General features: G+C 71.6%; 53 protein-coding genes (2 of these 53 only partly in view). 31 read left to right on the top strand and 22 right to left on the bottom strand.

The window, feature by feature from the left end:
• From ACBJ59_RS50865 to ACBJ59_RS50855, 3 genes are all read right to left on the bottom strand, one after another.
• Positions 1-122, bottom strand: the 5' portion of a protein-coding gene (locus ACBJ59_RS50865) for a DUF6225 family protein (RefSeq protein ID WP_375117205.1). Its footprint begins 58 nt before the window's first position; only the first 122 of its 180 coding nucleotides appear in the window; it begins with the start codon at positions 120-122; the stop codon falls past the left edge of the window.
• A gap of 92 nt (positions 123-214) precedes the next feature.
• Positions 215-799, bottom strand: coding sequence for a DinB family protein (locus ACBJ59_RS50860; protein ID WP_375117204.1), 585 nt, complete (start codon positions 797-799; stop codon positions 215-217).
• Between the two features lie 14 nt (positions 800-813).
• On the bottom strand, positions 814-1,458 hold the full coding sequence (locus ACBJ59_RS50855) for a hypothetical protein (RefSeq protein WP_375117227.1): 645 nt from the start codon (positions 1,456-1,458) through the stop codon (positions 814-816).
• Between ACBJ59_RS50855 and ACBJ59_RS50850 the strand changes: the two genes are divergently transcribed.
• The gene (locus tag ACBJ59_RS50850; protein ID WP_375117228.1) at positions 1,363-1,584 is read left to right on the top strand and encodes a hypothetical protein; all 222 of its coding nucleotides are present in this window, start codon (positions 1,363-1,365) and stop codon (positions 1,582-1,584) included. The two genes, ACBJ59_RS50855 and ACBJ59_RS50850, sit on opposite strands and share 96 nt — an antisense overlap.
• A gap of 39 nt (positions 1,585-1,623) precedes the next feature.
• On the opposite strand, the gene ACBJ59_RS50845 is transcribed toward ACBJ59_RS50850, so the two are convergent.
• Entirely contained in the window at positions 1,624-2,523 is a 900-nt protein-coding gene (locus tag ACBJ59_RS50845; protein WP_375117203.1) for a WD40 repeat domain-containing protein, read from the bottom strand.
• Between the two features lie 109 nt (positions 2,524-2,632).
• Between ACBJ59_RS50845 and ACBJ59_RS50840 the strand changes: the two genes are divergently transcribed.
• Positions 2,633-2,806, top strand: a complete 174-nt coding sequence (locus ACBJ59_RS50840) for a hypothetical protein (protein ID WP_375117202.1) — start codon at positions 2,633-2,635, stop codon at positions 2,804-2,806.
• 432 nt (positions 2,807-3,238) lie between these two features.
• On the opposite strand, the gene ACBJ59_RS50835 is transcribed toward ACBJ59_RS50840, so the two are convergent.
• On the bottom strand, positions 3,239-3,811 hold the full coding sequence (locus tag ACBJ59_RS50835) for a hypothetical protein (RefSeq protein ID WP_375117201.1): 573 nt from the start codon (positions 3,809-3,811) through the stop codon (positions 3,239-3,241).
• Positions 3,812-4,242: 431 nt separating this feature from the next.
• On the opposite strand from ACBJ59_RS50835, the gene ACBJ59_RS50830 reads away from it, so the two are divergent.
• Both ACBJ59_RS50830 and ACBJ59_RS50825 read left to right on the top strand, forming a co-directional pair.
• Positions 4,243-4,722 (top strand): DDE-type integrase/transposase/recombinase, encoded by a 480-nt coding sequence (locus ACBJ59_RS50830; RefSeq protein ID WP_375117200.1) that lies wholly within the window; start codon positions 4,243-4,245, stop codon positions 4,720-4,722.
• The gene (locus tag ACBJ59_RS50825; protein WP_375117199.1) at positions 4,709-6,781 is read left to right on the top strand and encodes a SpoIIE family protein phosphatase; all 2,073 of its coding nucleotides are present in this window, start codon (positions 4,709-4,711) and stop codon (positions 6,779-6,781) included. Before ACBJ59_RS50830 ends, ACBJ59_RS50825 begins: the two co-directional genes overlap by 14 nt.
• 720 nt (positions 6,782-7,501) lie before the next feature.
• On the opposite strand, the gene msrA is transcribed toward ACBJ59_RS50825, so the two are convergent.
• The 4 genes from msrA to ACBJ59_RS50805 form a co-directional block, all read right to left on the bottom strand.
• Entirely contained in the window at positions 7,502-8,008 is a 507-nt protein-coding gene (msrA, locus tag ACBJ59_RS50820; protein WP_375117198.1) for a peptide-methionine (S)-S-oxide reductase MsrA, read from the bottom strand.
• A 9-nt stretch (positions 8,009-8,017) separates the two neighbouring features.
• A complete protein-coding gene (msrB, locus tag ACBJ59_RS50815; RefSeq protein ID WP_375117197.1) occupies positions 8,018-8,485 on the bottom strand; it encodes a peptide-methionine (R)-S-oxide reductase MsrB in 468 nt (155 codons plus the stop codon).
• A gap of 542 nt (positions 8,486-9,027) precedes the next feature.
• Positions 9,028-10,221: a cation:proton antiporter gene (locus ACBJ59_RS50810; protein WP_375117196.1), complete on the bottom strand. Its 1,194-nt coding sequence runs from the start codon at positions 10,219-10,221 to the stop codon at positions 9,028-9,030.
• Between the two features lie 158 nt (positions 10,222-10,379).
• On the bottom strand, positions 10,380-10,847 hold the full coding sequence (locus tag ACBJ59_RS50805) for a YkgB family protein (protein WP_375117195.1): 468 nt from the start codon (positions 10,845-10,847) through the stop codon (positions 10,380-10,382).
• A gap of 1,067 nt (positions 10,848-11,914) precedes the next feature.
• Between ACBJ59_RS50805 and ACBJ59_RS50800 the strand changes: the two genes are divergently transcribed.
• On the top strand, positions 11,915-12,958 hold the full coding sequence (locus ACBJ59_RS50800; protein WP_375117194.1) for a transposase family protein: 1,044 nt from the start codon (positions 11,915-11,917) through the stop codon (positions 12,956-12,958).
• On the opposite strand, the gene ACBJ59_RS50795 is transcribed toward ACBJ59_RS50800, so the two are convergent.
• Positions 12,952-14,235: a serine hydrolase domain-containing protein gene (locus ACBJ59_RS50795; RefSeq protein ID WP_375117193.1), complete on the bottom strand. Its 1,284-nt coding sequence runs from the start codon at positions 14,233-14,235 to the stop codon at positions 12,952-12,954. The two genes, ACBJ59_RS50800 and ACBJ59_RS50795, sit on opposite strands and share 7 nt — an antisense overlap.
• A gap of 182 nt (positions 14,236-14,417) precedes the next feature.
• On the opposite strand from ACBJ59_RS50795, the gene ACBJ59_RS50790 reads away from it, so the two are divergent.
• The 3 genes from ACBJ59_RS50790 to ACBJ59_RS50780 all read left to right on the top strand — a co-directional run bounded on the left by ACBJ59_RS50790 (position 14,418) and on the right by ACBJ59_RS50780 (position 17,046).
• Complete coding sequence (locus tag ACBJ59_RS50790) at positions 14,418-15,092, top strand: helix-turn-helix domain-containing protein (RefSeq protein ID WP_375117192.1); 675 nt, start codon at positions 14,418-14,420, stop codon at positions 15,090-15,092.
• A 163-nt stretch (positions 15,093-15,255) separates the two neighbouring features.
• On the top strand, positions 15,256-15,942 hold the full coding sequence (locus tag ACBJ59_RS50785) for a Tn3 family transposase (RefSeq protein WP_375117191.1): 687 nt from the start codon (positions 15,256-15,258) through the stop codon (positions 15,940-15,942).
• Positions 15,943-16,038: 96 nt separating this feature from the next.
• Positions 16,039-17,046, top strand: coding sequence for an RNA polymerase subunit sigma-70 (locus ACBJ59_RS50780; RefSeq protein ID WP_375117190.1), 1,008 nt, complete (start codon positions 16,039-16,041; stop codon positions 17,044-17,046).
• Positions 17,047-17,262: 216 nt separating this feature from the next.
• Here ACBJ59_RS50780 and ACBJ59_RS50775 read toward each other — a convergent pair whose 3' ends face one another.
• Complete coding sequence (locus ACBJ59_RS50775; protein WP_375117189.1) at positions 17,263-19,065, bottom strand: hypothetical protein; 1,803 nt, start codon at positions 19,063-19,065, stop codon at positions 17,263-17,265.
• A gap of 97 nt (positions 19,066-19,162) precedes the next feature.
• Here ACBJ59_RS50775 and ACBJ59_RS50770 point away from each other — a divergent pair, with 97 nt between their 5' ends.
• The 7 genes from ACBJ59_RS50770 (at position 19,163) to ACBJ59_RS50740 (ending at position 29,163) form a co-directional block, all read left to right on the top strand.
• Entirely contained in the window at positions 19,163-22,462 is a 3,300-nt protein-coding gene (locus ACBJ59_RS50770) for a CHAT domain-containing protein (RefSeq protein WP_375117188.1), read from the top strand.
• An 81-nt stretch (positions 22,463-22,543) separates the two neighbouring features.
• Positions 22,544-23,059 carry a hypothetical protein gene (locus ACBJ59_RS50765; RefSeq protein ID WP_375117187.1) on the top strand — a complete coding sequence of 172 codons (516 nt, stop codon included), beginning with the start codon at positions 22,544-22,546 and terminating at the stop codon, positions 23,057-23,059.
• A gap of 4 nt (positions 23,060-23,063) precedes the next feature.
• A complete protein-coding gene (locus ACBJ59_RS50760) occupies positions 23,064-24,611 on the top strand; it encodes a hypothetical protein (protein WP_375117186.1) in 1,548 nt (515 codons plus the stop codon).
• 513 nt (positions 24,612-25,124) lie between these two features.
• Complete coding sequence (locus ACBJ59_RS50755) at positions 25,125-25,751, top strand: EF-hand domain-containing protein (protein ID WP_375117185.1); 627 nt, start codon at positions 25,125-25,127, stop codon at positions 25,749-25,751.
• A gap of 9 nt (positions 25,752-25,760) precedes the next feature.
• Positions 25,761-26,207 (top strand): cupin domain-containing protein, encoded by a 447-nt coding sequence (locus ACBJ59_RS50750; RefSeq protein WP_375117184.1) that lies wholly within the window; start codon positions 25,761-25,763, stop codon positions 26,205-26,207.
• A 264-nt stretch (positions 26,208-26,471) separates the two neighbouring features.
• A complete protein-coding gene (locus ACBJ59_RS50745) occupies positions 26,472-28,127 on the top strand; it encodes an acetolactate synthase large subunit (protein ID WP_375117183.1) in 1,656 nt (551 codons plus the stop codon).
• A 64-nt stretch (positions 28,128-28,191) separates the two neighbouring features.
• The gene (locus ACBJ59_RS50740) at positions 28,192-29,163 is read left to right on the top strand and encodes a tyrosine-type recombinase/integrase (protein WP_375117182.1); all 972 of its coding nucleotides are present in this window, start codon (positions 28,192-28,194) and stop codon (positions 29,161-29,163) included.
• Positions 29,164-29,601: 438 nt separating this feature from the next.
• Here ACBJ59_RS50740 and ACBJ59_RS50735 read toward each other — a convergent pair whose 3' ends face one another.
• Both ACBJ59_RS50735 and ACBJ59_RS50730 read right to left on the bottom strand, forming a co-directional pair.
• Positions 29,602-31,251 (bottom strand): SulP family inorganic anion transporter, encoded by a 1,650-nt coding sequence (locus ACBJ59_RS50735; protein ID WP_375117226.1) that lies wholly within the window; start codon positions 31,249-31,251, stop codon positions 29,602-29,604.
• Positions 31,252-31,486: 235 nt separating this feature from the next.
• Positions 31,487-32,458: an AraC family transcriptional regulator gene (locus ACBJ59_RS50730; protein ID WP_375117181.1), complete on the bottom strand. Its 972-nt coding sequence runs from the start codon at positions 32,456-32,458 to the stop codon at positions 31,487-31,489.
• A gap of 71 nt (positions 32,459-32,529) precedes the next feature.
• Between ACBJ59_RS50730 and ACBJ59_RS50725 the strand changes: the two genes are divergently transcribed.
• Both ACBJ59_RS50725 and ACBJ59_RS50720 read left to right on the top strand, forming a co-directional pair.
• A complete protein-coding gene (locus tag ACBJ59_RS50725; protein ID WP_375117180.1) occupies positions 32,530-33,369 on the top strand; it encodes an SDR family oxidoreductase in 840 nt (279 codons plus the stop codon).
• Complete coding sequence (locus ACBJ59_RS50720; protein WP_375117179.1) at positions 33,366-33,851, top strand: DUF4440 domain-containing protein; 486 nt, start codon at positions 33,366-33,368, stop codon at positions 33,849-33,851. The genes ACBJ59_RS50725 and ACBJ59_RS50720 overlap by 4 nt, the downstream gene beginning before the upstream one ends.
• 4 nt (positions 33,852-33,855) lie before the next feature.
• On the opposite strand, the gene ACBJ59_RS50715 is transcribed toward ACBJ59_RS50720, so the two are convergent.
• The gene (locus tag ACBJ59_RS50715) at positions 33,856-34,467 is read right to left on the bottom strand and encodes a TetR family transcriptional regulator (protein WP_375117178.1); all 612 of its coding nucleotides are present in this window, start codon (positions 34,465-34,467) and stop codon (positions 33,856-33,858) included.
• A gap of 66 nt (positions 34,468-34,533) precedes the next feature.
• On the opposite strand from ACBJ59_RS50715, the gene ACBJ59_RS50710 reads away from it, so the two are divergent.
• Together ACBJ59_RS50710 and ACBJ59_RS50705 are read left to right on the top strand one after the other, a co-directional pair.
• A complete protein-coding gene (locus ACBJ59_RS50710) occupies positions 34,534-36,531 on the top strand; it encodes a HelD family protein (RefSeq protein WP_375117177.1) in 1,998 nt (665 codons plus the stop codon).
• Positions 36,532-36,618: 87 nt separating this feature from the next.
• A complete protein-coding gene (locus tag ACBJ59_RS50705; RefSeq protein ID WP_375117176.1) occupies positions 36,619-36,930 on the top strand; it encodes a hypothetical protein in 312 nt (103 codons plus the stop codon).
• Positions 36,931-36,937: 7 nt separating this feature from the next.
• On the opposite strand, the gene ACBJ59_RS50700 is transcribed toward ACBJ59_RS50705, so the two are convergent.
• Genes ACBJ59_RS50700 through ACBJ59_RS50685 form a run of 4 tightly spaced genes read right to left on the bottom strand, consistent with a single transcriptional unit; the run spans position 36,938 to position 40,480 of the window.
• Positions 36,938-38,185, bottom strand: coding sequence for an ABC transporter permease (locus ACBJ59_RS50700; RefSeq protein WP_375117175.1), 1,248 nt, complete (start codon positions 38,183-38,185; stop codon positions 36,938-36,940).
• Positions 38,182-38,904: an ABC transporter ATP-binding protein gene (locus ACBJ59_RS50695; RefSeq protein WP_375117174.1), complete on the bottom strand. Its 723-nt coding sequence runs from the start codon at positions 38,902-38,904 to the stop codon at positions 38,182-38,184. Before ACBJ59_RS50695 ends, ACBJ59_RS50700 begins: the two co-directional genes overlap by 4 nt.
• Positions 38,901-39,959 (bottom strand): efflux RND transporter periplasmic adaptor subunit, encoded by a 1,059-nt coding sequence (locus tag ACBJ59_RS50690; RefSeq protein ID WP_375117173.1) that lies wholly within the window; start codon positions 39,957-39,959, stop codon positions 38,901-38,903. Before ACBJ59_RS50690 ends, ACBJ59_RS50695 begins: the two co-directional genes overlap by 4 nt.
• Entirely contained in the window at positions 39,956-40,480 is a 525-nt protein-coding gene (locus ACBJ59_RS50685; RefSeq protein WP_375117172.1) for a hypothetical protein, read from the bottom strand. Before ACBJ59_RS50685 ends, ACBJ59_RS50690 begins: the two co-directional genes overlap by 4 nt.
• 152 nt (positions 40,481-40,632) lie before the next feature.
• On the opposite strand from ACBJ59_RS50685, the gene ACBJ59_RS50680 reads away from it, so the two are divergent.
• The 5 genes from ACBJ59_RS50680 (at position 40,633) to ACBJ59_RS50660 (ending at position 45,692) form a co-directional block, all read left to right on the top strand.
• Positions 40,633-41,286 carry a response regulator transcription factor gene (locus ACBJ59_RS50680; RefSeq protein ID WP_375117171.1) on the top strand — a complete coding sequence of 218 codons (654 nt, stop codon included), beginning with the start codon at positions 40,633-40,635 and terminating at the stop codon, positions 41,284-41,286.
• Positions 41,283-42,470 (top strand): sensor histidine kinase, encoded by a 1,188-nt coding sequence (locus ACBJ59_RS50675; RefSeq protein ID WP_375117170.1) that lies wholly within the window; start codon positions 41,283-41,285, stop codon positions 42,468-42,470. Before ACBJ59_RS50680 ends, ACBJ59_RS50675 begins: the two co-directional genes overlap by 4 nt.
• A gap of 12 nt (positions 42,471-42,482) precedes the next feature.
• Positions 42,483-43,079, top strand: a complete 597-nt coding sequence (locus tag ACBJ59_RS50670) for an NUDIX hydrolase (RefSeq protein ID WP_375117169.1) — start codon at positions 42,483-42,485, stop codon at positions 43,077-43,079.
• Between the two features lie 299 nt (positions 43,080-43,378).
• A complete protein-coding gene (locus ACBJ59_RS50665; RefSeq protein ID WP_364128695.1) occupies positions 43,379-44,038 on the top strand; it encodes a lysophospholipid acyltransferase family protein in 660 nt (219 codons plus the stop codon).
• 79 nt (positions 44,039-44,117) lie between these two features.
• Complete coding sequence (locus tag ACBJ59_RS50660) at positions 44,118-45,692, top strand: penicillin-binding transpeptidase domain-containing protein (protein WP_375117168.1); 1,575 nt, start codon at positions 44,118-44,120, stop codon at positions 45,690-45,692.
• A 21-nt stretch (positions 45,693-45,713) separates the two neighbouring features.
• On the opposite strand, the gene ACBJ59_RS50655 is transcribed toward ACBJ59_RS50660, so the two are convergent.
• Positions 45,714-46,574: an alpha/beta fold hydrolase gene (locus ACBJ59_RS50655; protein ID WP_375117167.1), complete on the bottom strand. Its 861-nt coding sequence runs from the start codon at positions 46,572-46,574 to the stop codon at positions 45,714-45,716.
• A gap of 130 nt (positions 46,575-46,704) precedes the next feature.
• Complete coding sequence (locus ACBJ59_RS50650) at positions 46,705-47,352, bottom strand: PadR family transcriptional regulator (RefSeq protein WP_375117166.1); 648 nt, start codon at positions 47,350-47,352, stop codon at positions 46,705-46,707.
• A gap of 105 nt (positions 47,353-47,457) precedes the next feature.
• Between ACBJ59_RS50650 and ACBJ59_RS50645 the strand changes: the two genes are divergently transcribed.
• Positions 47,458-48,339: a MerR family transcriptional regulator gene (locus ACBJ59_RS50645; RefSeq protein ID WP_375117165.1), complete on the top strand. Its 882-nt coding sequence runs from the start codon at positions 47,458-47,460 to the stop codon at positions 48,337-48,339.
• Positions 48,340-48,378: 39 nt separating this feature from the next.
• On the opposite strand, the gene ACBJ59_RS50640 is transcribed toward ACBJ59_RS50645, so the two are convergent.
• Complete coding sequence (locus ACBJ59_RS50640) at positions 48,379-49,107, bottom strand: TetR/AcrR family transcriptional regulator (protein ID WP_375117164.1); 729 nt, start codon at positions 49,105-49,107, stop codon at positions 48,379-48,381.
• A gap of 94 nt (positions 49,108-49,201) precedes the next feature.
• Between ACBJ59_RS50640 and ACBJ59_RS50635 the strand changes: the two genes are divergently transcribed.
• Both ACBJ59_RS50635 and ACBJ59_RS50630 read left to right on the top strand, forming a co-directional pair.
• A complete protein-coding gene (locus ACBJ59_RS50635; RefSeq protein ID WP_375117163.1) occupies positions 49,202-49,948 on the top strand; it encodes a siderophore-interacting protein in 747 nt (248 codons plus the stop codon).
• A gap of 40 nt (positions 49,949-49,988) precedes the next feature.
• Complete coding sequence (locus ACBJ59_RS50630; protein WP_375117162.1) at positions 49,989-50,831, top strand: polysaccharide deacetylase family protein; 843 nt, start codon at positions 49,989-49,991, stop codon at positions 50,829-50,831.
• A gap of 50 nt (positions 50,832-50,881) precedes the next feature.
• Here the strand turns inward: ACBJ59_RS50630 and ACBJ59_RS50625 are convergent, their stop codons facing one another.
• Complete coding sequence (locus ACBJ59_RS50625; RefSeq protein WP_364128713.1) at positions 50,882-51,166, bottom strand: DUF3040 domain-containing protein; 285 nt, start codon at positions 51,164-51,166, stop codon at positions 50,882-50,884.
• 134 nt (positions 51,167-51,300) lie between these two features.
• Between ACBJ59_RS50625 and ACBJ59_RS50620 the strand changes: the two genes are divergently transcribed.
• The 4 genes from ACBJ59_RS50620 to ACBJ59_RS50605 form a co-directional block, all read left to right on the top strand.
• Positions 51,301-52,332, top strand: a complete 1,032-nt coding sequence (locus ACBJ59_RS50620; protein WP_375117161.1) for an Rv2578c family radical SAM protein — start codon at positions 51,301-51,303, stop codon at positions 52,330-52,332.
• Between the two features lie 284 nt (positions 52,333-52,616).
• On the top strand, positions 52,617-54,491 hold the full coding sequence (locus tag ACBJ59_RS50615; protein ID WP_375117160.1) for a GTP-binding protein: 1,875 nt from the start codon (positions 52,617-52,619) through the stop codon (positions 54,489-54,491).
• Positions 54,492-54,577: 86 nt separating this feature from the next.
• Complete coding sequence (locus ACBJ59_RS50610) at positions 54,578-54,700, top strand: hypothetical protein (protein WP_364128719.1); 123 nt, start codon at positions 54,578-54,580, stop codon at positions 54,698-54,700.
• Positions 54,701-54,799: 99 nt separating this feature from the next.
• On the top strand, positions 54,800-56,511 hold the 5' portion of the coding sequence (locus tag ACBJ59_RS50605; RefSeq protein WP_375117159.1) for a S41 family peptidase. It continues 1,399 nt past the right edge of the window; the window shows 1,712 of its 3,111 coding nt (coding positions 1-1,712); the start codon lies at positions 54,800-54,802; its stop codon lies beyond the right edge, outside the window.

The raw sequence follows: 56,511 nt of genomic DNA, 5'->3' as shown, positions 1-56,511 counted from the left end.
AGGTCGGCCAGGGCCGCCCGGAGCTGCCCGGCCGTAGGCCGAGTTGACGAACGCAGCCCGGACCCAAGAAGAACCGAGCGTGCGGAGGGCGCCTCGAGGTCGTTGAGGGCGCGTCGCAGCACTCCGACCTTTGGCGTTCAAGTGATCTTGCTGGTGGGGGGCGGAGGTGAATCGTGGCCCCGCCCTTGGCGGGGCCACAATGGCGCGATTGTGGTCAAGCCTTGATTGGTGTGGCCGCCCTGGCGGCCAGTTCGATCTTCGCGCAGTAGGCTGCGCGGGCTTCCTCGTCGATCGGCTTCTCGTGTTCGGCGCGCAACCCGGTCCGGCCGTCGAGGCCCTCGCGCAGGATATCGGCGTGCCCGGCATGCCGGATGGTCTCGCCGAGGACATGGACCATGATGGCGAACAGGTTCGTGTCGGCATAAGGCTCCGGCCACCACGGCACGTGGCCAGGGGCGTCGAGGGGAAGCTCGTTGATCGTCGCGTTCGAGTGTTCCCACGTGCGCCGGTAGAACCCGATGATCTGATCGCGGGTCTCGTCCGCGGTCGCCCACAGATCGCTGCCGTCGGAGTCCTGCCACCGGGGCAGCGGTTCCGGGGAAGGGCGGTCGAAGACCTCGCCGAAGTACCTGGCCTCGACGCTGGCCACGTGTTTGACCAGGCCGAGGAGGTTGGTCCCGGTCGCTGTCAAAGGTCGGCGGGCGTCGTATTCGGACAAGCCGTCGAGTTTCCAGAGCAGCGCCTTGCGGTCCCGCCGCAGTCTCCCGTGCAGGTTGTCTTTCGCGAAATCGTCGATCATGGGTCACGATTCTGTCAGGCTGCGCCGGCGGGCTCAGGTTGCGAGCCTGCTCCCCGACCGTCCCCATGATCGCGTTCGCGGTCCCCGCGCTGCGATACCGCACCGCGGCGCCCGGCTTGCGTGATCGCGGCGGCCTCGGCTCGTCGGCTGGAACCGTTCCAGGCGGTCGCCCCGGCTGGCCGCGATCGCCCGGACGACCCGGACAGCCCGCCGCAGCCGATGACCGTTCGGGAGCTTGACTCCGGCGGCGATGTCGGCGTACTTCCAGTACCGCGCTGCCGTGAGGGCGTTCGGGCGATGCGTCCCTTGTCCTGCGGATGGTGATGGTGATGGTGGTTTCGGCGTGCCGTTCGGCGTTGTCGAGGAGGTTGCCCACGAGCCTGGCCAGAAGTAGCCGGTCGCTCGTTACGATCACGCCGGGCTCGGTGTCGATGGTGATCTGCTTGCTGGAATGACGTCTGGCATGTTCGGCGGCGACCAGGCCGCCCAGATCGACTCGGTCCCGCTGTGCAGGGGATTTCGGTGTCCAGTCTGGCGATGGTCAGCAGATCGGCGCAGATCCCGTGCATCCGGTCCAGATGTGCCAGCAGGGTGTCGCCCAGGGCGGAGACGGCCGGCTGATCGGGGTCGAGCATGGCGTCCTCCACCTCGGCCCGCATGGCGGTGATCGGGTTGCGCAGGTCGTGGGAGGCGTCGGAGGCGAAGCGGCGCTGCTGCTCGGCCGCGTTCTCCAACCGGCCCGCGTGTGGTTGATGCTCTCGGCGACGTCGTGGATCTCGTCGTGAGGGGCGGGAACCGAGACCCTGCGGCTGAGGTTGGTGGCCTCAGGAGCACGCGCTGGAAGGCCCGTCGGGGGCGATGCGGCTCCACTGCTTCTGCCACACGGGTCCGGCCTGGGCGCAGAGCGCGCGAACCGGGTCGCTGTGCGCCCGGGGATCCCAGAATCGGATCGTGCCGTCGTCGGAGGAGGTGGCCAACCGGCCGTCCGGGCTGAACGCGACGGCGAGGACCTGATTGTCGTGGCCGATGATCGGCGCCCCCACCTGCGTCCCGGTCCGCGGGTCCCACAGGCGCACCGCGCCGTCGCGGTGCCCAGTCGCCAGCAGGCGGCCGTCCGGGCTGAACGCCGTTCCTGACGTCCCCGGCTGACCTTCACCGGCGTCCAGCCTGGCGACCTGGGCACGACTGCTCACATCCCATACATGGGTGCCGTCCGCCACCGCGGCCAGCAGTCGGCCGTCGCGGCTGAAGGCCAGCGAGCGCGCTCCGTAGTCTTCGTCGTCGTCGAGTGGCAGCTCCGCCACCTGGCGGCCGGTCGCGGGATCCCACAGTCTGATCTTGTTCTCCTTGCCCGCCGTGGCGAGTGTCCGCCCGTCGGGGCTGAAGTCGATCGCTTGCGCCACGAGGTGCATCGGGATACTGCGGACCGCGCGAAGGGTGCGCGTATCGACCAGCACCACCTGGTCTCCGTGGTAGGAGGCGGCGGCCAGCAGCGAGCTGTCGGGGCTGAAGGCCAGCACCTTCTCCCCCAGGAGCAGGTAACCGTCTGGAGACCCGACGACCGCGCCGGTTTGCGGGTTCCAGAGCCGGACGTTGCCGTTGTACTCGCCGGCGGCCAGCAGACGGCCGTCGGGGCTGAGAGCTGTCGCGCGAATCAGTTTGTCGGGGTTGACGGCCGGCCGCCGGTCGAGGATCCGGCTGGTTCGCGGGTCGATGAGGCGCACTCCCTCGGAGTCCGAGGTGGCGGCCAGCAGGCCGCCGTCGGAACTGAAGGCGAGCGTGAAACTCCGTCCGATCGGCCCTGGGCCTGCGCCCGCGGGACCGCCCGTCGCGGTGTCCCACAGCCGGAGACACCGTGGAGCGTCCTACACGCTGGCCGCGTTACGCGCCGTGCCCGTGCTGGCCGGCGCGGCGAGCAGCGGCAACGCCGCCGGAATCCCGGGCATCACCGAACGCCTGGTCAAGCTGCGGGAAGCGGCGGCAGACGTGCGACGCACGCACCGCTGAGCCGACCCAGCGAGCCCCCGCGCGGACTTCCCGCGCGGGGGCCTCCGCACGCCCCGGAAGATCACCCCGGGAGATCACCCCGGCCCCTGCCGGCGTCGCCGGCGGACGTACCTTGGTCGCGCATTGTCCGAGTGGTTCGGATCTTGTCTGGTGGCCGTAGGGTGTGCTGGTCTGCGCACGGGCGAAGGCTCGCCGGTGCAACGCGAAGCCTCTTTGTCGTACGAGCTGCGGCCAACGGCACGAACTGACCTGCGTAATCGAATGGGCCCCCGGCATCACGCCGGGGCCATTCCTGCATCTGTGGAAACCGTGTCGGATAAATTGACGTGGTTTCCATCCCTCCTACGTTGTCGCGTCCAGCGACAACGTTTCCGGGAGGGGTAACCGCGCACCGGGCCGACCATCGCCTCGGAGCTCGTCGTTACGCCCTTGCTATGGTGTAGCGTTGGCGCAGATGGCATGCGCCTGGACAAATACTAGTTGCCCCGGGACATCGGTGACTTCGACAAACCATCCGGATCCGGTGGCGTCGGAGAAGTCGTGGTTTGCAGTGGTGGTTGGTCCATCAGTTCCGCCCGGTATAAGGCGGAAACCTCCACCGGTCACGCTTTTCCCTTCTGGGCATCTTGCTGTAGCTTCACAGGTCCTGTCATTAGCTGCGCACTGTGTCATTCCCACTACGACCTCGTAGCCGGTAACGCCGTTCGTCGGCGGCGTGGTGGCCTGCTGCGCGCTCTGTGTGCAGTTGTTGGTTTGACTGGTGGTTACCTGGTTATGGTCGCCCTTGACGGAATTGTTGTTACGCGCCCCGGGAAGGCACAACACCGAAGGCGCTATGTTCGGGTTCGGGATGAGATTCGGGAGGACATTCGCGTTCGGGACGACGTCGTCGACGATATCGATGATCGGGTGAGGGTCTGCCAGTGCCGGCGATCCGCTGCTACCGATAATTGTGCTAACTGCTGAGAGAGCCAGAACTGCGGCGAATTTTCCCATCTTGTGCATGCAAATCTCCTGTTGCGCGCGTCCTCTTACCCGCGTGAAAAATAGCTCTTAGTGATTGCCGTTCTCTCGATTGACACGCCTCGCCAGGGCAATTGATGAACGTTTTGCGACTTGCCGTAGCGGAAGCTTCTTGCTCCGCGGTGCTGCTGTCGGTGGCAATAGAGTTGGCCAGTGCCAGTGGAAATGGCCCAGCGGTGGCCGGAATCCCCTGAAGTTCGGACACGTGTCCACGAAGCGCTCACCACCCAGGCCGTGGCGCCACCGAAGCGGGCGCCCAGCAATCGGCCACTGCGGCGGGTGGTGGACGAGGTCGCGCCGTTGATCGACGCCATGTTGCGGGCGGAGATCCTGCTCAAGGGAGCGGTAATCCACGAGCGCCTGGTGGCCGGCTACGCCTTCGAACCGGCAACTATCAGCGGGTCAAGATCTACTTGCAGGAGGCGCGCCCGAGGATCGCCGCCGAACTCGGGATCAGCCCGGGCGAACTGGCGGGGCTGCATCGCCGGTTCGAGGTGGTGCCGGGCGCTCAGGCGCAAGTGGGTTGGGGTGACGAGGGCAAGATCTTGGCCCATGTCGGGATACAGAAGGTCTACTCCTTCCACATGACCTTGTCCTACTCGCGGCACCCGTTCTGCTGCTTCACCACCAGCCAGGATCTGGCGACCTTCTTCGACTGCCACCGCCGGGCGTTCGAACACTTCGGCGAGGTGCCGATGTCGATCGTCTACGACCGCACCAAGACGGTGGTTCGCCGCCACGTCGCGCCAGGTGAGGCTGTTCCGTTGCATCCGAGGCGGCGTCCTTCGCCGGGCATCACGACTTCGCCCCCCGATGTGCCGGCCATCGTCGCAGGTCATTGGCGTCTATGGATGGCCCTGACACGGGAATGGTGTGGACATGTCCACACCTGAGGATGCATCCGACGGCGCGCTGGAAGAACGGCTCCCGGCGATCGTCGTGGCCGACGCCGAGGGCACGGTGACCGGCTGGACGCAGTCGGCCGAGGACCTTCTCGGCTACCGCGCGGCCGAGGTTCTCAACCGCAGCGGCTCCCGCCTGCTCATGCCGGAGGGCCTGGAGCCGCGGGCACCGGCCTGGAAGGACAGGTTCGCCGGCCAGGAGCGCTGGTCCGGGCTCTTCGAGGCCCGGCGGCGCGACCGCACCCGGATCCTCGTGCACGTCGAGGGCTCCCGGCTGCGCGCGCCGGAGGAGAAGGCCGCCTGGTTGCTGGCGATCACGCCGGTAGCCTCGGGCGCCCGGACCGGGGCCTGCACACTGCTGACGTCGCTCATGAGGCGCACCCCCGTCGCCATGGCCATCTGGGACCGCGACCTTCGCTGCGTCTGGCTGAACAACTCCGCGCGCAATCTCCAAGCGGTCTTTCCCCACTACGAGGTCGGCCGCGCCCTGACCGATCCCCTGCCCGGAGTCGACACCCGTGCCGCGCAGGACGCGATGCGCAAGGTGATCGCCGAGGGCGTTCCGCAACTCGACCGCGAAGCCCGCTGGACCTCTCCGGACGGCAGGGAGGAACGCACCCTGTCGACCTCCCTGTTCCCCCTGCAAGGCTTGGCGGGCCGGCCGCTCGGCGTGTACTCCGTGGCCATGGACATCAGCGACAGCCGGGCCCGCGAGCGCCTGGCCGTGCTGCGAGACGCCAGCGTGCGCATCGGCAGCACGCTCGACGTCTGCAAGACCGCCCAGGAGCTGGCGGACCTCGCCGTGCCGTTCCTCGCCGACTACGTCACCGTCGATCTCGCGGAATCGGTCCTCCCGGACACCGTGCCCCTGCAGCGGCTGGCCGCCAGGGACCAGAGCGTCCCCGTGTTCCGCCGGGCGGGCGTCGCCTCGGTCCACGACGGGATCCCTGAGTCCCTCTGGGCGCTCGGGCAGGCGGTCTTCGTGCCTCCGTCCTCGCCCTTCACCCAGGTCATGGCCTCGGGCCGCGCCCACTTCGAGCCCGTGCTCGACACCTCGCCGGGCACCTGGCTCGACCAGGATCCGGAACGGGCCAGGGTCATCCAGGCCACGGGGATGCACACGTTGATCATCATTCCGCTGGCTGCCCGCGGCGACGTCCTGGGCGTTGCCGTGTTCGTCCGCACCGACAACCTGGCGCCGTTCACCAGGGACGACCTGCTACTCGCGGAGGAGCTGGGTGCCCGGACCGCGCTGAGCATCGACAACGCCCGCAGGTACACGCGCGAGCGCACCGCCGCCCTCGCGCTGCAGCGCGACCTCCTGCCGGCCAACCTGACGGGCGGCGGGGCGGTCGATCTGGCCTCGCGCTACCTGCCCTCCAGCATCCACGAAGGTGTCGGCGGCGACTGGTTCGACGCGATCCCGCTGCGCGGGGACCGGGTCGCCCTGGTCGTAGGCGACGTGACCGGGCACGGAATCAACGCCGCGGCGACGATGGGACGCCTGCGCACCGCCGTGCGCACCCTCGCGTACGTGGGGCTGCCGCCCGACGAAGTGCTCGCCCACCTCGACGAACTGGTCGTACGCCTGGCGGAGGAGGACGCCGACGACAGTCGCCCCTCCGACGCCACGGGAGCCACCTGCCTGTACGTCGTCTACGACCCGTCCACCCGGCTCTGCACCATGGCCGCGGCCGGGCATCCACCCCCCGGGATCGTCACCCCGCACGGCGAGGTCACCTTTCCCCGCCCGCCCAGCGGCACCCCGATCGGCCTGGGGATGGGCTCCTTCCAGTCCCTTGACCTCGAACTCCCCGAAGGCAGCCTGATCGCTCTCTACACCGACGGCCTGATCGAGACCCGCGAGGCCGACATCGAGGCGGGCATCGACCGCCTCGGCGCCGCCCTGGCCCGGGCCACGCTGCCGTTGGAGGACTTCTGCGACACGGTCATCCTGACGATGACGGGCGGCGGGCCGTCCGAGGACGACGTAGCACTCCTCGTGGCCCGCACCCGCACCTCGTCCGGTGGCGTCTTCGGAGCGGTGTAAGAGCTCGACGAGGTGGATGCCGTGAGTGAATCTTGGGCGGCCTCGGTGACGGGTGCCAAGGCCCTGTCGTCGGTCGGGTGGAGCTGAGTGGGCGGGTGGAGGGAGTGCCCGGCGGAGGTCTTGCAGGAGGCGAAGGCCCTTGCAGGTGAAGGGTGTCAATACTCCGTTCACGGTCGTGAGCTGCGGGTTTGTCATGGCTTCCGGGTCGGAGCAGTGGTGGGGGTCGGGCATGCTCGAGGCTCGTGACGCTCCGTCTCTTGAAAGCACCGCAGCGGCGGCGCGGCTGCAGTCCGAGGTGGATTGACGTGTCAAAGAAGCGCTGTCCGGCTGTGGGATCTCGGCGCTGTCGACCGGCGAGTCCCGGCGACGGCGTCCTCTCCGTAGAAGCGGGCGCCGGCCGGCCGCATCTCGTCACCGGCCTTGAGGGACTGGCGGCGCGCTCGAGCCGCTCCGGGTGGTCCTAGTCGAGAAGCATGCCCGGCGTCACGTCCTCGGCTGGGAAATGCAGAACTGCGAGTAGTACGGCCATTCCCACATGAACATCGCGCGGGTCGTGTCGAGCGCCGTAGCCACGCCGGCCACGGCGCGGACCCGTCGCGGGACGGGCTCGACGTGGCCGATCCCGGCGATCGCCTCGGGTAGTCACGCACGGGCCCTGCTCGCCCGCGTTTTCCCGGATACGCGCCGGCGCGCGGACTCGGGGTCCGCGCGCCGGAGATGTCAGGCCGTTTCCCGCTTCGGGAGCTTCCACCCGGGACGGGGGAAATGGCAGGTGTAGCCGTTGGGGTACTTCTGCAGGTAGTCCTGGTGCTCGGGCTCGGCCTCCCAGAAGTCGCCCGCCGGGGTGACCTCGGTGACGACCTTGCCGGGCCACAAGCCCGAGGCGTCGACGTCGGCGATGGTGTCCTCGGCGACCCGCTTCTGCTCGTCGCTCGTGTAGAAGATCGCCGAGCGGTAGCTGGTACCGATGTCGTTGCCCTGGCGGTTCTTCGTCGAGGGGTCGTGCACCTGGAAGAAGAACTCGAGCAGCGCGCGGAAGTCGGTCTTGTCCGGGTCGTAGACGACCTCGATGGACTCCGCGTGGGTGCCGTGGTTGCGGTAGGTGGCGTTCGGGACGTCACCGCCGCTGTAGCCGACGCGCGTGGACACGACGCCGGGCTGGCTGCGGAACAACTCCTCCATGCCCCAGAAACAGCCGCCGGCGAGGATCGCCTTTTCGGTGGTCACGTCATCTCCCTACTTGTCGTCGATGTCACTCGTGAACAGGGTGCGGTATTCGCCGTACCCCTCCTGCTCCAGGTCGTCGAGGTGGATGAACCGCAACGACGCGGAGTTGATGCAGTAGCGCAGTCCGCCCCTGTCAAGAGGACCGTCGTCGAAGACGTGACCGAGGTGGCTGTCCCCGTGCAGCGAGCGGACCTCCGCCCGGATCATCCCGTGGCTGAAGTCCTTGCGTTCGACGACGTTCGTCTTGGCGATCGGCTTGGTGAAGCTCGGCCAGCCTGAGTGGCTGTCGTACTTGTCGACCGACGCGAACAGCGGCTCGCCGGACACGACGTCGACGTAGATGCCGGGCTCGTGGTTGTCCCAGTAGGCGTTGGCGAACGGGCGCTCGGTGCCGTCCTGCTGGGTCACGCGGTACTGCTCCGGGTCGAGCCGTGAAACGGCTTCCGGGTTCTTGTGGTACTGGATCTGCCGGGGCACAGCTCTCCATTCCCGGCCTTTCGGCACGAAGCTGGGGAACCAGGTGAGACACTCCTGGACGCGGAGATAGAGACACTCCATGGGCCGGTTCTATTCCTACGGACGGCCGCTTGCCCGATCGTTCTGCTTTGGTAAGGACCGGGTTTCCACGATCAGGTCGAGCAGCGTCCGCAGGGCCCGGCTCGGCATGTTACGGCCCGGGGGCGACGGATCGAGAGCGGCCACGTCACGCCCCGGTCGCGGAGCGGCACCGCGACCGTGCCGGGCGAGGCGAGCGGCACGACGTCGGGCACCACCGCCTGCGCCGCCCCGCCGGCTGGACGACGGCCAGGTGGCCTCGGTGGGCCCGGCCGCCGAGCAACTCTTCCCGCTGTACGCGCCGTCCGGCTAATGGGCCTATCTGGTTAAGTGCGGCTCTTGGTGCGCGTCAGGTGTCTGCCTCTGATGTGCCGTTGCGGGACCTCTGCTGATGAGCGGCAGCCACAGCCCGAACCTGGCCCCGCGTGGCAAGGCCCCGACCGTGAGGGTGCCGTGGTGCGAGTTCATCGGGCGCCGCCGGTCTGGATGGTGGAACGGCCCAGCAGACGCAACGCCATCAAGGGGAACACGACCACCGACAGGAGGCCCGCTGCCACCAGCGCGGCGGCGTTCTCCGGACGAATGGCCTCCAGCTTCAGGCCGATCGTTGCCGCGGCCACGATCACCGGCAGCGATGTGGCCTGCAGGAGCCCGCTGGCCAGCACCTCCGCGCGCGACAGACCGGCAGAGCGGTAGGCCAGTGCGGGAAGTCCGCGAACCAGGAGCAGCGCGGCCAGGAACATCGGCACCCGCAACACCGTCTCGGCGTCGGCGAACAGGGCGCCGAGATCGAACTGGATGCCGCTTGTCACGAAGAACACCGGGACGAGAAATCCGTAGCCCAGACCCTCGAGTTTGATATGAAACTGCGGGTGGGTCTGTTCCGCGTCGGGGTCGATCAACCGGAGCACGGCTCCCGCGATGAAGGCACCGAGGATTGCCTCGAAACCCAGATGCAAGGCCATCGCGGACAGTCCGACCACGAGGAGCATCGTCAAGCGGACCCGGACCTGCGCACTCGTGTCCGCCAGCATCTCCACGGCCCGGGACAGCCACATCGAGCGCCCCGCCCGCATCGACGCCAGCACAATGAGCACCGCCAATCCGGCAAGGCTGAGGAGCAGCAGCAGCTTGGCGCCCGGGCTCGACGAATGCTCGGAGAAGAACAGCGACAGCAGCACCACAGCGCTGATCTCACCGGCCGAGGCTCCGCCGATGGTCAGCTGGCCGACCGGTCGGTCAATCGCGCCGACGTCCTTCAAGATGGGCACCAGCAAGCCGAGTGACGTGGCTACCAAAGCAGTGCCGACCAGCAGTGGGCTCTCGACCAGCCCCGCTACGCCCAGCAACAGGCCGACGATGGCCGCCAGCGCGAGCGTCCCGACGAGGCCGAGGCCGACCAGCCGCGCCCGCGGCCCGCGCAGTTGCCGGATGTCGATCTCAAGTCCGGCCAGGAACAGGAGGAAGCCCAAGCCGATGATCGACAATGATTCGACGGCGGCGTCCACCGTCACCACGTTCAACACCGCCGGGCCGAGGACGACACCTGCCACGATCTCGAGGACGGCGCCGGGTACGGGCAAGCGCGGCACCATGGCGAGGAGGAACGGGACGCCGGCGGCCACCGCCAGGACGATCAGCAGGTTGTCGTACGACATCAGATACTCCGGTGGTCACTCGGCGGGCCGCACACGCCGACCGGCCCCCCACCGACAGGCCTCATCCGGCGGTCACTCCTGTGGGGCATGGGAACGTCACGTGGACGGCGCGTACCGAGCGTGCCGCCCGGCGGGGCTGAGCCCGGAGTCCTCCGCCACTATCGGCGCTGGGCGGCTTGCAAGGACTCGGCGAGTGTCACCAGGGAGGCCCCCAGAAGCACGCTGTCTTTGACCAGGAACTGTCCCACCATGGAGAGCTTCGGAGCCCCATGGTTTTCCTGCCAAACCCCCGGCGTCGTGGCCAGGAAACTGAGGGTGCCGGCGAACATGGCGACCGCTCCGAGGCTGCCGAGCACCGAGGCCCTGGGGTTGAGCGGCTGCACCGCGATCAACGAGCCCATCGCAATCTCGGTCACGCCGATGAGTCTCGCCAGCTGCTTTTCGCCCAGCTTGTCGACGAGCAGAGAGAACAGCGGACTGGATGCGACGAGCGGGCGGATGTTTTCGACCTCGTAGTCTTCGAACTTGAGCCGCCCGATCCAGACAAGGTTAAGGGCCAATGCTGAGCGGATCACCGAACGTCCCACGGTGTGAATGTTCTTGGTGGCGATGAATTGCATCCTCATGCTGTTATCCCTTCAGCCGTCGTCCCGTGGGCCACTTGGGATCCCGGTACTTGTCCGGCTGGTGTCCTGCGTGAGCAAACGCTCTGCCATGCCGGCGCACGGACCGGCCACAGCCGCCACGCCGGCAGCCGACGATTATCGGCGAATCGTATTCGGATCATGACGATTCTCCTGTCCCCTTGGACCCTTGAGACGGACGGGGCGATCGCGAGGCCTCCCAGCTTCCGCCGCCAAGGGCTCGCTGCTCGGATTCGCCGCGACACAACCGAAGCGCTTACCTCGGCGTGGGGTCCCGGTTGGGCAAAGTGGAGTTGCTTGAGTATGGTGCCCAGGCACCTCGTCGCCTACCGACGGCGAAGTCAAGCCTTGGCGATGGTCTGTTCAGGCACAGGCCGAGCCACCGAGGACCGAACCACGACAACGTACGCCGGTCGGTCGCCGGGCGCAGGGACGGCAGTTGGCTGGTGGGGTCGTACATGCTGGGAAAGGGTCCAGCGAGCATCTTCAGAGCAGGCCCTGGGCGGTGTCCGGTTGGCCTGCCGTGGTGATAGGGCCATGTGCCGTATCACGTCCCGCGGAAAGTTCGCCGGAGCCACGGGAAGAGAGAGATCCTCTGGAAGGGGTGTCGTGCCTCTGCGAATGAGGCGCTCCGCTCCGGTAGTTCCTCGCGTTCCGCCTGGAGCACCGCCGGTGGTTCGCCCATCGACCGTCAACGCTTGACGCGGACGGGAACGGAATGGATATAGCCCCGGGCGTTGCGACAATTCCCTGTTCCGCCGGTGATGGCGACATCGACCGAGGATGGGGCAGGCAGCTGGAGCAGCGCCTGCGAGGTGAAGTTTCCCTCAGGTAGGGCGAAGGTTCCCACGCACTGGAGCCGGCCCGGGTTGAGGTGAACGCAGGTGCAGATCACACTGAGGTGATCTCAGCGAAATAGTTCGGGCGATTGGGATTTTCAGGACGCCGCCAGTGGCATTCCAGGCCTTCGGGAGGAGTCGCCGAAGGCCAGAAAAAGACGTGGAGCCCCCGGTAGAAGAGCTCTCACCATCAACGCCGGAAGGCTCCACGTGATTGCTCATCGTGCCACGCTCGATGTCTCGCGCGCACTCGTTCAGTACGTCGCGCGGCTCTTGCACGACGAACGCCGACGGCGTGGCACTCCGAAAAGCAGCCGAGCCCTGAGCCCGTTTCGGCAGGCGATCATGGCGCTGCGCTGGTTCCGCGGCGAGCGCGACATCCCCAAGCTCGGCCGCGACCATCATGTCTCCCGCGCCACCGCCTACCGCTACATCCACGAAGGTATCGACGTTCTAGCAGCTCAAGCACCAAATCTGCACGAAGCCCTCGACCGCGCCCAAGCCGAAGGACTGGCGTACGTGATCCTCGACGGGACCCTGATCCCGATCGATCGCTGCGCCGAGCAGAGGCTCAGCGTCAAGGGCGAACCGATCGACGCCTGGTACTCCGGCAAGGCCCACCAGCACGCCGGCAACCTCCAGGCACTGTCGGCGCCCGGCAGGCTGCCCTGGTGGATCGCCGAGGTCGAGCCCGGCTCCGTCCATGATCTGACCGCCGCCCGCGCACAGGTGCTGGGCGCGCTGTACGCCGCAGCCGCAACCGGTCTGCCCACCCTCGCCGACAGCGGGCGCTCAGCTCGGTCGCCGGAGGGGATCGCATCCTCGGATGACCTGACCTTGGCAGAGAGGGCCGGGCTCCAACCCCCGGTGGAAATGTCGCCGGTTCGGTCCGGGTGCCGTGGGGTTGAGGGTGGGCTTACCGGGCGCGGGTTCTGCACCGCGGGCCGTCTGAGGGCGCGGCCGGCTCAGGCGGCCGTGGTGGGCCCTGACGAGGCGGAGAAAGCCGCCGTGATCCGTTCGGCCTGCTCGGGTTGTCCGGCCGGCGCGCCGGCCGCTTGGGCTACGACGACGCACACCATGGGCCGAGCAGGCATCCCCTTGATCGGCTTCGTCTTTCACGGGTTTGTCGACCAGTTGTGCCTGCTCGGCTCGGTGCCCGCGCCTCGTGGCCTACTTCGCGCTCTACCTGATGCACAACCGCAAGGGGTCTACTTCAAGATGTACGCGCCCAAGGTGCTCGACCCTGTCTACTGAACCGGCTTGGCCTTGTCGGCCGACCCGGCCTGCCCGTCGCAGAACACCTGCTTGAGCAGGTTGTCCCGCGCCTTCGGGAAGGCCTCTGCCAGATCGGGTGCAACGTCCCCGAAGGTGATCGAGGCGGTCCAGGTCTTCTTGCCGTCGGGGGTGCCGTACATCACCGCCACGTAGCCCCCCGCGGTGGCCCCGTTGTGATGCAGGACGGTGCCGCAGTTCGGCCCCAGGTCCTGCACATATGTCCCGAGGCCGTATCCGCCGAAGGGGCCGGCGCTCTTGGGGTGCGTCTTACGCATCTCGGCCAGCAGCTTGGCCGGCAGGAGCTTGCCGCCGTTCAGGGCAGAGTAGAACGTGGCCAGATCCTTGGTGGTGGAGATCATGTCACCGGCGGCGGCCACCATGGAGGGGTTCTGGCGGGTGACATCGATCACCCTCCACTGGCCGGTGGCGTCTTGGTAGCGGAAGTAGCCGTGGGGGTGCGGCTGGGGGAGCTCCGGCGAGGCGCCCGGCAGCACAGTGCCGCGCAGCTTGAGCGGCCCCAGGATGCGCCGCTGCATCTCCTCGGCGATCGAGCGGCCGGTGACCTTCTCGATCAGTAGCTGGGCCAGCGTGTAGTTGGTGTTGGAGTAGCTCCAGCTCGTCCCCGGCTCGAACTTGGCCGGCCTGGACAACCCGAACCGCACCAGCTCCTCCGGCTGATAGGTCTTGAAGCGGGCGTCCGCCCACTCCTTGCCTGCTGCGGGGATCCCCGGCTCGACCGACCCGTCGGGGCGGAACTCGCCGGTGTAGGCGTACAGGCCGCTGGTGTGCTGCAGCAGCATCCGCACCGTGATCCGCCGGTCCAGCTGGAACTTGGGCAGGTAGTCGGCCACCGGCTTGTCCAGTCCGATCTTGCCGTCGGCCACCAGTTGCAGCACCAGGGTCGCGACGAAGGTCTTGGTGCTGCTGCCGATGCGGAACCGCCCGTTCGCCGGCGGCTTCGCGTTAGCACCCAGCTTGCGCCGCCCGGCGCTGCCGACCCACTCGCCCCGCTCATCGTGCACGCGCGCCTGCACGCCGAGGAAACCGGCATCGACGATCGCCTGGATGGCCTTCTGCAGTTCCGGGCGGTCCTGCCCGGCAGCGGCCTTCGGCACGGCCTGGCCGTCCGCGGTGGCCGAAGCGGGTGCGGCCGCCCCGGCCAGCAGCGCGGCCGCCAGCGCCGTGACCGCCACTCGCTGGGAGACCCGCGGCCTCCGGACCCTGTTTCTCTTGGCGGTATGGCGAGATTCACTCATGGTCGGTCCTCAATCGCGATAGTACGTGTTCTGTGCTGCTTGAAAGCTATGTTGCATTCGAAATCGCGTCAATCAACTGAAACGCGTTATCCCAGCTAGAAGCCAGAAAATTGGCGCAATGACGCTGCGCCCGAAAGCAACACCATGTTGCAATGGCTGACTGTGAAGGCAATACTGACGGCATGCCAGGAGGACGTCTGACCCAGCAGGACCGCCAGCGCATCGCTGCCGGACTCACCGACGGGCTCTCCTACCGCGAGATCGCCAGGCGGCTCGACCGGTCGACCTCGACGATCACCCGAGAGATCGCACGCAACGGCGGCCCCACCGGCTACCGGCCCCAGCAGGCACACCAGGCGACGATCCAGCGGGCGCGGCGCGGCACACCGGCGCCCCCGCGCGCGGACACACCGCCGGACGCCCCGATGGAAGAGGAACTCCTTGAAAGGGCGATCAGGGCGGGGATGCCGAGGACAGCCGCGCGCGTGCACCACGACCTGGCGCTGTCCGAGGACGGCCGGCGCACCGCCGCCGAGCTGACCCACCGGCTGAAGGTCAGCCCGGCCTCGGTCTCCTTGGCCGTGAACTACCTGCTCCAGCAGGGATTCGTCCGTCGTGAGCGAGATCCGCGGCGGCGTCGCGACATCTACGTGATCGACGACGACGCCTGGTACCGCGCGATCATGATCAGCGAGCGGCAGACACTCGAGACGGCGCGGGCCACGATGGCATCGGCCAAGACCTACGGGCTCGACAGCCCCGTGGGGCAACGGCTGGCCAAGACGGCGGCGTTCCTGGAACGCGTCAGCCTGGACATCATGGAATCGGCCGAGCGCTGGCGCACCCTCCTGAGGTGACGGGACTCAGCGAACCACCTGGGGAGCCAGGCTGACCGGTTCCCGCTGATCGTCACCGACCCACCCCGACGCCAACCTGCACACAAAGATCCCGCCGGCGCACGGCTTGGCGCTGGAAGCCGTGCGCAGACAGGAGCAGGCGACAGCCCCTGACAGTGTCCACATGAACAGCGACATCGTGTTCGGCCTGCTGCACCTGCTGGGCCGCCAGTACCGGCCCCAGCCGGCCAACCTGCCAGATCAGCGGTTGTGGCGCATCGACCCCGACCGGATTACCCAGCACTGGGAGGACATGTGCCGGCAACCCGGCCTCCCTCGGCGGCGTGAGATCAAGTCCCGGGCCACCCTCACCGAGGGGCTTCACGACCTGGCGCGACGCGTGTTTCACGGCAAGAAGGGCAAGGTCACCAAGGCCTACTACGACGGCATGGAGGGCCGGCTGTCCGCGTTGGGCCTCGTGCTCAACTGCATCGTGCTGTGGAACACCGTCTGCATGGACCGCGCCCTGGCCGAGCTGCGCGCCCAGGGCTATCCGGTGCTCGTCGAGGACGTGCCGCGGTTGTCGCCGTTCGTGCGCCACCACATCAGCATCGACGGGCACTACAGCTTTCACCTACCCGACGTCGGGCGGCAGCCACCGTCCGTCGCGTGGCCCGGACGCCGAAGACGACGCATAGGGCTTGCCGCCGGCCGGCCGGGATCGGCCGCTGCACTGGGCGATCAGCCAGATCAGCCAGATCAGCCATATCCGCCCGATCTTTCCCCGGAACTACTGGGGACCCCACCTCGACATCGAGGGTGTGCCCGACCCGAACGCGTACCCTGGATCGACCCGCCCCATCCGGCCTGACGAACGCCCCGGTGTCAGCGGCTTCACCGCTCAGAAATCCTCCGCCACGTCGTCAGTTCTGGTAGCTCCTAGCCACCCGCGGAAGGATTGACGACCATGACCGACGCCAGCCTGCTCGGCAACGACGAGGCCGCGTTCATCGCGGCGGCCCGTTCGAACGACGCAGCACAGTTCGCGCTCATCACGGAGCGCTACCGGCATGAGCTGCAGGTGCACTGCTACCGGATGCTCGCGAACTACGAGGACGCCCAGGACCTGACGCAGGAGACGTTCCTGCGGGCGTGGAACAAGCGGGAGTCGTTCAAGGGCCACGCTGCGCCGCGGACCTGGCTGTACCGGATCGCGACGAACGCCTGCCTCGACTTCCTGGAGAAGCGCAACGACCGCACACCCGTGCCTGCCGAGCTGCCGGGCTCGGGCTCGGAAGTGCACTACCTGCAGCCCTACCCGGACCGGATGCTCCCGGAGGACCCGCAGGAGTCGGTGGTGGCGCGGGAGACGATCGAGCTGGCGTTCATCGTCGCCGTCCAGCATCTGCCGCCGCGGCAGCGGGCGGTGTTCATCCTGCGCGACGTCCTCGGCTGGCCGGCGTCGCAGGCCGCCAACGCCCTCGAGCTGACCGTCGCATCGGTGACCAGCGCACTGCAGCGGGCGCGCGTGACGATGCGCGAGCAGCTGCCCGACCGCCGCCTCGACTGGCGGAGCCCTGCCACGCACGAGCTGTCGGATGACGAGCGGAGCGTGGTGAAGTCGTACATGGACGCCCATGAGCGCAACGACCTCGACGGGCTGATGGCCCTGCTGCGCGACGACCTGCGCTTCGCGATGCTGCCCGATCCCGGCACCTTGGTCGTCACGGCCAAGGACGCGGTGGACGGCTGGGTCTCCGGTGGACTCTTCCAGCGCGGCTACGACGACTGGCGCTGCATCGCCACGACGGTCAACCGCATGCCTGCCGCCGTGCTGTACCGCCGCACCCCCGACGACCCGGAATACCGTTTGTTCAACATCGCGGTCCTGCACATCGTCGACGGGAAGATCGCCGAGCTCACCGGATTCGACGCCACCGACAAACCATGGCTGAGCCTGCCCGCGACGCTGTGATGGGACAAGCTCGGCACGGCGTACTCGGCGGGATCGAGCACCACCGACCGGATCTCGATTTCACCCTCGCAAACGCCTGGTCACACAGCCACAGCGCCGGGCCCTCTCACCGCGCTGGAGATCGCCAAGCAGTTCCCGGTGGCGTTCGCGCCACCCCTGACCCAACGGCTCCCGCGGCCGGACCGATTCCGCTCACCCGTTCGCGGGCGGCGTCCATCACTCCCTCTTCTGCGGGCTGAGCTCGGAGGACAGCAGGAGGTTCAGGTGGGTCTCGACCGCCGCGATGATCTCGGTGACGCCCGTGACGAAGGCCGGGTGCGCCCTGCCGAGGCGCGGCTCGGACGGCAGCGCGCGGGCCTGCCGGAGCCGCTCGGACACGGCCGCGCCGTCGCCGTTCGCGAGGGCCACGGCTCCGGCGACGACGCGCGCCCACCTGGTCAGCCCGTCCGGTGCCGCGGACGGGGCCAGCAGGGCCAGCTCCCTTGCGGCGGCCCCGGGCTGGGAGAGGTGGAAGGCGAGGATCCAGGCGGCGCCCGTCCTGCCGAGATTCTCACCCTCCGTCTCCCCCAGCACCCGATACCTCTGGGTGGCGTCGCGGAACTCGTTCAGGGCGTCCTGCCACTGGAACGCATAGCTGAGGACGACCGCGCGGCCGGCGGCCAGGTCGGCGCGGGCCAGGTCCTGGTGGCGGCGCAGGCCGTCGCGGAGGCCGGCGGGAAGGCGGCCTGCCACCTCGCTGTCGACCAGGTCGATCGACTGACCGGCCGCCTGCGTCCAGCGCAGCGCCTCCAGCCCGGCGAGCGGGCGGGAGGAGCCGGGCTTGAACGCGTACCTCTGGCCGGGCGCGGCGTGGCCACGGGCGCCGAGCACCGCCATGCCGAGGCAGACCCGGACCGGCGTGTAGTCGACGTGCCCCGGCCGGCTCAGGAAACCGTCGTAGAGCCAGGGTCCGAGCTGGTGAACCCGGGTGAGGGGATCCCAGAGCACCGTCTGCGCGTACATGCGCTCCTCCAACTGCTCCAGGCGCGAGCCCATGGAGGTGAGATGGTGGACCAGGACGAGGACGGTCTCGGCCCCGATGAGCACGGTGGCCGCGACCAGGAGGTCGTGCACCGGGTGGAACACCGTGACGATCCAGAACGGGAGCAGCCCGAAGCCGGTGAGCACCCGCAGCAGTTGTGTCACCAGGCGCCAGAGCCCGAGATCGTCGTAGCGTCCCGTCCACGCGAACACCGCGACCGCCGACAGGATGGCCCCGCCGAGCAGGCCCGTGAGATAGGGGGCGGAAAGCCAGCGCTCCACCAGCCATGCCCCCGCCGGACCGCTCGCCACCAGCGCGGCCGCGGCAGACGCCGCGGCCAGCGCGCCGCGGCACACCCGCCGGACCCACCGGTGCCTGCGCTGTGCCACGACGGTGAGCGTGCCGAGCTGGACCGACACCAGCACCGCGCAGACCGCGCGCAGGCCCAGGTCGGGCCCGTCGAGCGTCAGGGCCAGCGCGACCAGCGGGGAGAGCGCCGCGGCGGCTCCTATGACGGACCAGAACCAGTCGACGGGCATCGGCGGCACGACGATCGAGCCCCAGCGCCCCATCGTCCTGGCGAAGGCGGTGAATGACCACCATCGCACCGGACGGACGTGCACAAGCCTGACGAGCGCCCCGGCCGTCAGCGGCGCCGCCACGGTCAGCAGCAGCGCCGGGTCGGGCAGGACGAAGGAGTAGGCCAGCGCGGCACCCAGCGCGGCGCCAGGCAGCGGTACGAGACCCGCGAGCACGGCGACGGGCACGAGCAGCCGTGGGTCCGGCCACCGCAGCGGGGCGGCGGCGAGCACGGCGGCGGCACCCCACGCGAGCGCGGGCAGGACCAGCGGCGCCAGCCGGCTGCCGGGCTTGACGAGCAACTCGAGGAAGAGCAGGCGCGGGTCCTTCTTCCGCGCGCGACTGCGGCGCAACATCAGCAGGCACCAGCCCGCGAGCCCGGCGAGCCCGAACCCGGCGAGCTGGAGGAAAGTGGGCACGATCCAGAGTCCCGCTACGGGGTACCGGATTCCAGGGCATTGACCGGATTCGGACAGTGACTAGGTGAGTGCTCCGGGGAGCTGTCACGATGAGCGCGTGCGTCTCTGGCCGGTCGTGTACGCAGGCATCGCGCTGCTCCCTGTGCCCCTGGCCGGGTGGGCCGTGCTGCGCGGGTCGCCGATCCCCGCGGTCCTCCTCCTGGCCCCTGCGGTGACGATCACCGCCATGAGCCTGGGGTTCCTCGTCGTGACGCGACGGCTGTCGCCGCCCCAGCGTGCGCGTACCTTGGCGGCCGAGAGCCAGGGGACCTCGCTGGCGTACCTGACGGCGTTCAGCGTGCTCGGCGCGTGGCTGGTCGATCTGTGGGACGCGAGCACGTGGCTGCACCCGTACCAGTTCTGGCTGGCGCTGCTGCTGGCGGCGCAGGAGCTGACGCGCGTGCGTCAGCTCGGCGGCCCGGTCGGCGTGTTCGTACGGGCCGCCCTCGACAAGGGCCTGTTCGTCTACCTGATGGGGCTGTTCCACGACGGCGAGAGGATGGCGGTGTTCGGCGCGCTCGTCGTGGGGTTCTCCGTGCCGTTGCAGGTCATGGGCCTGCGGCTGTTCGCAACGCCGCAGGCGATGCCGCGCAGGCTCGACGCCCAGCGGTTCAGCGACGGCGACGAGGACTACCGGGGGCTGGTCCTGCGGACCTGGGTCGCGAGCGCCCTGCTCCGGCGACGCTCCCCGGTCGCGGTCCTGCTCTACCGCCTGGTACGCGGGCCCCGGCTTCGCCCGCGTACATTCGACCACCGCAGGTTCGCGGAGGGCACCCGCCAGTACTCCTACGACCTGCGCGCCGAGCGGCTGGAAGCCTGGCGGCGGCTGCCGCCTGACCTGTCGCTGCCGCACACGCTCTGCCACGAAGGCCGGCTGGCCGTCCAGTCGAGCATGCAGAGCAAGGATCTGGAGGAGATCCATCCGACCGTCGCCAGGGCAGGGGAGGCGGCCCTGCACTGGCCGGAGCTGGCCGAGCGGCTGCTGCGCCTGGCGCGGTCGCCGGTCGTGGAGACGACGCCGGCACTGGAGCGAGCCGTCGACCTCGGCGATGCCCACGTGGCGCAGGCCAGGGGCGAGATCATGTACGCCCTGGGCCGCAAGGAGGAGGCGCTGGCCGAGTTCCGCCGGTCGTGGCGCCTGCGGCTGGCGCACGGGCTGGTCAACGTCGTGGCCGGCGAGCTGTCCACCCAGGGCATGGCCACGGTCACCGCCCCGATGTCACAACTCATGCTGCCCCAGGACGCCCTGGCCGAGCTGCGGCCACTGCTCGACCGCCCGGGGCTGGTGCCGGCCATGCGGCGCATGCTGCTGATCGCCGTCGCCTCCTGTCAGGAGGCCCTGGGCGAGCAGCGGCTCGCCGAGGAGACCCGTCGGGCGGCTGAGGCGGTCCGTCCCCGCCGCAGGGACCTCGTCGTGATCAACAGGGAGGCCCGCCAGGCAGGCGATCTGCGCCAGTCGTGGCGGCTCTACCAGAGACAACTGGTCCTCTACGAGTGGAGCGACGTCACCACGAGCCTGCGCACCGCCGACCCCTACGACATCGATCTGGGCGAGCAGCACATGCCGCCGCTCGTGCTGGCGAGGGAGTATGAGAGCGCCCAGGTCAAGGCGCTGATGGAGGCCGGCGTCAAGAGCTGGATGCTGGGCGGCCACGCCGAGGGCGCCGGGCTGTTACGTCAGGCGGCCGACATTCTGGAGAGCGAGGAGCAGCCGATCCAGGCGTATCTGCTGCTCGTCGACATCGGGCTCGCGCTGCGCCGGATCGACGCCCGCGCCGCGTACGACACCCTGGCCCGCGCGCTGGACCTCCATCAGCGGCTGCGTGCGGTGACGCGCGACTCCGAGCTCAGGCTGACGGCCGGGGCCCCGGCCGAACGGCTCGTCTCCGCCATGGTCACCCTGCTCGCCGAGGCCGGCGCGCGGCCCGGCGAGGGCTGGCCCGAGTCCCGCGGGGGGACGGTCTTCCAGCTCTCCGAGATCGCCCGGTCCCGCGTCCTGCTGGATCTGCTCGGCGAGCGGGCGGGCGCGCCGAAGCACGGCGAGCAGGCGGGTGCGGGCGAGCACGGTGACCCCATGGCCTACGCCGAGCTGCGCGAGCTGCTGCGGGAGGAGGATCTCGCCACGAAGGGACCGGGTCGCGCCTACCTCGCCGAGTACTTCCTCACCCCGGGCCAGGCCGTCATCATGATCGCCAGTGCCGGCGACGCGGAGCCGGAGCTGGTGACCGTGCCGTGCCCGCTGACTTCGGTCAGAGAGCTCGTCACCGAGCTCAGCGCGACGCTGGAGGCCGCACCCCGCGACCCCGCCGCGCTGGCGCGTGTCTCCACGCTGCTCGCGGACGAGCTCCTGGTGAACCTCGTGGCGCCGGTCGCCGAACGGCTCGCGCCCGGCGACCGGCTGTGGCTGGTGCCGCACGACGCGCTGCACCGGGTGCCGCTGCATGCCGTGGACCCGCGCCTGGCAGGGCACCCCGTGGCGTACGTGCCGAGTGCCTCGCTGCTGCGGCACTGCCGGGCCGGGCGCGGTGGTCGCCGCAAACGCGCACTCGTCGTCGCCGACCCTCCGGCGGCGGCCCCGCTGACCTTCGGCGCCACGCAGGCCGCGCTCCTGGCGCGGCTCTTCGCCACGGAAGTCCTGGCGGACGCGCAGGCCACCGGCGCCCGGCTGACCACCAGGCTGCGCCGCGCCGCACCGGACATCCTGCACGTGGGCGCGCACGGGGTGTTCGACCCGCGGGCGCCGATGCGCTCAGGCGTGCTGCTCGCCGACGGGCTCTTCACCGCCGAACGTTTCCGCACCCTCCACCTGTCCGGGATACTCGTGGTGCTCGCCGCCTGCCGCAGCGGCGTCACGGCCGCCCGGCCCGGGGACGAGCTGCTCGGCCTCGTCCGCTCCGTGCTCAACGCGGGAGCCCCCGCCCTCCTGGTCAGCCAGTGGACCGTGGACGAGCTCGCCACGGCCATGCTGCTCGGCCACTTCTACGAAGGGCTCGCCGCCCGGCGCAGCGCCGTCGAGGCGCTGAGCACGGCCCAGCGCCTGCTGCGCGAGACCACCGCCGACGGGGTGCTCGCCTACCTGCGCTCCGCCACGCCCCAGGTCTCCGGCGACGGGCGGGCCCGGCTGCGCGTGGCCGAGGCCAGGATCCGGCTGGCGGCCCGCGACTTCCCAGGGGCCGCCGCGGCCTGCACCGCCGCCCTGGAGACGCTCACCGACTCCGACGTCCGGCACACGGCCGAGACGCTGCGGCAGCGGGCGCTGCTGCTCGCCGCCACCGGGGCGGCTCCCGACCTCACCCGGCCGGTGTACGCCCACCCCTTCTTCTGGGCGGCGTTCGTCCTGATCGGCGACTCGTCCTGAACCCATGAGCTTTCTCGACCCGACCCGACTCGTGAGCCTTCCCGACAGACCCGGCACGGTGCGACCCACAAGGAGGACGGTATGACGCCGATCAGATCGGCCGGCGAGCTGATGGCGGTCGACTACGGCAGCGCGCCCGCGGGCGACGCCCCCGGCCGCAGCGACCTCCCCCTCGTGGCCGTGGACGACGAAGGACGACCCCGCTGGGTCGTCGGCCCCGCCGGGCCCGCCCCCGCGGTCGTGATGTCGCCCGACGACGACGTCACCGCGCTCGCCGCCATGCCCGGCGTGCTGCGCCTGCTCAACGACGGGCTGCCCGCCGTCCTGGTCGTCGACGGCGACCGCCTGGTCGGCGTGCTGCGACCGGCGGCCATCCGGGCGGAGCTCGCCAGGATGCTCGACGCGGACGGCGATGCCGTCGGTACCGTCCTGGACGCCGACTGGGAGCTGTACGGCCCGCCCAACCAGCCGGTCCACGCGATCCGCATCAAATGCGCCCGATGCGGAACCGTCAGCGCCCTCCCGGAATACCCGACCCCCGACGGTCTGTGCCCCGCAGGGCAGGACCACGCGCTCGTCCCCGACTGGGAGGGCTGAGCCCATGGGGCTGCTCGACAGCACCGCATCGCTGCTCGACAGGCGGCAGCTCACCACCGTCTGGGTGCCTCTGATGGCCTTCCTCGCCGGGGTGGCCGCCGTCGTCGCCACCGGCACCGGCTGGGACACCGCACTGGCCTGGTGGAACGGGCAGAGCGCCGAGAGCCGCGTGCTCGTCACCCTCGCCGTCGTGCTGGCCACCGTCATCGCCGGCCACGTCCTCGGCGCCGGCCAGGCCGGCCTGATCCGATGGTACGAAGGCCACTGGCCGCCGTGGCGGCTCCTCGGTCCGCTGCGCAGGCGGTTGCTCGCCCGCGAGCTCGTCCGACAGGCGGCGCGCGGCCCGCACGACCCCGAGCTGTTCCTCACCTATCCCCGATCGGCGAGCCGGACGCTGCCCACGCGGCTCGGCAACACCTTGCGCGCCGCCGAGGAACACGGCGACCGCTACGGGCTCGACGCCGTCAGTGCCTGGCCGCGCCTCTACACCGTCCTGCCCGAGACGTTCCACGCCTCCTATGCCCAGGCGGCGGCGTCGCTGGAGGCCGCGGTGACCGTCAGCTTCCTCGGCGGGCTGTTCGCGCTGGTGGGCGGGGTGCTCGGGGTGCTGCTCCTGTCGGGGGCGGGCGCCGCCGCGTGCGTGTGGGGCGGCGGGCTGGTCGCCGTGCTCGGGTACCGCACCGCCGTACGGGCCGCTCGGCCGTACGGGCAGCTGGTACGGGCCGCCTTCGACGTGCATCGCTTTCTGCTGCTGGAGGCCGTACAGCTTCGCCTGCCCGCCGGTCCCGGGCGGGAACGTGAGCAATGGGAGCAGCTCGGCAAGGTGTGGTACCAGGGAGCGCCCGACTTCGATCGGGTCTCGGCGCTGGGCTACCCGGGCTCGGACCCCAGCCCCTCACCCGCCCCCCGGCCCACAGCCACCGCCACCACCTTCGGCCCCGACCCCGCCCCTGCCTCCAACCTCGACCCCGCCTCCCCGGACCTCGGCCCTGACCCCGACCGCCAGGAGACCGATCATGCCCAGGTCGCCACCGAGGAGAGACGGCGGCGGCTCCCCCGAGTACGCCTGCCACCCTCGCTCGCCGTCATCCTCCTCGGCGCGCTGTTCGGGGTCGCCGCGACGCTCACGCCCCCACCGCTGCCGGGCACGACAGGAGCCCAGCCACAGGCCGCACACGACCTCCCCTCCTTCCACGCCCTGACGTCCGCGGACCTGACCCGTCATGCGAAAACGAGCGAGCTCCTGGGCCGGTACACCCTGCGCCCGCTCACCCGCGGCACCCCGGTACGGCCCGTCGATCTCGGCCCGCGCCTCACCATGTCCCTGCGAGACCGCCGCGCGACCACCGTGACGGTCGGCCCCGGTGCGGACCGCGCGCACCGCGGCGGGCTGGTCGAGGTACGCATGGCGTCCGCATCCTTCCGCGACCTGCTCGTCCTGGATATCCTCGACAAGCAGACGATCATCGTGGCCGTCCCCACGACGGACCTCGACGCCTTCTCCGCCACCGTCACCACCGCTCCCGCCCGCCTCGTCCTGCCCACCGGCTGACGACCGGGAGAAGCGCGGTGAACGATCACCAGCGGACCGGGAGCTCCCGGAGACCGCCCCGGAGCGGACCTTCGACACGCCGCGACTCCCGCAGCGGGCACGGCCGGCTCCAGGGCCGGCAGCGTACGCAGCATCATCGGCCTCCTCGATCCGGATCCCGGTGTGCGGCAGGACCCGGATGAACGCCGAAGTGCGAAGCCAGGCCGGCCGTGGTCGGCATCGACCGCAGCCACCAGGGCGCGCGCTCCGTCCCTCGTGAGCGCAGTCGTGTCAGATTGGCCCCCGGACGCTTTCGGTCTGCGGGTCCGTTTGAACCGGTTGGCCTCGATGATCTCACCATCGGCGATGGATACCTCCGCCGGCATCACCGGGCGAGCACGATCCCGCCGCCCGGCACGGGACCCGTTGACGTCCACAGGATTCCTAGCCGAGCGGGACCGGTGCGCTTCAGCGGCCGGATGGTCAAGGCCGTGCCAGGCAACCCACCCCACCACCGTTGATTACGGAGAGCAATTGACCGTTGCTTTGCGTGATGTTAGGTTGCTCGTGCCGTCGAGACGCCGCTCCCCACTGGCCGGAGGTGCCATGACTGTCGCCGTACCTGACATCCTGACCCGGAAATTCGACAAGCGATTCGCCCTGTTCGACGCCGACGGTGACGGCGTACTCACCAAGGACGACTTCGAGGCCGCCGCCGTGCGCTTCCTGGCGGCGTTCGGGGTTCCCGCCGGCTCCGCCAAGGGCCGCGACGTGCTGGCCGCGTACGCGAGCATGTGGAACGCCCTGATTCACAGCGCCGACAACGACAGCGACGGACAGCTGACCCGCGCCGAGTTCGTCGCCTATCTCGCCAGCGAGGAGTTCCGCACGAGCGGCTATGCCGTGACGGCCGGCCGCATCGCCGAATCCATCCTCGCCGTCTGCGACACCGACGGCGACGGCCGGATCTCCTATGAGGAGTTCGCCGCCATCCCCGGCATCACCGCGCTGCCCGATGACGAGCGCCGCGAGGTCTTCGGCCGGCTCGATACCGACGCCAGCGGCCATCTGGACGTCGGCGAGATCCACGCCGCGCAGCGCGATTTCTACAGCAGCACCGATCCGGACGCGCCCGGCAACCTGATCTTCGGCCGGCTCTGAGGAGACGTCGTGGACCACTCCTCGCAGCCTGACGGCCACTGCCGTGTCGTCCGCTCCGCCGTGATGTACGAGGGCAAACAACACCTCCAGTTCTTCGCCGGCATCGCCGCCGAAACCGTGGGGGCCCGCAACATCTGCATGCACCTGCAGACCATCCCGCCCGCCGGAAGTGGCCAGGCCCATAAACACGACCACCACGAGACGGCCATCTACGTCATCAAGGGCGCGGTGGGCGCCTGGTACGGCCAGGACCTGCAGCACTACCTCGAAGCCCGCCAGGGCGAGTTCATCTACATCCCGGCCAGCACCCCGCACATGCCGGTCAACCTCAGCGACAGCGAGCCGGCCGAGGTCGTGCTGGCCCGCACCGACCCGCGCGAGCAGGAGAGCACAGTGCTCCTGCCGGGCCTGGAACACCAGCGGCTTGTCCAGACTCCACCAGCTCGGGCCGACTAGCGCCGCTACGGGTTCGGATCAGTCCAGATCAGGTCCCACCGATGCGGAATGGTCTTTGATCGGGCCTCGCTTGCCCTTGGGCGGCCGAGGCCCGATCCCACGGACGGCGCCTGGGCCGTTCCCGGGCCGTCGCAGGGCCGTCGGCGGCCCATGGGAGCCAACGTCGGCCAACGGCGTTTCCCCAGGTGAAGCCCGGCATGGAATGAACGGCGGGCTTCCCGTGCTGGGCTGGTAAAAGGCCGTTCATGGAAGAAGGCGTTTCGCATGTCAGCGCAGGCCACCGCGGCCCGGCTCATCGTGCAGGCCCTGGAAGCCGAGGGCGTCGAGTACGTCTTCGGCATCCCGGGCGAGGAGAACATCCACTTCGTCGACGCGCTCAAGGACTCCTCCATCCGCTACGTCCTCGTACGCCACGAGCAGGGCGCGTCGTTCATGGCCGAGATCTACGGGAGGCTCACCGGCAAGGCGGGGGTGGCCTCGGCAACGCTGGGCCCCGGTGCGATCAACCTGCAGCTCGGCGTGGCCGACGCCACCACCAACAGCACCCCGGTGGTCGCGATCACGGCGCAGGTCGGGCTCGACCGCATCTACAAGGAGTCGCACCAGGTGGTGGACCTGGTGTCGCTGTTCAGGCCGATCACCAAGTGGTCGGAGCTCGCGCCGGCGCCCCAGGCGCTGCCCGAGATGATCCGCAAGGCGTTCAAGACCGCACAGACCGAGCGGCCGGGCGCCGTCTACCTGGCCATCCCCGAGGACGTCGAGTCCGCGCCGCTCCCTGCGGGTCTGCGCCCGCTCCCCGTCAACGTCGTACGCCCCCAGGACCCCTCCCCCGCGCAGATCGCCCGCGCGGCCGACGTGCTGGCCACCGCGCGCAGGCCGATCGTGCTGGCCGGGCACGGCGCCACCCGCGCCCGAGCCTCGCAGGCGCTGGTGCGCTTCTCCGAGCGGCTGGGGCTGCCGGTGGCGACCACGTACAACGGCAAGGGTGTCTTCCCCGACGACCACCGGCACGCGCTGGGCGCGGTCGGGTTCATGCGGCACGACTACGTGAACTTCGGCTTCGACGAGGCCGACGTGCTGATCAGCGTCGGGTACGAGCTGCAGGAGTTCGACCCGGTCAAGATCAACCCGACGCGGGACAAGAAGATCATCCATATTCACCAGTTCCCGGCCGAGGTGGACGATCACTACCCGGTGGCGGTCGGCGTGCAGGGGGACATCTCGCGGTCGTTGCACGCGCTCGGCGACGCCGTGCACCGGCGGTTCGAGATCAACGGCACCGGCGAGAAGATCCGCCGCATGATACGCGAGGAGCTGGAGCAGGGGCGGTCCGAGAACGGGTTCCCGCTGTCGCCGCGCCGCGTGGTGGCCGACCTGCGCGAGGCCATGGGGCGCGAGGACATCGTGCTGGCCGACACGGGGGCGGTGAAGATGTGGATGGCCCGCATGTACCCGACGTACGAGCCGAACACGATGCTGGTCTCCAACGGGCTGTCGTCGATGGGGTTCTCGGTTCCGGGCGCGCTGGCCGCCAAGCTGGCCTTCCCGCGGCGCCGGGTGGTGGCGGCGACGGGCGACGGGGCGTTCCTGATGAACTCGCAGGAGCTGGAGACCGCCGTGCGGGAGCGGATCCCGTTCGTGGTGCTGGTGTGGGTGGACGGCGCGTACGGGCTGATCGAGTGGAAAATGGATCTGGAGCTGGGGCGCGACTCCCACGTGGCGTTCGGCAATCCCGACTTCGTGAAGTACGCCGAGAGCTTCGGGGCGCGCGGCTACCGGGTCGACAGCGCGGAGGAGCTGCTGCCGACGCTGCGCGAGGCGCTGGCCGACGACGTGGTGTCGGTGATCGCGGTGCCGGTCGACTACTCCGCGAACCTCGGGCTGACCGACAAGCTGGGCGAGCTCACCGGGCCGTTCTGAGGTTGCGGCCGGGCAGGGGGCCGTCGCATGGCCGCGCGGGCCGGACCGTTCTAAGATCGTCCAGGTGAGCCTGCCTGCGATGACCGAGCCGGGGGCGCTGCCGGTCGAGCCGGCGCGCGACCCGTACCACGTCTATCTCGACTCCCTCACCAGCCCCGAGTCGCGCCGCACCATGCGCGGCTGCCTCGACCGGCTGGCCCGCCTGCTCACCGGCGACGAGAGCGCGACGGGCGCGGGCCAGCCGTGGCACCTGCTGCGTTACGAGCACACCGTACGCATCCGCACGATGCTCACCGACCAGGGCTGGTCGGCCGCGTACGTCAACAAGCACCTGGTGGCGCTGCGCCGGGTGCTCAAGGAGGCGTGGCGGCTGGGCCAGACGAGCGCGGAGGACCTCGCCCGCGCCTCCGACCTGGCCCCGGTACGCCAGAGCCGCCTGCCCACCGGGCACCACGTCCCACCCGAGGTGGTCGGGGCGGCCCTGGCGGCGTGCGACGACTCGCCCGCCGGGGTGCGCGACGCGGCGCTGATCGCCGTCCTCTACTCGACCGGCTGCCGCCGCGCCGAGCTCGGTGGGCTGGCGCTGGCCGACTACGACCCGGGGGCGCGCTCGCTGCGTGTGCGCGGCAAGCGGGACAAGGAGCGCATGGTCTACCTCACCACCGACGCGATCGGGCTCGTGGAGCGCTGGCTGGCGGTACGCGGGACCGCTCCGGGGGCATTGTTCAGCCCGATCAGCAAGGCGGGGCGGCTGCGGGTGCGCGACGGGCGGCCGGTGGGGCTGACGGGGCAGGGCATCGCCGACATCCTGGCGCGGCGGCTCGGCGAGGCGGGCGCGTCCCGGCGTACGGCGCACGACTTCCGGCGTACGTTCATCGGCGAGCTCCTCGACGCGGGCGTGGACCTGGCGACGGCGCAGGCCCTGGTGGGGCACTCGTCCCCGGCCACCACGGCCCGGTACGACCGCCGGCCGGAGCGCACCCGTCGCGAGGCCGTCGACCGCCTCCGCCTCCCCACCGCCCGCCCCCTCGCCTGACCCGGCCCCACCGAACCGTAACGCCCCCGCGCCCACCTGGGGCTCCCCTGCCGCGTGGCCGGCATCCCGCCCTTGCCGCCAAGCGCGCCCGGCCCGCTACCCCCGGCCCGCCACCCCCGGCCCGGGCGCGGCCCGCTCGCGCCTGCGCCCCCGTCGCGGACGGCTTCCCGGGCGGCGCACCGACGAAGGACGACCTGCGGCCGCGCAGAGGCTGAGGCGGCGAGGCGGCGCCGACGCGAGGGCCGGGCCGCCGCACGACCACGCAGCCGCGGCTCCCCGGCGAGCGGGGAGCGGGGAGCGCGGGACCGGGACCGCGCCGTCGAGGAAACGCGGTGCCGGGGAACCGCGCGACCCCCCGTGCCACGGAGCCCACAGGCGACGGGCTGGGAAAGGCCCCGGGCAGGGAACGTGCCGTGCCCGGGCGGTGGGCGAGAGGGGTCAGCCGGCCAGGCGGGGCACGATACCGGTGCTGTGGAGGCGTTCGCGGGCCGCGGCGATGGCCCCGTCCGTCGTGGCGAACACGCGCCCCTCCCCGTCCAGCCGGGCGATCACCCCGAGGGCCTCCAGCGGCTGGTGGTGCCCGTCGGGGATGCCCGAGACGTACACCATGATCCCCCGCCTCTCGAGCCGTTCGATGGCGTCGCCCAGCACCAGCGCCCCGCTGGCGTCGATGGTGGTGACCCGGCTCATCCGCAGCACCACCACCGACACGTCGGTCACCTCCGACATCTCCAGCAGGAACCGATGGGCGGCGGCGAAGAACAGCGGCCCGTCCAGCCGGTAGGTGACGATGTGCTCGGCGAGCAGCGCGTGCTCCTCCACCGTGTGCTGCGGCTGCAGGTCGTGGCGGAGCGGCTCCTGGTCGAAGCGTACGTTCCGCGCGATCGCCCGCAGCGCCAGCGCCCCCGCCACCACCAGCCCGAGGATGACGGCCAGCACGGTGTCGAGCGTCAGCGTGCCCACGGCGGTGAGCACGAGCACCGCGCCATCACTCCTGGTGGAGCGGAACATGGCCCGCACCGCGTCCTTCTCCACCATGCGCACCGACGTGGCCAGCAGCACCCCGGCCAGCGCGGCGAGCGGGATCTTGGCGACGAGCCCGGCCAGGAGGTAGACGATCCCGCCCAGGATGACCGCGTGGGACAGCGCCGCCAGCCGGGAGCCGGCGCCGGAGCGGACGTTGACGGCGGTGCGTACGATGGCGCCGGTGCCGGGCATGCCGCCGAACAGCGGCGTGACGAGGTTGGCGATGCCCTGGCCGAACAGCTCCCGGTCGGGATCATGCCGGTGGCGGACGGCCCGCCTACCCCCTTGCGTGGTGTCGGCCATGTTGTCCGCCACGGCGGCCGACAGCAGCGACTCCAGCGCCGCCAGCGCGGCCACCGCGATGGCCGGGGCGACCAGGGCCGGCAACATGCGCGGATCCAGGAAGTCCAGCGACGGCGCCGGCAGCCCGGCGGGCAGGTGGCCGATCCTGGCCAGCGGCAGCTCGGCCAGCTCGGCGACGAGGGTGACGACGACCACGGCGACCAGCGAGAACGGCACGGTCGGCCGGAGACTGGCGCCCACCAGCAGCGCGGCGGCCACGATGAGGGTGACGGACATGGCCCACCAGTGGGGTCTGGCGAGGAAGTCCATGACGGCGTGCCAGGCCACCACGGCGACCTTGTCGCTGTCGTGGGGCGGCACGCCGAGGGCATGGGGTATCTGCTGCAGGCCGATCACGAACGCGATGCCGACCGTGAATCCGGCGACCACGGGCGCGGGGACGAGCGCCATGTAGCGGCCGGCGCGGGCCAGGGCGAGCCCCATGAGCAGCAGCCCGGCCAGCAGGCCGACCATCAGCACGCCGGCGGCGCCGTGGGTGCTCATGATGGGCATGAGCACGACGGTCATCGCGCCGCTGGTGCCCGACACCTGCAGCGCCGAGCCACCGAACAGCGCGGCGAGCGATCCGGCGACCACGGCCGTGGCCAGGCCGGCGGCGGCCCCGAGGCCGGAGGAGATGCCGAACCCCAGCGCCAGCGGCAACGCGACGATCGCCACCGTCAGCCCGGCCAGCAGGTCGTTGCGGGGGCGGTGGCGCATCGCCGCCCAGGCGGCGCGTTCGGGCAGTACTGAGCGTACGCGGCTCCAGACCGCATCGATCACGGTGTTCACGTTGTGTCACCGTTCGGTTCGTTTCTGTGATTGCATGCGGCCGTGAAAGGTCCTGTCACCATCACTCCCTCTACGTAAAGCCAACCCCGCATTGTCCCCAATTGCATAAATTTGCAATTGGTGAAGAGGTGTCAGGATATCAAGTACACCCCCTCCCACCTGCTTAAACTTCGGCGCCTCGGCGATATTCGCCAGGCGTGAAACCGTGCCATTGTTTGAATGCGAGGTGAAACCCGACGGTCGAGTGGAAACCGACGCGCAGCGCGATGGCGCTGTGCGGGAGCGAGGTCTCGGCCAGGAGCCGGGCGGCCTCCTGCATCCGGCGCGCGGTCAGGTGCCGCATCGGCGCCTCGCCGACGAGCTCGCGGAAGGCCGCCGCGAACGCCGACCGCGACATCCCCGCCTCGGCCGCCAGCCTCTCCACCGTCCAGGGCTCGGCGAACCTGGTCTGTACGGCCAGCAGCGCCGCCCCGACGGCCGGATGCCGCAGGGCACGCAGGACCGGCTCGTCGCGGGCCAGGTTCGCCAGGGCCGCGCGCAGGGCCAGCACGAAGGCCAGCTCGAACGCCCGCAACGCCACGATCTCCACCCCGGGCCCACCGGCACCCCACTCTCCCGCCGCACCGGCGCCCCGCTCTCCGGCCGCACCGGCGTCGCCGCCGGCCAGCCGTCCGAGCAGGTCGCCGAGCAGGGGTTCGCTCGCCACCGCCGTACGGTCGAGCACGAGCACCTGCGGCAGCGCCCGGTACAGGGGCGCCGCGGCGGCTGCGGAGTAGTGCAGCCCGCCGCAGAGCATGGTGGTCAGCGGCCCCGGCCCGTCGATCGACACCGTACGCGCCGAGCCCGGCTCCCGCCCCGGCAGCACGCTCTCCAGCGGCACCACCGCCCGCCCCGGCGCGTCGGCCAGCCGATGGGCCGCCCCGTGCGGGAACACGGCGAGCTCCCCCGCCCCCAGCCGCACCGGATCCGTACCCGGCAGCTCGACCACGCAACACCCCTCCCGCACGTAGTGCAGCAGGGCGCAGCTCTCCCGCTCCCCCGCCACACCCCACGGCGCCCGGGCCGTCCAGCGGCTGTGGAACACACCGCGCAGCCGCAACGGGGCCAGCAACTCGCTCAGCAGGTCACCGTCCATGGACGATCCTTAAATGGCCGGGGATTTCTCTTTATAGAGAGTATTGTCAGGCTCTCAGCAGACTGGCTCCCATGAGATTCCTGGTGATCGGCGCCTCGGGCGCCCAGGGCGGTGCCGTCGCCCGCCAGCTGGCCGCGCAGGGGCACGAGGTCCGCGGCTTCTCCCGCAGCGGGAAGGTCCCCGACGGGGTGCGGCCCTTCCTGGGCGACCTGGGGGACGCGGAGCGGGTCAAGGAGGCGTTCGACGGGGTGACGCACGCCTCGGTGGTGCTGCCCATGGTCTACGACGCGCCCACGGTCTCGGCGTACGTCCGCCACGTGGTCGACGGGGCGCGGGCGGCGGGGGTGCGGCGGCTGGCGTTCAACACGGGGAACCGGCTGCCCGCGGTGGCGACGGGGGTGGCGGCGTTCGAGACGCGCCGGCGGGCGGCGGCGGCCCTGCTCGACAGCGGCGTGCCCGCGGTGGTGCTGCGCCCGCCGCTCTACGCCGACAACCTGCTGGCCCCCTGGGTGGCCGGGCCCGGGGTGCTGCGCTACCCGCTGCCGGCGGGCGTGGCGGTGCCCTGGCTGCCGCACGCCGATCTGGGCGCCGCGACGGCGGCGGCGCTCGTCCGGGACGGGCTGGAGGGCGCCACGCTGGACCTGGGCGGCCCGGACGCGGTGACGGGCCCGGAGCTGGCGGCCATGGTGCGGCCGGGCCTCCGGTACGAGGAGCAGGACGTGGCCGAGTTCGCCGCCGCCCTGGCGCTGGTGGCCGGACCGGGGACGGCCGCGGAGGTGGCCGCCACGTACCGGTGGATCCGCGACGCCGGCGACTTCTTCGACGCGCCGCCCGACGTCGAGGAGCGGCTCGGCATCCGCCTGACACCTCTGCGCGACTGGACCGCCGCCCAGCACTGGGGCCCGGCATGAGCGAGCCCGGTATGAACGAGCCCGGCATGAGCGAGCCGGGCACGAGCGAGCCGGGCACGAGCGAGCCGGGCACGAGCGAGCCGGGCACGAGCGGACACCCCATGGCGGATGCCGCGTATCGGGAGGTGGCGCGCCATCACCGGCTGATCGAGCGCTGGCTGACCGGCGCCGCCGACCGCGCGGAGTTCGCCGCCTTCGCCGACGCCCACGCGCCCGGCTTCACCCTGGCCGGGCCCGACGGGGCGGTGCTGCGGCTGGACGAGGTGCTGGCCGCGGTCGAGGCGGCGTACGGTGACGCGCCCGGCCTGACGATCACCATCAGGGCCGCGCACGTGGTGGCCGCCTCGGGCGACCTGCTGGTCGTGACCTACGAGGAATGGCACCACACGGGCCCCGGGAGCCGCGGACGCCGGGCCACCGCCGCGCTCCGGACCGCGCCGAGCCGGCAATGGCTGCACCTCCACGAGACCTGGCTCCCCTGAGGCGTCACGCCGGGAAGGCGTCGGGCAGCAGGTCGAACGCGCGCTCCGCCGCCCGTACCGCCTCCGCCTCCACCTCGGCCAGCGGCCGCCCATCGGCCAGCAGCTGCCAGTTGCGCCGGGCCAGCACCCGCTGCGCGGCCAGCACCTGCCCGGCCACGAGCCGGGCCGTCAGGTCGTCCGCGGTCTCCGCGAGCGCCTCGGCCAGGGCCTCCTCGTCCAGCGACATGTACTGGTGGACCCGGGCCAGCAGGCTGGGGGTGGTGAACACCATCCGGTGGTAGGCCAGCACCTCCGGATGGTCGTTGAGCCCCGTGACGGGATCGCGCCGCGCCAGCCCGTCGAGGAAGTGGCGGCGCAGCGCCCGCAGCGGCCGCTCCCCCGGGGCCCGGCCGCGCACCACCCGGGCCGGCTCCCCCAGGTGGTCGGCGATCCGGTGCAGCACGAGGTCCTCCTTGGTCGGGAAGTACTTGAACAGCGTCGGCTTCGACACCCCCGCCGCCGCCGCGACCTCCGTCACCGGCACCTCGTCGAAGCCGCGCGCCAGGAAGAGCGTGATGGCCGCCGTCGAGATGGCCTCGTGCACGCGCTGCCGCTGCAGCTCCCGCAGACCCGTCATGAGCACACCCTATCAAAGTGTTAACCTGGTTAATCTCTTAACCGAGTTAACGCTTCAGGAGGTGTGATGGGAACGCTCGAGGACGAGAGGGAATACGTCGAACGTTGCCGGGCCGGCCTGCGCAGGATGCTGGAGGGCGCGCGGTACAACGTGATCGTCGGTGAGTCCGTGGCCGGCGACCGCTACAGCGCCGAACGGCTGGGCCGGCACCTCAAGAGCCTGGCCAAGGAGCTGAGCGAGGAGCCGGACGGGCCGCCGTTCTTCGGCCGGCTCGACTTCGGCCCGGGTTCGGCCGAGCACCACGGGCGCGCGTACCACATCGGCAGGCGGCACATCACCGGCGAGCACGGGGGCCCGCCCGTGGTGATCGACTGGCGCGCGCCCGTCGCGCGGGCCTTCTACCGGGCCGGCGCCCGCGACCCCCAGGGCGTCGACGTGCGGCGCCGGTTCGGCTGGCAGGGCACCACGCTGACCGGGTTCGAGGACGAGCGGCTCGCGCGGGGCGAGGAGGGCGGGAGCAAGATCCTGGCCGCCGAGATCGAACGCCCCCGCGTCGGCCCCATGCGCGACATCGTCGCCACCATCCAGCCGGAGCAGGACGACCTCGTACGCGCCGAGCTGGACGCCTCGATCTGCGTCCAGGGCGCGCCCGGCACCGGCAAGACCGCCGTCGGCCTGCACCGGGCCGCCTACCTGCTGTACGCCCACCGCCGGCGCCTGGAACGCGGCGGCGTGCTGGTGCTGGGCCCCAACCGGGCCTTCCTCGGCTACATCTCGGCCGTGCTGCCCACGCTCGGGGAGATGGACGTCGAGCAGACGACGCTGGAGCGGCTGCTGGGCCGGGTCCCTGTCACGGGGGCGGACGACGAGGCCACGGCCGTCGTCAAGCACGACGTGCGCATGGCCGAGGTGCTGCGCAAGGCCCTGTACGGGCGGATCCGCAAGCCGGTCGAGCCGGTCGAGGTGCCGGACGGGTCCTACCGGTGGCGGGTGTACGAGGACGAGCTGCGCCGCATCGTGGACGACACCCGGCGCGCGTCCCTCCCGTACGGCACCGGCCGCGAGCGGGTCCGGGCCCGCGTGGTCGAGGCGATCCGCCGCCACGCCGAGGCCCGCGGTCACACGGCTAACGCGGCCTGGCTCCGCAAGATCGGCCGCGGCGTCACCGCGTGGCTGGACACCGTCTGGCCGGCCGTCAAACCTGAGGAGGTCCTGTACGAGATCCTGCACGACCCGGCACGCGGCGAGGGCGGGCGGGACCCGGCGCAGGGCGTGCTGACCGATGCCGAGCGTGCCGCCCTCACCTGGGCCAGGCCGCCCCGCAGCGCCAAGAGCGCGAAGTGGTCGGCCGCCGACCTGGTGCTGCTCGACGAGATCGCCGCCCTCATCGAGCGCCCGCGCGGCTACGGGCACGTCATCGTGGACGAGGCCCAGGATCTGTCCCCCATGGAGTGCCGGGCCGTGGCCAGGCGCAGCGAGCACGGCTCGCTGACGGTGCTGGGCGATCTGGCGCAGGGCACCACGCCGTGGGCCGCGACGTCCTGGCCCGAGCGCTTGGAGCTGCTCGGCAAGCCGGACGGCGAGGTCGTCGCGCTGACGACCGGCTTCCGGGTGCCGGCGGCCGTGGTGGAGCTGGCCAACACGCTGCTGGCGGCGCTCGGCACCGAGGTGCCGGCGACGCGCTCGTACCGGTCGGACGGGCGGCTGCGGGTGACCCGGGTGGCGGAGCTGGAGAAGGGCGTGGTGGCGGCGGTGCGCGAGGCGCTGGCGTTCGAGGGCTCGATCGGGGTGATCGCCGCGGACGCCGACGTGGAGGCGCTCACCTCCGCGCTGTGGGACGAGGGCCTGGACGTGGCCGGCCGGATCGGCGTGCTGCCCGCCTCGCTGTGCAAGGGCCTGGAGTACGACCACGTCGTCGTGGCCGAGCCCGCCGCCATCGCCGAGGCGGAGCGGCGCGGCCTCAACCGCCTGTACGTCGCCCTCACCCGCGCCGTCTCCCGCCTCGACGTCGTGCACGCCCGCCCGCTCCCGCCGCAGCTCTCCCGCCCGGCGGAAGCCTCCTGAAATGGGCCGATGTCCGGGAACGGATGGCTCGACAGGGCCTCTCGTTCGGGTGTGTGATGTGGTTCCCGTCTTGAGAGGAGCCCGCCCGTGACCTCTTCGCAGGACCCGCCGCAGGGCGACGACCAGCCTCACGACGCCGCCGACGGCACGGCCGCCTGGTCGCCCCGCCCGGCGCCGGCGCGGCGGCCCCGGGTGAGCGACCAGGTCCTGTCGATCATCGGGTTCGTCTGCGCCGCGGTGGCCGTGCTGTTCGTCCCGGTCCTGTTCGGCCTGGCGGGCGTCGCGCTGGGCATCGTCGGCCACACCCGCGGCGAGCCCCTCGGCCGGTGGGCCGCCATCGCCGCGGGCGCGGGCATGCTCCTCGGCACGGTGCTCAGCATCCTGCTGACCCCGGGATGAGCGGGGGTCAGGCGGTGGCCAGGGCCACCGTGGGCGACAGGCGGGCGGCGCGCATGGCCGGGTAGATGCCCGCGACCGTGCCGATGACGAGCGTCGCGGCGATCGCCCCGCCCAGCGCCCACGGGGGCACCACGGGCGGCCAGTCGCGCGACAGGGCGTACGCGGTCGTGGCCAGCGCGCCCAGCACGGCGCCCACCACCCCGCCCAGCGCCGACAGCAGCAGCGACTCCGACAGGAACTGCAGGCGAACCTGCCCCCGGGTGGCCCCCAGCGAGCGCCGCAGCCCGATCTCGCGGCGGCGTTCCAGCACCGAGATGACCATGGTGTTGGCCACCCCGACGCCGCCCACGAGCAGGGCCACGGCGCCCAGCCCGAGCAGCAGGTTGGTGAAGGCGCCCGCGGCGGCGGCCTTGGCCGCCAGCGCGTCCGACGGCCGGCTCACCGTGACCTCGTCGGGGTTCTCCGGGTTGACCGTGCGTGGCAGCGCCTGCCGCACCTCCTCGACCGTCGCGTCCGAGGAGCGCTCGTAGACGGTCGTCGGAAAGCCGTCGAAGCCGAGCAGGTCCTGCGCCGCCGGGAAGCCGACCAGGGCCGAGCGCTCGATCTCCGGGGCGAGGGGCATCGGCCCGAGAATCCCGACGACGGTGAACCAGCGCCCGCCCATCCACACCTGCACGCCGGTCCTGGCCAGGCCGAGCCGCCGGGCCGCCGCCGAGCCGAGCACGACGGCGGGCTGCCGGGCGGTGGCCTCGTTCAGCCAGGTGCCCTTGACCACCGCGCCCTCCAGCGTGGTCAGCAGGCCGGTGCTGGCGGCCTGGACGGAGATGCCGCCGGTGATCGAGTCGGGGATGTGGTTGTTGCGGCGTACGGTGGCCTCGACGACGCCGGTGGCGGCGGCCGTACGGACCGGGCGGATGCGCTGCACCATGGCCAGCGCGCCGGTCGGGAGCTTGGCCTCGTCGCCGAACATCGTCTGCCCCGGCGTGACGGTGAGCAGGTTGGTGCCGAGCCGGTCGAGCTCGCGCAGGAGCTGCTCGCGGGAGGACGAGGAGATCCCGATCACCGCGATCATCGTGGCGATGCCGATGGCGATGCCGAGCGCGGAGAGGATCACCCGGGTGGGGCGGGCGCGCAACCCGGCGGCGCCGACGCGCAGCACGTCACCGGGGCCGAGCCGCCCGGGCACGAGCCGCTCCTGACCCCCGCCGGCGCTGTCGGGGGCGCGCCGTTCAGGGGTGCCCGCGCGGGCCGTCATCGGTGGTCTCCTCTCAGCAGCGCCACGGGGCCGAGGTGCTCGTCCTGGTGGCCGTCGACGATCAGGCCGTCGCGCAGGCGTACCTGGCGGGGGCACCAGCCGGCGATCTCGGCGTCGTGCGTGATGACGGCGACCGTGGTGCCGGCCCGGTGCAGGTCCGCCAGCACGCGCAGCACGTCGGCGCCCGCGGCCGAGTCCAGGTTGCCGGTCGGCTCGTCGGCCAGCAGCAGCGGCGGGTCCCCGGCCACCGCGCGGGCCACCGCCACCCGCTGCTGCTCGCCGCCGGAAAGCTCATACGGCCGGTGCCGCAGCCGGTGGCCGAGCCCGACCCGTTCCAGCGCGGCGGCGGCCCGCTCGCGCCGGGCGCGGCGGCCGAGGCCGGTGTAGAGCAGGCCGTCGGCCACGTTGTCCAGCGCGCTGACCCCGGGCGACAGGTGGAACTGCTGGAAGACGAAGCCCATGTGGCGCGAGCGCAGCGCGGAGAGCCGCCGGTCGGACAGCCGGGCCACGTCGTGCCCGGCCACGCGTACGGTGCCGGTGCTCGGCCGGTCCAGCGTGCCGATCATGTGCAGCATCGTCGACTTGCCCGACCCGGACGGCCCCACGATGGCCAGCAGCTCGCCCCGCGCGACGGTCAGGTCCACGCCGCGAAGGGCGTGCACGTCCCCCGCGTACGTCTTGGTGACCGCCCGCAGCTCCACGATCGCCGGATCGCTCATTGGACGGGCACCCCGACCTTCATGCCCTCGGCCAGCCCCTGGCCCTCGACCTCGACCAGGCCGCCCCCGAACGCCCCCGTCTCCACCGCCACGATCCGGCTGGCCGCGCCCTCCACGACCTCGACGCCGAACCCGCCCTCGCGCAGCGCCAGCAGCGCCTCCACCGGCACCGCGAGCACGTCCTCGTGCCGCTCGCTCTGCATCTCGACCTCCACCGGCGCCTGGTCCAGCCGGGTCTTCGGCGGCTTGGCCAGCGTGATGTCCACGTCGATGGTGGTGCTGGTGTCCTGCTCCTGGCCGGAGGTCTCCGCCACCGTGCCCACGGAGGTGATCGTGCCCGAGGCCCGTTCCCCGCCGGGCAGCGTCACGGTGACCTTCGCGCCCTTGCGGGCCAGCGACTGGTCGCCGGTGTCCAGGTCCACGTGCACCAGGCGGCGGATGCCGCTGACGGTGAGCGCCTGCTGCCCGGGCGCGGTCCTGGCGCCGAGGGCCGCCTTGGCGTCGGTGACGCGTACGGCGGCGGGCTGGAAGACGACCTGGGCCGCGTCCACCCGCCCGCTCTCCTCCAGCCCCCTGTCCTCCTGCCACTCCTTGACGGCCTGCTCGGTGGCGTGGCTGAAGTGGTCGTCCACGGTCAGGTAGTCGCCGTGGCCGAGCGCCTTGAGGTTGCGTTCCAGCTGCTCCACGTCCGGGCCGTCGGACACCCCCTGCTCCAGGGTCCGGTAGAGCGGCAGCTTGCCGTACATCAGCACCAGCGGCTCGCGGTCCACCTTCAGCAGCGGCCGGCCGCGGCGGATCACCGCGCCCACCTCCGGCACCCACGTCACGGTGCCGGAGGCGCCCGAGGCGACCTGCCGCTCCCCCGCGTACGTGAGGGAGCCGTCCACGGTCTTGGTCTCCACCAGGTCCTGCCGGGTGACGTCGGCGGTGGCGGGGACCGGCGGTCTCGCCGGGGTGGCGGCGCCGGTGCCGCCGTCGTTGAGCACGGCCACCGCGGTCCACGTGGCGGCGACGGCCAGGACGGTGCCGCCGCTCAGCAGCAGGCCCTTCCTCACGGCGTCCCCTTCTTGGCGAAGCCGGGCGCGTGCTGCTCGCAGGCCTTCCGCGCGGCCTCGATCTTCTCCTTGGAACCGCCCTTCATCTGGATGCGCATCCCCTCGCCGGGCTTGGGGTCGGGCATGTCGATGCCCTGCTTGCGCATGCACTGCGCGAACTTCACCATCTGGTCGTAGTCGCGGGCGTCGGGGGCGCCCTGGTCGCGTACGACGGACTCCATGATGGGCCGGCACTCCTCGTGGGCCTTGTCCACCTTCTTCTGGTCCATCCCCTCGGGGATCTTGAGCTGGATCCGGCCCCCCTGCGGGTCGGGCATGTCGACCCCGTGCTCGCGCATGCACTGCGCGAACTTCAGCGCCGCCTCCTGCGGGTCCAGCGAGGCCGACGGGGTGGCCGAGGGCGTGGCGGCGGCGGGCGCGCCGCCCGCGCTGACCACCCCGTCGTCCGGCGCCGCGGTGCCCGCGCAGCCCGCCAGCGCCAACGCCAGTGCCCCGGCGGCCGGCAACAGCCGTACGTTCATGGCTTTCGCTCCTCCGCGCCCGGGTCCTTCGCCCGGCGCGCGGCCTCACTCCAGCCCACGGGGTGCTAAACCCGGATAAGCCCTGGAAGCGGGCTTACCCGCGGCTAACACGTGATCCGTCACGCTCGGAGCCCGAGGGAAGGGGAGCGGGGATGCGGGTGCTGGTCGTCGAGGACGAGGAACGGCTGGCGGACGCGGTCGCGCACGGGCTCAGGCTGCACGCGATCGCCGTGGACGTCGCGTACGACGGGCAGGAGGCCCTGGAGATGGCCGCGTACGTCGACTACGACGTCGTGGTGCTCGACCGGGACCTGCCGGAGGTGCACGGCGACGACGTGTGCCGGCGGCTGCGCGAGGGCGGCGGGGGCGGCCGGGTGCTCATGCTGACCGCGGCGGGCCAGATCCGCGACAAGATCGACGGCCTGGCGCTGGGGGCGGACGACTACCTGGTCAAGCCGTTCGCGTTCGCCGAGCTGGTGGCCCGGGTCAGGACGCTGGCCCGCCGGTCGGCGCGCTCGGCGGTCCCCCTGCTCGAACGCGACGGCATCGCCCTCGACCCGGCCCGCCGCACGGTCACCAGGGATGGGCGGGCCCTCTCGCTCAACCGCAAGGAGTTCGACGTGTTACGCGTGCTGCTCAGCGCCGGAGGGGAGCTGGTCACCTCCGGCGAGCTGCGCAGGCGCGTGTGGGACGAGTACGCCGACGGCGGCACGGGCGCGCTGCGGGTCACGATGACGTCGCTGCGCAAGAAGCTCGGCCTGCCCCAGCCCATCCAGAACGTGCCGGGCAGGGGGTACCGGCTTTGACCTCCCGGCTGGAGGGCGCGCGGCTGTGGTGGAACAGCCGGAGGCTGCGGTTGCGGCTGACGCTGCTGTACGGCGGGCTGTTCTTCGTGGCGGGCTCGATCCTGCTCTGGCTCACCTATCTGATCACCGCGCGGGCGATGAACCAGCAGTTCACGGCCGGTCCCGTGAAGATCACCAGCAAGCTGCCGGGTGGCGCCTCCCAGCCCCCGCCGCAGGTGTTCCAGGGGGACATGGTCTTCCGGGCGGAGGTCAAGTACCGGGCCGACAGCGTGCTCAGCGAGATGGTGCGCTCGTCGATGCTGGTGATGATCCTGGTCGGGATCATCGCGCTGCTGCTCGGCTACGTGGTGGCCGACCAGGCGCTGCGGCCGCTGGACCGGGTGACCGAGACGGCGCAGCGGCTGTCGGAGAGCACGATGCACGAGCGGATCGGGCTGCGCGGCCCGCCCGACGAGGTCAGGCGGCTGGCCGACACCTTCGACGCGATGCTGGACCGGCTGAACCGGGTGTTCGACGCGCAGCGCCGCTTCATCGCCAACGCCTCGCACGAGCTGCGTACGCCGCTGGCCGTCAACCGTACGGTGCTGGAGGTGTCGCTGGAGGAGCCGGCCGCCTCGGAGGACCTGAAGGCGCTGGCCAGGGCGCTGCTGGGCACCAACGCCCGCTACGAGCGGCTCATCGAGGGCCTGCTGCTGCTCGCGCAGTCCGAGCAGGAGCTCGCCGCGCGCAAGACGGTGGACCTGGAGCAGGTCGTGCGCACCGTGCTGGAGCAGACCGACCTGCGCTCGCGCCGGCGGCCCGTCACGCTGCACCAGGACCTGCGATCGGTGCTGGTGGAGGGGGATCCGCTGTTCCTGGAGCGGTGCCTGTTCAACCTGCTGGAGAACGCGATCAAGTACAACGTGCGGGACGGCGAGGTCTGGCTCACCCTGAGGAGGGAGCACGGGGGCGCCTCGATCGTCGTGGAGAACACCGGGCCGCTGGTGCCGCCGTACGAGGTGGAGGACCTGTTCGTGCCGTTCAGCCGGATGCAGGGCGACCGGGTGCGCTCCTCCAAAGGGGCGGGCCTGGGCCTGTCCATCGTCCGGGCCATCGTGGCGGCGCACGGCGGCCGGGTGACGGCCTCGGCGCGGCCCGAGGGCGGGTTGCGGGTGGAGGTACGGCTCCCGCGCACGCCTCCGTGAGATCCTTGACATGTGCTTTCGCCCATCGACGAGCTGCGCGCGCAGATCACCGCCCGTCTGGCCGCCTTCGACCGCCGGCAGGTCCCGCCGGCCGGAGGGGTGCGCCGGGCCGCCGTCACCGTGTGCGTGCTGGAGGACGCCGAGCGGAGCCCGTACGTCGTCGTGATCAGGCGGGCCGCCCGCGGCCGCAACCCCGGGCAGTGGGCGCTGCCCGGGGGGCGGGCCGACGACGGGGAGCAGCCGGTGGAGGCGGCGCTGCGCGAGCTGGCCGAGGAGACCGGCATCACCGGGGTCGAGGTGGCCGGGCTGCTCGACGACTTCGTCACCGACTCGGGGTTCGTGATCACGCCGGTGGTGGCGTTCGGAGGTCACCAGGACCCGGTGCCCGATCCGCGCGAGGTGGCCTCGGTGCACGCGGTGCCGCTGGAGCGGTTCCTGGCGCCCGGGGTGCCGCGCTGGCGGGGCGATCTGCTGCAGATGCCGCTGGGGCCGTCCATCGTGATCCACGCTCCGACGGGGGCGATCCTCTGGCAGTTCGCGGAGGTGGCGCTTCGGGGGCGGGAGCAGCGGGTCTTCGACGTGGCGCAACCGCACTGGACCAGGACCTGAGCGCCGCCCGGCAGGTCACGCGTTCCCCGTACGGAGGCCACGATTGCCCCCGGACGGGGCCCAGGATTACCCCCAGGGCCGGACCGTGTGCTTAACTCAAGGTGCCGATGTGGTCTGTGTCCCCCGGGCCGCAAATTACCGCCTTCACGGAATACCGTTCGGCTGGAGCCGTGTTGTGCATCTCGCCGAGGAGGCGACCGCCACATCGGCCTAACAGCTTTTCCCAGGCGTCCCGCCACACCTGCGGGGCGCCTGCCTTATTGTGGGGTGGCCGCCCGCCCGATGATCAGGAGAGCTCGTTGCTGTACGAAGTGGTCAAGTTCGCCTCCGCGCCGCTCGCCCACGCGATGTGCCGGCCGCAGATCTCGGGTGCGGCGCACGTGCCGAGGACCGGCCCCGCGATCCTGGCCGCCAACCACCTCTCCGTGCTCGACTCGTTCCTGCTGCCGGCGCTGCTGCCCAGGCACGTGACGTTCACCGCCAAGAACGAGTATTTCTCGGGCAACCCGGTCTCCGGCTTCTTCATGCGCCTGGGTGGGAGCCTGCCGATCGACCGCGAGAGCGCCCACTCCGCGCAGGTCATGCTCGACGAGGCCGCCGCGCTGCTGGAGCGGGGCGAGCTGTTCGGCATCCACCCCGAGGGCACCCGCTCCCCCGACGGCCGCCTCTACCGCGGCAAGATCGGGGTGGCCTGGCTGGCGCTCAAGACCGGCGCGCCGGTGCTGCCCGTGGCGCTCAGCGGCACCGAGAAGGTGCTGCCCGTCGGGGCGAAGGTGCCCAGGCCCGCGAGCATCGGCATCGCCATCGGGGCGCCCATGCGGTTCGAGGGCGACCACACCAAGGCCCGCGACCGGCGGCAGGTGACCGACGAGATCATGGCGGCCATCCAGAAGTTGTCCGGCCAGGAATACGTTCCGACGTATGCCACGAGCTTCAAGGCCTCGAATGGTATGTCCTGATTCGACGCCGCTAGGCTCGGAGACCTGTCGTCGAAGAGCAGGGGGCTGATCAGTGGCGCGGGGCCGTACCATCGCGATCGTGTCCGGCGCCACCGTCCTCGCGGTGGGGGCCGCGGCCGGTGGCGCTTACTACGTGCTCCACACCAGGGGCACCCCGGCCGAGACCGCGCAGCGCTTCGCCGCGGCGTGGCAGGCCGGTGACAAGAGCGCCATGGCGGCCGAGCTGGCCACGTCGCAGCAGCTCGGCGCGTACGACCAGCAGCGCACCGCCCTCGCGGTCGAGTCCGCCTCGATCAAGCTCGGCCAGGTCGCCGAGGGCGACGGCCGGGCCCGCGTCCCCTACACCGCCACGCTCGACCTGAAGAACATCGGCGAGTGGTCCTACCAGGGCCAGATCGACCTGGTGGTGGCCGACCGGATGTGGAAGGTGGACTGGAAGCCCGCCGCGCTGCACCCGTCGATGACCGCCGGGGCCACGTTCTCGCTCAAGACCCGCTGGCCCGACCGCGCCGAGATCACCGACGCCGACGGCGACCGCATCGACACCGGCACCGTCGGCGGCTCGGTGCAGCAGCTCGTCGGCTACCTGGACAAGGCGACCAAGAAGGACGTGGCCCGGCTGGGCTCCTCCTACAAGGTCGGGCAGGCGGTCGGGCGCGGCGGGCTGCAGGAGACGTTCCAGGAGCGCCTGGCGGGCACTCCGGCGACCGAGATCAAGCTCGGCGACAAGACGCTGGAGACCATCGAGGGCACCGAGGGCAAGCCCGTGCGGACCACGCTCGACCCGCGGGCGCAGGCGGCCGCCGTGACGGCGGTCAAGGAGATGAAGAAGCCGACCTCGCTGGTGGCCGTCAAATCCTCGACGGGCGAGATCCTGGCCGTGGTGAACAACGTGGGCGGGTTCAACCGGGCGCTGGACGGCCGCTACCCGCCCGGCTCGACGTTCAAGGCCGTCACCGCGATCGGGCTGCTGGCGGCCGGGATGTCGCCGCAGGACCAGGTCACCTGCCCCATGTACGCCACCGTCGGCGGGCTGAAGATCCGCAACTCCGACAAGGAGGAGTTCGGGTCGCTGTCGTTCCTCGACTCGTTCGCCCACTCGTGCAACACGACGTTCGCGCCGCTGGCCGAGGCGAAGCTGGGCGCCGACAAGCTGCTCGACACGGCCGAGGACGTGGGCTTCAACCAGCCGCTCAACATCGGCGTCCCGGCCACGAAGGCCAGCTTCCCCAAGGCCGAGTCGGACGCCGAGCTGGCGGCGGAGGCGTTCGGGCAGGCGCGGATCACGGCCAGCCCGCTGTCGATGGCCTCTGTGGCCGCCGCCATCGCCGACGGCACCTGGCGGCCGCCGACGCTGGTGCCCTCGATCAAGCAGAAGGCCGCCGAGCGCGAGCTGCCCGGTGGGGTGAAGAGCGGGCTGCACGCGATGATGTCGGCCGTGGTGACCAAGGGCACCGCCAAGGCGGCGGGGCTGCCAGCGGGCACCCACGGCAAGACCGGGACGGCCGAGTACGGCACCGGCGAGAAGCTCGAGTCGCACGCCTGGTTCATGGGCTTCAAGGACGATGTCGCGTTCGCCGTGGTCGTCGAGGGCGGGGGCGGCGGCGGGAAGGTCGCCGCCCCCGTGGCGGCCACGTTCCTCAAGAACCTGTGAGGAGCGTGGGAGGACCCGGCCTCAGGAGCCTGTGAGGAACCCGCGGATCTCCTCGGCCACCCGCTCCGGCCGGCCGCGCCGGACGGCGTTGGAGGTGGCGCTGTGGTCGAGGCCCGCCAGCTCCACATGGCGGGCGCGCGGCAGGACCCGCTCCAGCCCGGCGAGCGCGGCGCGCAGGTAGGCCGGGCTCCTGGTGCCGCCGAGCAGCAGCACCTCGGCCTCCACCGGCCGGTAGACCGTCAGGTCGCCGCCGGCCTCGGCCACCAGCTGGAGGTCCTGGCGCAGCGTCGGGGCCAGCTCCCTGAACGTCGGCTCGTCGCCCGCCACCCCCTTGTCCTCATTTCTCAGCATCAGGCCGGTGAGCAGCTCCAGCAGCGCTCGCGGCAGGACGTTGAAGATCGGCGGGCCGAGCCGGGCGGCCTTCATGCCGGTGACGAGCGCCGCCGGGATCCGGCCCGCGGCGAGCTCGCGGTCGAGGCGGGGCAGGTGGTCCCGCGCGCCGGAGCCGTTCAGCGGGGGTTCGAAGACGACGGCCTTGCGCAGCAGGCCGGGCCGGGCGAGGGCGGTGCGCAGCGTGATGATCGCGCCGGAGCTCACCCCGGCGGCGTACGGCGCGCCCGTGGCCCGCAGCAGCGCGCCGAGGTCCTCGACCTCGCGGTCGAGCCCGTACGCGGGGCCGGCGGGGCCGCTACCGCCCCGCCCCCGGCGGTCGGGCAGGTAGCAGGTGAAGTCCCGGGACAGGGCCCGGGCCAGCTCGATCTGGCTGTGGCCGGTCTGCATGGCCCCGTGCAGGATCACCAGGCCGGGTCCCCGCCCGGCCTCGCGGTAGCTGATCGTGGTGCCGTCGTCCGACGTCACGGTGCCGGCGGTGGTCGTGGTCATGTCGTGCTCCCCATGGTTCGGTACGGGAAGCGGGCCCGGCTATCGTTGCCTGTGCCAGCTCGTGGCCGGGGCTCCGCTTCGGTTGCGAGGTCTCCCGGCGGCGGTGTTGCAGCACTGCCGCCGGGATCTTTCATTCGGCGGGGCGGCCCCGTTCGGCGAGGTCCGCCACGCCGGGCGGCAGGTGACCGGTCCGGTGATAGGCCCGCCAGCCCTCCAGCTCGGGGAAGGTGCCCCCGTCCAGCTCCGCCAGCAGCGAGCGCACCCAGGCGGCCTGGGCCTCCCGCATCGCCAGCGCGTATTCCGACTCGACGACGAACAGCCTGGGCAGCTCGGCCCGCTCCTCCTCCAGCGCCCGCCGCTCGGCCTCGATCCGCTCCCCCAGCAGCTCGAGGCGCCGCCGCAACAGCGCGGCGACCTCGTCGGGGCCGAGGCCGCCCATCACCGACAGGCCCGCCCCGAACGCCGACGGCTCCGGCTGCGGGGTGGACAGCAGCTCGCGCGTCCAGTCCTCCGCCTCCCGCCGCCCGGCGTCGGTGATGCGATAGACGGTCCGCTCGGGCCGGGCGCCCTGCCGGCCGCTCTCCACCGCCTCCAGCAGGCCGTGCTTCTCCAGGTTCCGCACGACGGTGTAGAACGAGCCCCATTTGAGGGGCATGTCCTGGTCCTTGCCACGGGCGCGCAGGACGGAGGCCATCTCGTACGGGTGCATCGGCCGCTGGACGACCACGGTGAGCACCGCCAGTGCCAGCAGGTTCTCCACCGGGCGCCGCTTGCCCATTCCGGTCACCGCCTCGTCTACGAATATTCGTTGGCGAGTATACGTTCGCGAGTATCATGCCACAAGGTTGAGTCTCCAGTGGGTGGAAGGTGCAGGCTGCGAGTCGTGAGTGACGGGCTTTACACCATCGGCGAGCTGGCCCGCCGGGCCGGGCTGCCGGTGCGGACGATCCGGTTCTGGTCCGACAGCGGCGTGCTGCCGCCCACCGGCCGGTCGGCGGGCGGCTACCGCCTGTACGACGAGGCCGCCCTGACCCGGCTCGGCCTGGTGCGCATGCTGCGCGAGCTGGGCATCGGGCTGGAGGCCGTGCAGGAGATCCTGGCGCGGCAGGTCACGGTGGCCGAGGTGGCGCGGGTGCACCTGCGGGCCGTGGACGCCGAGATCCGGGCCCTGCGGGCGCGCCGGGCCGTACTGCGCCTGATCTCCGAACGTGGCACTACCGACGAGGAGACCGTGATGTTGCACAGACTCGCCCAGTTGTCGGCCGCCGAACGGCGGCAGATCGTGACGGAGTTCGTCTCGGGGACGTTCGCCGGGATCGAGCTCGACGACGACGCGGCAGTGATCGCTGACTGGATGCGCGAGCTGCCCGACTCCCCCTCCCCCGCGCAGCTCGACGCGTGGGTGGAGCTGGCCGGGCTGATCGCCGACGAGGACTTCCGGCGGCGGCTGCGCCGGATCGCGCTGGCCGGGCCCGGCCCGCTGCCCGAGTACGAGCTGCGGGCCCGCGTGCTGGCCGAGGCCGGTCCGGCTCTGGCGGGCGGGGTCGATCCCGGGTCGGCGGCGGGCAAGGAGGTGCTGGACCGGGTGGCGGGCCCGGCCGTGGACCGGGCGGCCCTGCTGGAGTGGATGGAGACGGTGGCGGACGCGCGGGTGGAGCGGTACTGGGAGCTGCTGGCCGCGCTCAACGGGCACGGCGAGTCCGCGCCCGCCGTCCCCGCCTTCCGGTGGGTGATCGCCGCCCTGCGCGCACGCGGCATCGGCTGACGGCCGCCGGCCGGCCACGCGGGCGGCCGGCCGCCACCCCTACGCGCCCCGGCCGGCCTCGGCGTCATAGTCGAGGCCGAGCCTGGGGGCGAGCTCGCGCAGGCAGTCCTCGAACATCGGCTCCAGGTCGGAGTAGGCGAAGTCGAGCTGGTTGAGCACCTCCATGCAGAGCAGGCCGTAGAGCCTGATCCAGCACGACAGGAAGACGTGGATCACCTCCACCGGCAGCGTCAGGCCGGCGGCCCGCGCGTACGTCTCCAGCTGCGCCCTGATCGACGGATCCAGCTCCTCCGGCGCGGGCACCGGGAACGGCCGCGCCTCCCACAGCTGCGCGATCTCCTCGACGAAGGCCCGCTCGAAGTCCTGCCCGGCCCGGTCGCGCGGCGAGTCGAGCCGCCGCTCGCCCCTGATCGGGCTGGCGAACACCCAGCCGAACTCCGCGCGGTGCGTGATGGCCCAGCGCCGCATCGCCCGGCACGCCGCCAGCAGCCGGCGGCCGGGCTCCTCCCGTGGGTACGCCTCGCGCGCCGCCCTGATCGTCTCCGTCAGCTCGCGGTAGAAGTCGACGGTCACCGCGGCGACCAGATCGTCATGACCGGCGAAATAGTGGTAGAGCGCCGGCCCGCTCATCCCCATCTCCCTGGCCACCGCGTTGATCGTGACGGCCGCCGGCCCCTGCTCGATCAGCAGCCTGCGCGCCGTGGCGCGGATCTCCGCCAGCGTCGCCTGCCGCACCCGCTCGCGCCTGCTGACGCCCTGCGTGGCCATCGCCCACCTTCCTCCGGGAACGCACGTTGACATCCTAATGCGTCTATGTTTCCTTAGGCCCTATAAACAAATCTATTCCCACTAAGGAGAAGGAATGGCGCGCAACCCGCTGGCGAGCGCCTTCGCCAAGTACGTGATGGAGGGCCGCGTCACCAACGCCGAGTTCGTCACGCCCACGATGCGGCGGATACGCCTGGCGACCGGTGCCCCCATCGCGTTCCCCTACCGGCCGGGCCAGCACATCAGGGTGCAGCTCAACGACCCGCTGTCGGTGTCGGGGATCCTGCGACCGGCCGACACGCTGCGCACGTACACGATCTGGGACCTGGACCCGGACCGGCGCGCGCTGGAGCTGCGGGCGCACCTGTACGACGGTGACGGCATCGGGCTGCGCTGGGCCCGGGAGGTCGCGCCGGGGGACGCGGTGACCTTCTGGTGGCCGCAGGGCGACTTCTTCACCCGCGACGACGCGCCCTTCCACCTGTTCGCCGGGGACGAGACGGCGAGCGCGGCGTTCGGGCCGATGATCCGCGCGCTCGGGCCGGGCGCGCGGGTGCACGGCGTGCTGGAGAGCGAGTCCGCCGAGCACGATCCGCCCATGCCCGGGCCGCACGAGATGCGCCGGGTCCACCGGCGGGGCGCGCCGGCCGCGTCGTCGAAGACGCTGGTCGAGGCGGTGGCCGGGCTGGAGCTGCCCGGGAACACGGGGGCGGCCTACGTGGCGGGCGAGGCGCGCACGTGCCAGATGATCCGCGACCATCTCGTACGCGAGCGGAACTGGCCGCGCAAGTCGATCAAGGTCAAGCCGTTCTGGGCCCCCGGCAAGCGCGGCCTGCACTAAACCGGTTGGTTCTCCGGGGTCCTGTCGGCACGCTGGGGGCGTGAACGAACTACTGGGACACGCGGCCGGAAGCCGGCTCCTGATCGTCAACTGCGACGACTTCGGGATGTACCGGGCGGTCAACGAGGCGGTCGTGCGCTCGATCGAGGAGGGGATCGCGGGTTCGTGCAGCCTCATGACGCCCTGCCCGGCCGCCGGGCACGCGATGGGCCTGCTGCGCGAGCGGCCGGAGATCTCCTTCGGCCTCCATCTGACGCTGGTCTGCGAAGCGCCCGGCCACCCGTGGGGGCCGCTGGCCGCCCGGGAGACGGTGCCCTCGCTGCTCGACCCGGACGGGCTGCTGTACACGTTCGACCGCATTCCCGACCTGCTCGCCGCGGCCCGCATCGAGGAGGTGGAGGTGGAGTTCCGGGCCCAGATCGCCGCCGCCACCGACGCCGGGCTGGCGCCCACCCACCTGGACTGGCACTGCCTGGCGGACGGCGGGCGCGCCGACATCTTCGACCTCACCGTGGACCTGGCCCGGGAGTACGGGCTGGCGGTGCGGGCCTGGCTCGACCCCGCGCGCGGGAAGCTACGGGCCCGGGGCCTGCCGGTGACCGAGCCCGGCTTCCTGGACAGCTTCGAGCTCGACCTGGACGGCAAGGCGGCCGCGTACGCGCGGCGGCTGCGCGAGGTGCCGCCCGGGCTGAGCGAGTGGGCCGTGCATCCGGCGCTGGGCGACGAGGAGGCGCGGGCGGTGGATCCGGACGGGTGGCGGGTGCGGCTGAGCGACTACGAGTTCCTCACCTCGCCGCGGGCACGGGAGCTGTTGCGCGAGGAGGACATCGTGGTGATCGACTACAGAACCCTGCAGAGGGTCTGGACCGGCCCTCACACGTGAGGGCTCGCACCCGGAAGGCGAAAAGGGGGATCAGAAGGCGGCGACAGGGGTCAGAAGGCGGTGGCCAGGGCCATGGCCGCGGCGGCCTCGTGGCGGAGAACCATGATCAGGAGCGTGGCGACCAGCGTGGCGATGAGCAACCAGCTGATCAGAATGATGACCGTCGAGCGACGCGGCCGGCTCCGAGGACCCGGCGACTGCCCCGTCGACCTCGCCTCGCTGCGGCGAACCCGCTCGTTGAACGACTCCAGCCGTGCGACGAGTCGCGGATCGTCGTCGACGAGGTGCTGCTCGATCTGGGCCAGCATCCGCTCCTCGTCCTGCGACCAGGCCATAGGTGCACCTCCGGAACGCAAGCTCTGTGGCGTCTTTCTGCCCAACCCTGAAGATCATTAGCCCCCGGCTGACCCAGTAATTGCCACCTCTTTTCAGTTTGCGATCAAGCTCGAACTTTTGTTCTAATCATGGCATGCGCTGGGACAACCTGCGCCTGGCCGGGCCCGGCCGGGACGATCCGGCCGCGCCGCTCTTCGCTCGCGGCGCGGTGACCCGAACGTTCGACACACCCGAGTTCAAGGGGATGACCTTCTACGAGATCCGGGCCAGATCCATCATCAACCGGGTTCCCGGGGCCAGCCGGGTGCCGTTCGACTACACGATCAACCCGTATCGCGGCTGCAGCCATAGCTGTATTTACTGTTTTGCCCGAAAAACGCATGAATACCTAGATTTGGATGCCGGTGAAGACTTCGACTCCAAGATCGTGGTCAAGGTCAACGCCGCCGAGCTGGCCCGCAAGGAGCTGGCCGCACCCCGCTGGGGCGGCCACCACGTCGCCATGGGCACCAACGTCGACTGCTACCAGCGCGCGGAGGGCCGCTACAAGCTGATGCGCGGCATCCTGGCCGCCCTGCGCGACGCCGCCAACCCGTTCTCGATCCTCACCAAGGGCACCCTGATCCTGCGCGACCTCGACCTGCTGACCGAGGCCGCCGACGTGACCGACGTCAGCGCCAACGTCTCGGTGGGGTTCGTCGACCCGGAGCTGTGGCGCGCCGTCGAGCCCGGCACCCCCAACCCGCGCCGCCGCCTGGAGACCTGCGCGACCCTCAACGACAACGGCATCGCCTGCGGCGTCCTGATGGCGCCCATCCTGCCCTACCTCTCCGACTCCCCCGCCCAGCTCGACCGCACGGTCAAGGAGATCGCCGAATCGGGCGCCACCCACGTCGCCCCCATCGTGCTCCACCTGCGCCCGGGTGCCCGGGAGTGGTGGCTGAGCTGGCTCTCCCGCGAGCACCCGCGCCTGGTGCCGCGCTATCTGGAGCTGTACGGGCGGGGCGCCTACGCGCCGAAGTCCTACCAGCAGCGGGTGACGGGCCTGGTCAAGGAGCTCGCCGAACGCCACGGGGTCGGCCGCGCCACCCCGGCCATGGCCCGCCGCCTCCCACCCCGCCGCCCCACCGCCCCGGCCGAGCCCGAGCAACTCCGCCTGCTGTAACCGCCCGCGCCCCGCAGGGGCCACCATCCCGCGACCCAGGGCGGCCACCACCCCTCCCACCCCTGGAGCCGCTGCCGGCCGGCTCCCCACCGTGCGTTCCGGGGCTCCACGTCCCGACGGCGCGCTTCGCGGGGCCTGGCGATAAATGGCTGGCCCGCAGCTGGTGGGCGGTGGCAGGATGGCCGGGCTGTAGCCCGTCGACGATCAGGAGCTTGAGATGCGGCGCCGCCTCGGAATCTCCCAGCGCCCCATTGGCACAAGAGTTTCTCGAGGGCTCCTCCAGCATGCACATCCTGAACATCGGCATCCTCGCGCACGTGGACGCGGGCAAGACCAGCCTCACTGAGCGGCTGCTGTTCGAGACCGGCGTGATCGACCGGCTCGGCAGCGTCGACGAAGGCAGCACCCAGACCGACAGCGGCGAGATCGAGCGCCGCCGCGGCATCACCATCCGCACCGCCGTGGCCTCCTTCACCCTGGGTGACCTGCGGGTCAACCTGGTGGACACCCCGGGGCACGCCGACTTCGTGGCCGAGGTCGAGCGCGCGCTCGGCGTGCTCGACGGCGCCGTGCTGGTGCTGTCGGCGGTCGAGGGCGTGCAACCGCACACCCGGGTCCTGATGAAGACCCTGCGCAGGCTGCGCCTGCCGACGCTCATCTTCGTCAACAAGATCGACCGGGCCGGGGCCCGGGAGCGCGAGCTGCTCGCCGACATCCGGCGGCGGCTCGCCCCGTCCTGCGTCCCGGTCAACACCGTGACCGGCATCGGCGGCCGGGCGGCCGTCACCCGTCCCGTCGGCTCCACGCAGGAGGCGGCCGAAATTCTGGCCGAGCGGGACGACGGGCTGCTGGAGCTGCTCGTCGAGGGCGGGACACCGAGCGCGGACCTGGTACGCGCGGCGCTGGCCGGGCAGTGCGGGGACGGCGTGACCTATCCGGTGCTGTTCGGCTCGGCGATCACCGGGCAGGGCGTTCCCGAGCTGCTCGACGGGATCGGCACGTTGTTGCCCGCCGTGTCGCGGTCCGCGCTCCCGGACGAGCCGGCGCGGGGGGCCGTGTTCGCGATCGAGCGGGGCCCGTCCGGGGAGAAGGTGGCGTACCTGCGCCTTCGTGCCGGGGTGTTGCGGGTGCGGGAGACGGTCGTGTTCCACCGCGGGCAGAACGCCACGTACGACGGACGCCTGACCGCCCTGTCCGTCGCCGGCGCCCCAGCGCAGCGGGAGGCCGTCACCGGGGACATCGTCAGGGTGTGGGGCGTGCCCGAGATCCGGGTCGGCGACCACCTGGGCGGGCCGGGCCCGGCCGGGCAGGCCCACTTCACCCCGCCCGGCCTGGAGACCGTCGTACGCCCCCGCGTCCCGGGCCAGGAGCCCCGCCTGCACGCCGCCCTGCTCGCGCTCGCCGAGCAGGACCCGCTGATCGGCACCCGTACGCTGGCCGGCGGCGACACCTCGGTCCTGCTCTACGGCGAGGTGCAGAAGGAGGTCATCGGCGAGACCCTGGCCAGGGACTTCGGCGTCGAGGCGGACTTCGAGCCCAGCCGGCCCGTCTACTTCGAGCGCCCGGCGGGCACCGGCGAGGCGGTCGAGGAGATCCAGCGCCACGGCCGCAACACCTTCATGGCCACCGTCGGCCTGCGCGTCGACCCGGCCCCGCCGGGCTCGGGCGTGGACTACCGGCGGGAGGTCGATCTGGGGTCGCTGCCGCCGGCCTTCCACCGGGCGATCGAGGACAGCGTGCACCTGGCGCTGCGCGAGGGGCCGCACGGCCGGCCGGTCACCGACGTCGTGGTGACGCTGACCAGGACCGGCTACTCCGCGCCCGAATCCGTGGCGGCCGACTTCCGCGGGCGCACGCCCGTCGTGCTGGCGCGGGCGCTGCGCCGGGCGGGCACGATCGTGTACGAGCCGTGCCATCGCTTCGAGGCGGAGGTGCCGCTGGAGACGTTCGGCGCGGTCACCGCGAGCCTGGCCGGAGCCGGCGCCGAGCTGCGGGACACGCGGCGGCGGGACGACACCTGGGTGCTGGCGGGCGAGATCCCGGCGGCGGCGGTGCACGAGGTCGAGCTGCGGCTGCCCGGGCTGTCGCACGGCGAGGGGGTCTGGTGGTCGGAGGCCGCCGGCGACCGTGCGGTGCGGCAGTCCACTGCGACCAGATAGGTGGTATGTCGGTTTTCTCGTTAGATGGGTATTAAGGGGCTTGGTGCACCAATCCGGTGCATCTCGTCCGTACAGGGGGGATTTCGATGGCAGACACGAAGAAGAAACCCGCATCCAAGTCCGGCAAGTCCAAGAAGCAGGCCATCAAGACCAGCAGGCAGGCCAAGGAGACCAAGCGGGAAGACCGGAAGACCACCGGCGAGGAGTGACCATCGGGCAGCCGTCGCCGGCTGCCCGACCGGTGACATGATCGGACGGCCGAGGCCCCACAGGGCCCCGGCTGTCCGATCGACCGTGGAGCTGCGCCCATGTCGGGTTACCTGCGTTTCCCCGCTGTCTTCCAGGACGTGGTGGTCTTCGCCGCCGAGGACGACCTGTGGATGGTCTCCGCCCAGGGCGGGCGGGCCTTCCGGCTGACCGCCGGGCTCGCCGAGGCCGGCTACCCGCGCATCTCCCCGCGCGGCGACCAGCTCGCCTTCGTCGGGCGCGAGGAGGGGCCGGAAGAGGTGTACGTGATGCCGTCCGACGGCGGCGCGGCCCGCCGGGTGACCTTCCACGGCGCTCGCTGCACGGTGACCGGCTGGGACCCCGAAGGGCGCATCCTGTACGCCAGCGACCAGTCCCAGCCGTTCGAGGGCCGCAAGTGGCTGCACCGGGTGGCGCCGGGCGGGGTGCCGGAGCGGCTGCCGTACGGCCCGGCGAACTCGATCGCGCACGGCCCCGAAGGCATGATCGTGCTCGGCCGCAACACCGCCGACCCGGCACGGTGGAAGCGCTACCGCGGCGGCACGGTCGGCGACCTGTGGATCGACCCGCACGGCGACGGCGAGTTCCGCAGGCTGATCAGGTTGCCCGGCAACCTGGCCTCGCCCTGCTGGAGCGGCGGCCGGGTGTGCTTCATCTCCGACCACGAGGGCGTCGGCAACGTCTACTCGTGCGCCCCCGACGGCGGTGACCTGCGCAAGCACACCCACCATGACGACTACTACGCCCGCAACCTGTCCGGCGACGGGCACCGGCTGGTCTACCACGCGGGCGCGGACCTGTACCTGATGGAGCCCGGTGAGCGGCCGCGCCGGCTGGCGGTGCGGCTGGCCAGCTCCAGGACGCAGCGCAACCGCAGGTTCGTGGAGGCCGCCGACTACCTCGACAGCGCCACGCTGAGCCCGGACGGCAGCGCGCTGGCGATCACCGCGCGCGGCAAGGCGTACGCGATGGCCGACTGGGAGGGCCCCGTACGCCAGCACGGCTCCTCCGACGGCGTCCGCTACCGCTTCCTGACCTGGCTGAACGACGGGGCGCGGCTGATCGCGGCGGCCAGCGACGACGGCGACGAGGAGAAGCTGGTCATCCTGGAGGGCGGCGAGGGCGGCCCCGGCACGGAGGTGGCCCGGCTGGGGCGGATCAACGAGCTGGTGCCCGACCCCGCCCACGACCGGGTGGCGGTGGTCAACCACCGCGACGAGCTGCACCTGCTCGACCTGGCCACGGGCCGGGCCGAGCTGGTCGAAGCCAACCCGCACGGCCCGCCGGAGGACCCGGCGTGGTCGCACGACGGCACGTGGCTGGCGTACGCGAGCCCGCTCAACTCCCAGGCCACCGCGATCAAGCTGCACCATCCCGAGACCGGCCGCACGGTGCAGGCCAGCGAGCCGGTGCTGAAGGACTCGATGCCGGCGTTCGACCCGCGGGGCGACTACCTGTACTTCATCGGCCAGCGCGTCTTCTCCCCCGTCTACGACCAGCTCCAGTTCGACCTGGGCTTCCCGCTGGGCACCCGCCCGTACGCGGTGGCGCTGCGCGCGGACGTGCCGGACCCGTTCGTGCCCCGGCCGCGCCCCCTGGAGGAGAAGGACGACGAGGACGAGGAGGAGCCGGGACCCCTGAGCGTCGAGGTGGACGGGCTGGCCCGCCGGGTGACCGCGTTCCCGCTGCCGGAGGGCCGCTACGAGCGGGTGGCCGGGCTGAAGGGCAAGGCGCTGATCCTGACCAGCCCGCTCGAAGGGGACAACACGCTGCA

Origin of the sequence: Nonomuraea sp. MTCD27, from assembly GCF_041950495.1 — a bacterium.
GTDB lineage: Bacteria > Actinomycetota > Actinomycetes > Streptosporangiales > Streptosporangiaceae > Nonomuraea.
Note: the sequence above shows the minus strand (reverse complement) of the source record. Positions and strands in the feature narration are given on the sequence as shown.

Coding starts and splice junctions, on each gene's coding strand:
- ACBJ59_RS50860 (WP_375117204.1), bottom strand. CDS start 799: ATGATCGACGATTTCGCGAAAGACAACCTGCACGGGAGACTGCGGCGG.
- ACBJ59_RS50855 (WP_375117227.1), bottom strand. CDS start 1,458: ATGCGGGCCGAGGTGGAGGACGCCATGCTCGACCCCGATCAGCCGGCC.
- ACBJ59_RS50835 (WP_375117201.1), bottom strand. CDS start 3,811: ATGCACAAGATGGGAAAATTCGCCGCAGTTCTGGCTCTCTCAGCAGTT.
- ACBJ59_RS50825 (WP_375117199.1), top strand. CDS start 4,709: ATGTCCACACCTGAGGATGCATCCGACGGCGCGCTGGAAGAACGGCTC.
- ACBJ59_RS50810 (WP_375117196.1), bottom strand. CDS start 10,221: ATGTCGTACGACAACCTGCTGATCGTCCTGGCGGTGGCCGCCGGCGTC.
- ACBJ59_RS50805 (WP_375117195.1), bottom strand. CDS start 10,847: ATGAGGATGCAATTCATCGCCACCAAGAACATTCACACCGTGGGACGT.
- ACBJ59_RS50795 (WP_375117193.1), bottom strand. CDS start 14,235: ATGAGTGAATCTCGCCATACCGCCAAGAGAAACAGGGTCCGGAGGCCG.
- ACBJ59_RS50790 (WP_375117192.1), top strand. CDS start 14,418: ATGCCAGGAGGACGTCTGACCCAGCAGGACCGCCAGCGCATCGCTGCC.
- ACBJ59_RS50785 (WP_375117191.1), top strand. CDS start 15,256: ATGAACAGCGACATCGTGTTCGGCCTGCTGCACCTGCTGGGCCGCCAG.
- ACBJ59_RS50780 (WP_375117190.1), top strand. CDS start 16,039: ATGACCGACGCCAGCCTGCTCGGCAACGACGAGGCCGCGTTCATCGCG.
- ACBJ59_RS50765 (WP_375117187.1), top strand. CDS start 22,544: ATGACGCCGATCAGATCGGCCGGCGAGCTGATGGCGGTCGACTACGGC.
- ACBJ59_RS50760 (WP_375117186.1), top strand. CDS start 23,064: ATGGGGCTGCTCGACAGCACCGCATCGCTGCTCGACAGGCGGCAGCTC.
- ACBJ59_RS50745 (WP_375117183.1), top strand. CDS start 26,472: ATGTCAGCGCAGGCCACCGCGGCCCGGCTCATCGTGCAGGCCCTGGAA.
- ACBJ59_RS50735 (WP_375117226.1), bottom strand. CDS start 31,251: ATGCGCCACCGCCCCCGCAACGACCTGCTGGCCGGGCTGACGGTGGCG.
- ACBJ59_RS50730 (WP_375117181.1), bottom strand. CDS start 32,458: ATGGACGGTGACCTGCTGAGCGAGTTGCTGGCCCCGTTGCGGCTGCGC.
- ACBJ59_RS50725 (WP_375117180.1), top strand. CDS start 32,530: ATGAGATTCCTGGTGATCGGCGCCTCGGGCGCCCAGGGCGGTGCCGTC.
- ACBJ59_RS50720 (WP_375117179.1), top strand. CDS start 33,366: ATGAGCGAGCCCGGTATGAACGAGCCCGGCATGAGCGAGCCGGGCACG.
- ACBJ59_RS50715 (WP_375117178.1), bottom strand. CDS start 34,467: ATGACGGGTCTGCGGGAGCTGCAGCGGCAGCGCGTGCACGAGGCCATC.
- ACBJ59_RS50710 (WP_375117177.1), top strand. CDS start 34,534: ATGGGAACGCTCGAGGACGAGAGGGAATACGTCGAACGTTGCCGGGCC.
- ACBJ59_RS50700 (WP_375117175.1), bottom strand. CDS start 38,185: ATGACGGCCCGCGCGGGCACCCCTGAACGGCGCGCCCCCGACAGCGCC.
- ACBJ59_RS50695 (WP_375117174.1), bottom strand. CDS start 38,904: ATGAGCGATCCGGCGATCGTGGAGCTGCGGGCGGTCACCAAGACGTAC.
- ACBJ59_RS50685 (WP_375117172.1), bottom strand. CDS start 40,480: ATGAACGTACGGCTGTTGCCGGCCGCCGGGGCACTGGCGTTGGCGCTG.
- ACBJ59_RS50680 (WP_375117171.1), top strand. CDS start 40,633: ATGCGGGTGCTGGTCGTCGAGGACGAGGAACGGCTGGCGGACGCGGTC.
- ACBJ59_RS50655 (WP_375117167.1), bottom strand. CDS start 46,574: ATGACCACGACCACCGCCGGCACCGTGACGTCGGACGACGGCACCACG.
- ACBJ59_RS50650 (WP_375117166.1), bottom strand. CDS start 47,352: ATGGGCAAGCGGCGCCCGGTGGAGAACCTGCTGGCACTGGCGGTGCTC.
- ACBJ59_RS50640 (WP_375117164.1), bottom strand. CDS start 49,107: ATGGCCACGCAGGGCGTCAGCAGGCGCGAGCGGGTGCGGCAGGCGACG.
- ACBJ59_RS50635 (WP_375117163.1), top strand. CDS start 49,202: ATGGCGCGCAACCCGCTGGCGAGCGCCTTCGCCAAGTACGTGATGGAG.
- ACBJ59_RS50625 (WP_364128713.1), bottom strand. CDS start 51,166: ATGGCCTGGTCGCAGGACGAGGAGCGGATGCTGGCCCAGATCGAGCAG.
- ACBJ59_RS50620 (WP_375117161.1), top strand. CDS start 51,301: ATGCGCTGGGACAACCTGCGCCTGGCCGGGCCCGGCCGGGACGATCCG.
- ACBJ59_RS50615 (WP_375117160.1), top strand. CDS start 52,617: ATGCACATCCTGAACATCGGCATCCTCGCGCACGTGGACGCGGGCAAG.
- ACBJ59_RS50610 (WP_364128719.1), top strand. CDS start 54,578: ATGGCAGACACGAAGAAGAAACCCGCATCCAAGTCCGGCAAGTCCAAG.